This is a genomic window from Ensifer sp. EB106-05-01-XG146, assembly GCF_058791875.1.
Genome location: NZ_JBYTDX010000001.1, coordinates 2,061,415 through 2,115,285 on the forward strand (window position 1 = coordinate 2,061,415; position 53,871 = coordinate 2,115,285).

General features: G+C 63.6%; 59 protein-coding genes and 1 pseudogene (2 of these 60 cut by a window edge). 31 read left to right on the forward strand and 29 right to left on the reverse strand.

The annotated features are described in order from the left end of the window. Positions 1-42: the 5' end (the start) of an elongation factor G gene (locus tag AC3WVQ_RS10205; RefSeq protein ID WP_060516089.1), read on the reverse strand. It extends 1,917 nt beyond the left edge of the window; 42 of the gene's 1,959 nt are visible here — the first part of the coding sequence; it begins with the start codon at positions 40-42; its stop codon lies off the left edge, out of view. A 353-nt stretch (positions 43-395) separates the two neighbouring features. Here AC3WVQ_RS10205 and AC3WVQ_RS10210 point away from each other — a divergent pair, with 353 nt between their 5' ends. Continuing rightward, positions 396-1,076 (forward strand): glutathione S-transferase family protein, encoded by a 681-nt coding sequence (locus tag AC3WVQ_RS10210; protein WP_090294149.1) that lies wholly within the window; start codon positions 396-398, stop codon positions 1,074-1,076. Positions 1,077-1,158: 82 nt separating this feature from the next. On the opposite strand, the gene AC3WVQ_RS10215 is transcribed toward AC3WVQ_RS10210, so the two are convergent. Together AC3WVQ_RS10215 and AC3WVQ_RS10220 are read right to left on the reverse strand one after the other, a co-directional pair. After that, complete coding sequence (locus AC3WVQ_RS10215) at positions 1,159-1,404, reverse strand: hypothetical protein (protein WP_034793196.1); 246 nt, start codon at positions 1,402-1,404, stop codon at positions 1,159-1,161. Positions 1,405-1,879: 475 nt separating this feature from the next. Then, positions 1,880-2,857: a SphA family protein gene (locus AC3WVQ_RS10220; RefSeq protein WP_090294150.1), complete on the reverse strand. Its 978-nt coding sequence runs from the start codon at positions 2,855-2,857 to the stop codon at positions 1,880-1,882. A gap of 239 nt (positions 2,858-3,096) precedes the next feature. On the opposite strand from AC3WVQ_RS10220, the gene AC3WVQ_RS10225 reads away from it, so the two are divergent. Both AC3WVQ_RS10225 and AC3WVQ_RS10230 read left to right on the forward strand, forming a co-directional pair. Beyond that, positions 3,097-4,146, forward strand: coding sequence for an aldo/keto reductase (locus AC3WVQ_RS10225; RefSeq protein ID WP_060603569.1), 1,050 nt, complete (start codon positions 3,097-3,099; stop codon positions 4,144-4,146). A gap of 200 nt (positions 4,147-4,346) precedes the next feature. Continuing rightward, a complete protein-coding gene (locus tag AC3WVQ_RS10230) occupies positions 4,347-4,649 on the forward strand; it encodes a tetratricopeptide repeat protein (protein ID WP_244546696.1) in 303 nt (100 codons plus the stop codon). Positions 4,650-4,697: 48 nt separating this feature from the next. Here AC3WVQ_RS10230 and AC3WVQ_RS10235 read toward each other — a convergent pair whose 3' ends face one another. Continuing rightward, positions 4,698-5,321 (reverse strand): hypothetical protein, encoded by a 624-nt coding sequence (locus AC3WVQ_RS10235; protein WP_492382710.1) that lies wholly within the window; start codon positions 5,319-5,321, stop codon positions 4,698-4,700. Between the two features lie 509 nt (positions 5,322-5,830). Between AC3WVQ_RS10235 and AC3WVQ_RS10240 the strand changes: the two genes are divergently transcribed. The 6 genes from AC3WVQ_RS10240 (at position 5,831) to AC3WVQ_RS10265 (ending at position 9,840) form a co-directional block, all read left to right on the forward strand. Beyond that, entirely contained in the window at positions 5,831-6,223 is a 393-nt protein-coding gene (locus tag AC3WVQ_RS10240; RefSeq protein WP_034793180.1) for an antitoxin Xre-like helix-turn-helix domain-containing protein, read from the forward strand. Then, on the forward strand, positions 6,220-6,915 hold the full coding sequence (locus AC3WVQ_RS10245) for an RES family NAD+ phosphorylase (protein ID WP_090294156.1): 696 nt from the start codon (positions 6,220-6,222) through the stop codon (positions 6,913-6,915). The genes AC3WVQ_RS10240 and AC3WVQ_RS10245 overlap by 4 nt, the downstream gene beginning before the upstream one ends. A 431-nt stretch (positions 6,916-7,346) precedes the next feature. Further along, a complete protein-coding gene (locus AC3WVQ_RS10250; protein WP_492382711.1) occupies positions 7,347-7,649 on the forward strand; it encodes a GNAT family N-acetyltransferase in 303 nt (100 codons plus the stop codon). A 250-nt stretch (positions 7,650-7,899) separates the two neighbouring features. After that, the gene (locus tag AC3WVQ_RS10255) at positions 7,900-8,409 is read left to right on the forward strand and encodes a GrpB family protein (protein ID WP_090294159.1); all 510 of its coding nucleotides are present in this window, start codon (positions 7,900-7,902) and stop codon (positions 8,407-8,409) included. Between the two features lie 72 nt (positions 8,410-8,481). Beyond that, on the forward strand, positions 8,482-8,883 hold the full coding sequence (locus tag AC3WVQ_RS10260; protein ID WP_090294160.1) for a GFA family protein: 402 nt from the start codon (positions 8,482-8,484) through the stop codon (positions 8,881-8,883). A 90-nt stretch (positions 8,884-8,973) separates the two neighbouring features. Then, complete coding sequence (locus AC3WVQ_RS10265; RefSeq protein ID WP_244546697.1) at positions 8,974-9,840, forward strand: protein NO VEIN domain-containing protein; 867 nt, start codon at positions 8,974-8,976, stop codon at positions 9,838-9,840. Between the two features lie 56 nt (positions 9,841-9,896). Here AC3WVQ_RS10265 and AC3WVQ_RS10270 read toward each other — a convergent pair whose 3' ends face one another. Continuing rightward, positions 9,897-10,664, reverse strand: a complete 768-nt coding sequence (locus AC3WVQ_RS10270) for an adenylate/guanylate cyclase domain-containing protein (RefSeq protein ID WP_090294443.1) — start codon at positions 10,662-10,664, stop codon at positions 9,897-9,899. 116 nt (positions 10,665-10,780) lie between these two features. Then, complete coding sequence (locus tag AC3WVQ_RS10275; RefSeq protein ID WP_492382712.1) at positions 10,781-11,668, reverse strand: LysR family transcriptional regulator; 888 nt, start codon at positions 11,666-11,668, stop codon at positions 10,781-10,783. Between the two features lie 125 nt (positions 11,669-11,793). Between AC3WVQ_RS10275 and AC3WVQ_RS10280 the strand changes: the two genes are divergently transcribed. Next, positions 11,794-12,138 (forward strand): antibiotic biosynthesis monooxygenase, encoded by a 345-nt coding sequence (locus AC3WVQ_RS10280; RefSeq protein ID WP_034793159.1) that lies wholly within the window; start codon positions 11,794-11,796, stop codon positions 12,136-12,138. A 63-nt stretch (positions 12,139-12,201) separates the two neighbouring features. Here the strand turns inward: AC3WVQ_RS10280 and AC3WVQ_RS10285 are convergent, their stop codons facing one another. Continuing rightward, positions 12,202-13,641, reverse strand: a complete 1,440-nt coding sequence (locus AC3WVQ_RS10285; RefSeq protein ID WP_090294165.1) for a DUF1254 domain-containing protein — start codon at positions 13,639-13,641, stop codon at positions 12,202-12,204. Positions 13,642-13,968: 327 nt separating this feature from the next. Here AC3WVQ_RS10285 and AC3WVQ_RS10290 point away from each other — a divergent pair, with 327 nt between their 5' ends. Beyond that, positions 13,969-15,906, forward strand: a complete 1,938-nt coding sequence (locus AC3WVQ_RS10290) for an elongation factor G (RefSeq protein ID WP_090294166.1) — start codon at positions 13,969-13,971, stop codon at positions 15,904-15,906. Between the two features lie 106 nt (positions 15,907-16,012). Here AC3WVQ_RS10290 and AC3WVQ_RS10295 read toward each other — a convergent pair whose 3' ends face one another. The 8 genes from AC3WVQ_RS10295 to napE all read right to left on the reverse strand — a co-directional run bounded on the left by AC3WVQ_RS10295 (position 16,013) and on the right by napE (position 23,092). Further along, positions 16,013-16,861, reverse strand: a complete 849-nt coding sequence (locus AC3WVQ_RS10295; RefSeq protein WP_034793150.1) for a hypothetical protein — start codon at positions 16,859-16,861, stop codon at positions 16,013-16,015. Between the two features lie 530 nt (positions 16,862-17,391). Further along, entirely contained in the window at positions 17,392-17,814 is a 423-nt protein-coding gene (locus tag AC3WVQ_RS10300) for a YciI family protein (protein ID WP_060516071.1), read from the reverse strand. A gap of 595 nt (positions 17,815-18,409) precedes the next feature. After that, a complete protein-coding gene (locus AC3WVQ_RS10305; RefSeq protein ID WP_034793141.1) occupies positions 18,410-19,108 on the reverse strand; it encodes a NapC/NirT family cytochrome c in 699 nt (232 codons plus the stop codon). A 4-nt stretch (positions 19,109-19,112) separates the two neighbouring features. Next, complete coding sequence (locus AC3WVQ_RS10310) at positions 19,113-19,568, reverse strand: nitrate reductase cytochrome c-type subunit (RefSeq protein WP_089043553.1); 456 nt, start codon at positions 19,566-19,568, stop codon at positions 19,113-19,115. 44 nt (positions 19,569-19,612) lie between these two features. Then, positions 19,613-22,120, reverse strand: a complete 2,508-nt coding sequence (gene napA / locus AC3WVQ_RS10315) for a periplasmic nitrate reductase subunit alpha (protein ID WP_060516070.1) — start codon at positions 22,118-22,120, stop codon at positions 19,613-19,615. Next, a complete protein-coding gene (locus AC3WVQ_RS10320) occupies positions 22,117-22,401 on the reverse strand; it encodes a chaperone NapD (protein WP_034793133.1) in 285 nt (94 codons plus the stop codon). The genes napA and AC3WVQ_RS10320 overlap by 4 nt, the downstream gene beginning before the upstream one ends. Continuing rightward, a complete protein-coding gene (gene napF / locus AC3WVQ_RS10325) occupies positions 22,394-22,894 on the reverse strand; it encodes a ferredoxin-type protein NapF (RefSeq protein ID WP_034793131.1) in 501 nt (166 codons plus the stop codon). Before napF ends, AC3WVQ_RS10320 begins: the two co-directional genes overlap by 8 nt. A 9-nt stretch (positions 22,895-22,903) precedes the next feature. Next, entirely contained in the window at positions 22,904-23,092 is a 189-nt protein-coding gene (gene napE / locus AC3WVQ_RS10330) for a periplasmic nitrate reductase, NapE protein (RefSeq protein ID WP_034793129.1), read from the reverse strand. 389 nt (positions 23,093-23,481) lie between these two features. On the opposite strand from napE, the gene AC3WVQ_RS10335 reads away from it, so the two are divergent. Both AC3WVQ_RS10335 and AC3WVQ_RS10340 read left to right on the forward strand, forming a co-directional pair. Continuing rightward, a complete protein-coding gene (locus tag AC3WVQ_RS10335; RefSeq protein ID WP_034793127.1) occupies positions 23,482-23,856 on the forward strand; it encodes a DUF4180 domain-containing protein in 375 nt (124 codons plus the stop codon). Between the two features lie 50 nt (positions 23,857-23,906). Continuing rightward, positions 23,907-24,488 (forward strand): GNAT family N-acetyltransferase, encoded by a 582-nt coding sequence (locus AC3WVQ_RS10340; protein WP_110818646.1) that lies wholly within the window; start codon positions 23,907-23,909, stop codon positions 24,486-24,488. Between the two features lie 39 nt (positions 24,489-24,527). Here the strand turns inward: AC3WVQ_RS10340 and AC3WVQ_RS10345 are convergent, their stop codons facing one another. Further along, a complete protein-coding gene (locus AC3WVQ_RS10345) occupies positions 24,528-25,973 on the reverse strand; it encodes an MFS transporter (RefSeq protein ID WP_090294171.1) in 1,446 nt (481 codons plus the stop codon). 285 nt (positions 25,974-26,258) lie between these two features. On the opposite strand from AC3WVQ_RS10345, the gene AC3WVQ_RS10350 reads away from it, so the two are divergent. Both AC3WVQ_RS10350 and AC3WVQ_RS10355 read left to right on the forward strand, forming a co-directional pair. Continuing rightward, the gene (locus tag AC3WVQ_RS10350; protein ID WP_090294445.1) at positions 26,259-27,149 is read left to right on the forward strand and encodes a LysR family transcriptional regulator; all 891 of its coding nucleotides are present in this window, start codon (positions 26,259-26,261) and stop codon (positions 27,147-27,149) included. Positions 27,150-27,305: 156 nt separating this feature from the next. Continuing rightward, on the forward strand, positions 27,306-27,674 hold the full coding sequence (locus AC3WVQ_RS10355) for a VOC family protein (protein ID WP_060583226.1): 369 nt from the start codon (positions 27,306-27,308) through the stop codon (positions 27,672-27,674). A 121-nt stretch (positions 27,675-27,795) separates the two neighbouring features. On the opposite strand, the gene AC3WVQ_RS10360 is transcribed toward AC3WVQ_RS10355, so the two are convergent. The 4 genes and pseudogenes from AC3WVQ_RS10360 to AC3WVQ_RS10375 form a co-directional block, all read right to left on the reverse strand. Next, a complete protein-coding gene (locus AC3WVQ_RS10360; protein WP_492382713.1) occupies positions 27,796-28,044 on the reverse strand; it encodes a cytoplasmic protein in 249 nt (82 codons plus the stop codon). A gap of 61 nt (positions 28,045-28,105) precedes the next feature. Further along, positions 28,106-28,282, reverse strand: a pseudogene (locus AC3WVQ_RS10365) (arsenical-resistance protein); the annotation flags it as partial. 184 nt (positions 28,283-28,466) lie between these two features. Beyond that, positions 28,467-30,776 (reverse strand): rhodanese-like domain-containing protein, encoded by a 2,310-nt coding sequence (locus AC3WVQ_RS10370; protein WP_492382714.1) that lies wholly within the window; start codon positions 30,774-30,776, stop codon positions 28,467-28,469. 124 nt (positions 30,777-30,900) lie between these two features. Further along, complete coding sequence (locus AC3WVQ_RS10375; RefSeq protein WP_060516063.1) at positions 30,901-32,637, reverse strand: adenylate/guanylate cyclase domain-containing protein; 1,737 nt, start codon at positions 32,635-32,637, stop codon at positions 30,901-30,903. A gap of 246 nt (positions 32,638-32,883) precedes the next feature. On the opposite strand from AC3WVQ_RS10375, the gene AC3WVQ_RS10380 reads away from it, so the two are divergent. Together AC3WVQ_RS10380 and AC3WVQ_RS10385 are read left to right on the forward strand one after the other, a co-directional pair. Continuing rightward, complete coding sequence (locus tag AC3WVQ_RS10380) at positions 32,884-33,807, forward strand: bifunctional helix-turn-helix transcriptional regulator/GNAT family N-acetyltransferase (protein ID WP_110818648.1); 924 nt, start codon at positions 32,884-32,886, stop codon at positions 33,805-33,807. 250 nt (positions 33,808-34,057) lie between these two features. Beyond that, entirely contained in the window at positions 34,058-34,414 is a 357-nt protein-coding gene (locus tag AC3WVQ_RS10385; RefSeq protein ID WP_060516061.1) for a response regulator, read from the forward strand. A 120-nt stretch (positions 34,415-34,534) separates the two neighbouring features. Here AC3WVQ_RS10385 and AC3WVQ_RS10390 read toward each other — a convergent pair whose 3' ends face one another. Continuing rightward, positions 34,535-35,143: a histidine phosphatase family protein gene (locus tag AC3WVQ_RS10390; protein ID WP_110818649.1), complete on the reverse strand. Its 609-nt coding sequence runs from the start codon at positions 35,141-35,143 to the stop codon at positions 34,535-34,537. Positions 35,144-35,403: 260 nt separating this feature from the next. Between AC3WVQ_RS10390 and AC3WVQ_RS10395 the strand changes: the two genes are divergently transcribed. Then, on the forward strand, positions 35,404-35,634 hold the full coding sequence (locus tag AC3WVQ_RS10395; RefSeq protein ID WP_060583220.1) for a hypothetical protein: 231 nt from the start codon (positions 35,404-35,406) through the stop codon (positions 35,632-35,634). Positions 35,635-35,795: 161 nt separating this feature from the next. On the opposite strand, the gene AC3WVQ_RS10400 is transcribed toward AC3WVQ_RS10395, so the two are convergent. Together AC3WVQ_RS10400 and AC3WVQ_RS10405 are read right to left on the reverse strand one after the other, a co-directional pair. Beyond that, the gene (locus AC3WVQ_RS10400) at positions 35,796-36,491 is read right to left on the reverse strand and encodes an SOS response-associated peptidase (RefSeq protein ID WP_110818650.1); all 696 of its coding nucleotides are present in this window, start codon (positions 36,489-36,491) and stop codon (positions 35,796-35,798) included. A gap of 92 nt (positions 36,492-36,583) precedes the next feature. Continuing rightward, positions 36,584-37,987 carry a DUF1254 domain-containing protein gene (locus AC3WVQ_RS10405; RefSeq protein ID WP_110818651.1) on the reverse strand — a complete coding sequence of 468 codons (1,404 nt, stop codon included), beginning with the start codon at positions 37,985-37,987 and terminating at the stop codon, positions 36,584-36,586. A gap of 288 nt (positions 37,988-38,275) precedes the next feature. Here AC3WVQ_RS10405 and AC3WVQ_RS10410 point away from each other — a divergent pair, with 288 nt between their 5' ends. The 12 genes from AC3WVQ_RS10410 (at position 38,276) to AC3WVQ_RS10465 (ending at position 47,180) form a co-directional block, all read left to right on the forward strand. Further along, positions 38,276-38,851, forward strand: a complete 576-nt coding sequence (locus AC3WVQ_RS10410; RefSeq protein WP_060516055.1) for a TetR/AcrR family transcriptional regulator — start codon at positions 38,276-38,278, stop codon at positions 38,849-38,851. Then, on the forward strand, positions 38,848-39,813 hold the full coding sequence (locus AC3WVQ_RS10415; RefSeq protein ID WP_110818652.1) for a DMT family transporter: 966 nt from the start codon (positions 38,848-38,850) through the stop codon (positions 39,811-39,813). Before AC3WVQ_RS10410 ends, AC3WVQ_RS10415 begins: the two co-directional genes overlap by 4 nt. Before the next feature lie 16 nt (positions 39,814-39,829). Continuing rightward, positions 39,830-40,771 carry a DMT family transporter gene (locus AC3WVQ_RS10420; protein WP_110818653.1) on the forward strand — a complete coding sequence of 314 codons (942 nt, stop codon included), beginning with the start codon at positions 39,830-39,832 and terminating at the stop codon, positions 40,769-40,771. Positions 40,772-40,849: 78 nt separating this feature from the next. Beyond that, positions 40,850-41,581 carry a hypothetical protein gene (locus AC3WVQ_RS10425; RefSeq protein ID WP_146242990.1) on the forward strand — a complete coding sequence of 244 codons (732 nt, stop codon included), beginning with the start codon at positions 40,850-40,852 and terminating at the stop codon, positions 41,579-41,581. A 30-nt stretch (positions 41,582-41,611) separates the two neighbouring features. Next, positions 41,612-41,902, forward strand: a complete 291-nt coding sequence (locus tag AC3WVQ_RS10430) for a MafI2 family immunity protein (RefSeq protein WP_110818655.1) — start codon at positions 41,612-41,614, stop codon at positions 41,900-41,902. A gap of 120 nt (positions 41,903-42,022) precedes the next feature. Then, positions 42,023-42,457 carry an RrF2 family transcriptional regulator gene (locus AC3WVQ_RS10435; RefSeq protein WP_034793085.1) on the forward strand — a complete coding sequence of 145 codons (435 nt, stop codon included), beginning with the start codon at positions 42,023-42,025 and terminating at the stop codon, positions 42,455-42,457. 164 nt (positions 42,458-42,621) lie between these two features. After that, complete coding sequence (locus AC3WVQ_RS10440) at positions 42,622-43,506, forward strand: NAD(P)/FAD-dependent oxidoreductase (protein ID WP_492382715.1); 885 nt, start codon at positions 42,622-42,624, stop codon at positions 43,504-43,506. Positions 43,507-43,644: 138 nt separating this feature from the next. Continuing rightward, positions 43,645-44,463: an arginase family protein gene (locus AC3WVQ_RS10445; protein WP_090294186.1), complete on the forward strand. Its 819-nt coding sequence runs from the start codon at positions 43,645-43,647 to the stop codon at positions 44,461-44,463. A gap of 137 nt (positions 44,464-44,600) precedes the next feature. Next, complete coding sequence (locus AC3WVQ_RS10450; RefSeq protein ID WP_089043536.1) at positions 44,601-45,395, forward strand: DUF1194 domain-containing protein; 795 nt, start codon at positions 44,601-44,603, stop codon at positions 45,393-45,395. A 79-nt stretch (positions 45,396-45,474) separates the two neighbouring features. Then, positions 45,475-45,999, forward strand: a complete 525-nt coding sequence (locus AC3WVQ_RS10455) for a MarR family winged helix-turn-helix transcriptional regulator (protein ID WP_090294187.1) — start codon at positions 45,475-45,477, stop codon at positions 45,997-45,999. After that, entirely contained in the window at positions 45,996-46,790 is a 795-nt protein-coding gene (locus AC3WVQ_RS10460; RefSeq protein ID WP_110818656.1) for a DNA alkylation repair protein, read from the forward strand. Before AC3WVQ_RS10455 ends, AC3WVQ_RS10460 begins: the two co-directional genes overlap by 4 nt. Positions 46,791-46,838: 48 nt before the next feature. Beyond that, positions 46,839-47,180: a DUF6616 family protein gene (locus AC3WVQ_RS10465; RefSeq protein WP_034793040.1), complete on the forward strand. Its 342-nt coding sequence runs from the start codon at positions 46,839-46,841 to the stop codon at positions 47,178-47,180. A 26-nt stretch (positions 47,181-47,206) separates the two neighbouring features. Here the strand turns inward: AC3WVQ_RS10465 and AC3WVQ_RS10470 are convergent, their stop codons facing one another. The 3 genes from AC3WVQ_RS10470 to AC3WVQ_RS10480 form a co-directional block, all read right to left on the reverse strand. Further along, positions 47,207-47,632 carry a GNAT family N-acetyltransferase gene (locus tag AC3WVQ_RS10470; RefSeq protein WP_090294191.1) on the reverse strand — a complete coding sequence of 142 codons (426 nt, stop codon included), beginning with the start codon at positions 47,630-47,632 and terminating at the stop codon, positions 47,207-47,209. A 198-nt stretch (positions 47,633-47,830) separates the two neighbouring features. Then, on the reverse strand, positions 47,831-49,423 hold the full coding sequence (locus AC3WVQ_RS10475) for an arylsulfatase (protein ID WP_090294193.1): 1,593 nt from the start codon (positions 49,421-49,423) through the stop codon (positions 47,831-47,833). A 151-nt stretch (positions 49,424-49,574) separates the two neighbouring features. Further along, positions 49,575-51,239, reverse strand: coding sequence for an arylsulfatase (locus AC3WVQ_RS10480; RefSeq protein ID WP_162727320.1), 1,665 nt, complete (start codon positions 51,237-51,239; stop codon positions 49,575-49,577). A 331-nt stretch (positions 51,240-51,570) separates the two neighbouring features. Here AC3WVQ_RS10480 and AC3WVQ_RS10485 point away from each other — a divergent pair, with 331 nt between their 5' ends. After that, positions 51,571-52,041 carry a group III truncated hemoglobin gene (locus tag AC3WVQ_RS10485; RefSeq protein ID WP_090294195.1) on the forward strand — a complete coding sequence of 157 codons (471 nt, stop codon included), beginning with the start codon at positions 51,571-51,573 and terminating at the stop codon, positions 52,039-52,041. Here AC3WVQ_RS10485 and AC3WVQ_RS10490 read toward each other — a convergent pair. The 3 genes from AC3WVQ_RS10490 to AC3WVQ_RS10500 all read right to left on the reverse strand — a co-directional run. Next, a complete protein-coding gene (locus AC3WVQ_RS10490; RefSeq protein WP_060583206.1) occupies positions 51,999-52,262 on the reverse strand; it encodes an EamA family transporter in 264 nt (87 codons plus the stop codon). The two genes, AC3WVQ_RS10485 and AC3WVQ_RS10490, sit on opposite strands and share 43 nt — an antisense overlap. Before the next feature lie 27 nt (positions 52,263-52,289). Beyond that, positions 52,290-52,877: a recombination regulator RecX gene (gene recX / locus AC3WVQ_RS10495; RefSeq protein WP_060516044.1), complete on the reverse strand. Its 588-nt coding sequence runs from the start codon at positions 52,875-52,877 to the stop codon at positions 52,290-52,292. Positions 52,878-53,137: 260 nt separating this feature from the next. After that, positions 53,138-53,871, reverse strand: the 3' portion of a protein-coding gene (locus AC3WVQ_RS10500; RefSeq protein WP_034792990.1) for a siderophore-interacting protein. It continues 37 nt past the right edge of the window; 734 of the gene's 771 nt are visible here — the last part of the coding sequence; its start codon lies beyond the right edge, outside the window; it ends in the stop codon at positions 53,138-53,140.

Here is a 53,871-nt window from a genome sequence, read left to right on the forward strand (position 1 = left end):
CTTTCCGGTCTGCGAGGGCCCAAGTACCGTGAAGCAGCGCATCGGCAATCCTCCCCTGTCGCGATGACGACGGGCGCCGAGCGTTGCGACGCCCTTGTTCTATTAATTCTAGGGCAGCTTTTGCGCTTTCAATGGTAGCCGGGCACGATGGCGGCAAGTCTTTACGCGTGCGCGTCCTTTTCCGGCGCTAACCGCTTGGAATCGATCAGCATGGCGTCCCCAAAAAATCGGCGCGTATCCGGCGCGGCTGCCGCCGTTCTGCGCCACGGGCCCCGATCTTTTGGCCCTGAACCCCGAAAACCGATTGCGAAACAGGACCGGTTTTGCGATAAACGGGCACGTAAAGACCTGACGACCGATCCGCAAGCGTCCCTTCCGCACTGGAGAATACGCGCATGTCCCTCACGCTTTACCAGCATCCACTCGCTTCCTTCTGCCACAAGGTGCTCATCGCGCTTTACGAAAACGAGACCCCGTTCAAAAGCAGCCTGGTCGACCTGCTCGACCCGGAAGAAGCGGCCCGCTTCGCGGCGCTGTGGCCGGTCGGCAAGATGCCGGTTTTGACGGACAGCGCTCGCGACGTGGTGATGCCGGAGACGTCGATCATCATCGAATATCTCGACCGCCATTATCCGGGACGCCGGCGGCTGATCCCCGATACCCCCGACACGGCTCTGAAAGCCCGGCTCTGGGATCGCTTCTTCGACAACTACATCCACGTGCCGATGCAGAAGATCGTCACTGACACGCTGCGGGCGCCAGGTGAAAGCGACCACCGCGGCGTTGCCGATGCCCGCGCCGCGCTTGGCTTGGCCTATGGCATGGCCGACGCGCACTTCGCCACGCATGAATTTGCCGCGGGCGATACCTTCAGCCTTGCCGATTGCGCCGCCACTCCGGCTCTCTTTTATGGCGGCATCGTCGAGCCCTTCGATGAGACCCATCCGCATCTTGCGGTCTATTTCGAACGGCTGCTCGAACGCGCGTCCGTCCGCCGCGTGCTCACCGAGGCCCGTCCGTATTTCCATATGTTCCCCTACCGGAACCTGATGCCGGAGCGGTTCTTCGAGATGTAGAGAATGTCGCGCAAAAGCGCGCAGCGGTTTGCGATAGACAACTCAATCTGAAAATCGCGATGTGCTTCAGGCGCCGCCGGCGTCAATTGTCGGCGCGATGCCGCGTTGAACCACCCTGCTGCTCCAGCCACATGGCGTTTTCGAAAAGCACGCGCTCGTCGGCAATGCCCCTGCGGAACTGGCCCGTGATGTGGCGGGCCAGCCGGTCGGCACGTTTGCCGTAGCGCGGGATGTCGCACCAGATGCAGACCCGGTCGAAGGTGCGTTGCAGCATATCAAGATCGTCGGGGCCGATCGGGCCGTCCGGTTCGCGTGCAAACTCCTGCATTGAAACCTCCTGGCTGCCAAGGGCCGGCGCGCCGCTATCCGCGTACGCCGCCAACCGCGGGTCGAAACCAATTGTGCCTTTCAGGGCGGACGCTCTTACGAATGCCCGTCGGCTGCGACGGAAGTGACGCGTGGCACTTGCTTCCGCCCAATCGCCGTTGCACGGACACCCGATCTCGGCGAAGGCCTGATCGATCCGGTCCATGGCGTGCAGGAGAAGCGCCTGTGGCCTGGCCGTCCGAGACATTCCGCGACCGCCCGTATCGGGTCGAAAACGCGAACGATCTTACAGCCGCCGGAGCCGCATCCTGCCCAGCGAAGGCGGCAGTATGCGCCGATCGGGAGATAAAGCAACGTCGCCGCACGCGAACCCTGCCGCGATCGGTCGTTTCCGGACCGGCACGAAGGTCACGCGTCATCCATGCCTCCGCCGGTCGAAGACGGCACCGGCGGGGCATGCGAGGCTTGGCTCAAGCCTACTTCACCTGGGCCGGCGGCGTGCCGATCGGGAAGGCGATGGTGACGAAACCGGCCGTGCCTTCCGGCCGGTTCTTGGCGCCAAATTCCTGGAAGACCTTGAGCGTCAGCGATACCGGCGTCTCGGCCATCTTGAAATTGTAGCCCATGGTGCCGCCGATCGCGGCAATACGGCCCTTGAACGGGCCGAGCCTTGCGCCGGCGCCACTGTCGCCGGTCACCTGCTGGTAGAAGTAGCCTGCAACGCCGGCGGAGAACTCCTGGCCGAAGTGCTTGGTAACGGCCCATTCCGCGTGGAATTCCGTACCCGTGCGGTAGTCCGTCGCCGGGTTCTCGCCGTTGAAGGTGAAGCCCGCGGCGCCCGAGATGTCGAAGCCCGTTTCCAGATTGAACCAAGTGCCGGCGAGCGTGAAGTCGCCAGCCCAGCGGTTGAACGAGAGATTGGCGAGCTGCCCCTTCTGGTAGTCGCCGATCGGCACGTTGACCGAGGCGTTCGCCGTCCAGTGGAAATCGCCCTCGTGCCAGCCGAGAACCGCGCCCAACACGGGGTCGCCGATAGTGAAGACAGAATCGCTGACCGAGGCCGAGCGACCGGCCCTTGGCGCCGAAAGCGTAGCGTCGATATCCGGCCCCCCGAAGGGCACGATCGCGGTGAAGCCGAGATTGCCGCCGAGCACTTCTTCGGGCATCACCCAGAGGCCGGTGCCGAAGATGCCGATCAGCGTCGCATCGACCTCGCCGACGATCTCGCCACCGAGCGGAAGCTGCTTGTTGCCCTTGAGCTCGCCCACATAGAAGTAGGTGTCGTTCTGGAAATAGGTCCCGGGCGGAGCCAAAAGGCCGGCCATCGGGCCACGTGCGCCGAGCAGATAGAAGCCGGCACCGTTTTCGGCCGCATTCGCCGTCAAGGGCGCAACAATGCAACCCAGACCGGCAGCGATCGCCGATGCGGACAACAGACGCTTTACAACGCTCATCCAGTGATTCCCCTTAATCTCTCGACGAAACGATAACATTTTGCCGTGTTCAAGCCAGCCCTAAGAAACCGGAGCTGCAACCACCGCAACATCCGATTGCAGAGTGTTGCAGGCCTACACACTGGGCCCGCGCCGCGGACGCGGCCTCTTTGAGCGCCACTTGACCGCCGCTGTCGCCTTCGGCTTTCATCCGGTGAAGCTTGCGTTCCCGTTTCCCCACCAGCAAAGGACCAGAGACCATGGAATACCGGCTGCTCGGCCGTTCCGGCCTGAAAATCTCTGTCATCACCATGGGCACAATGACGATCGGCGGCCGCGGCAAGTTCGCCGAGGTCGGCAATGTCGGGCTGAAGGAGGCGCGCCGCTATGTCGACCTCTGCCTCGATGCCGGCGTCAACCTGATCGACACGGCCGACATCTATTCGACCGGCCATTGCGAGGAGATCATCGGCGAGGTCCTCGGCGGCCAGCGCAAAGGCGGTGTGCTCGTCGCCACCAAGGCGCGCTTTTCGATGGGGCCGGGGCCGAACGACGGCGGGCTCTCGCGCCAGCACCTGATTGCCGCCTGCGAGGCGAGCCTGAAGCGGCTGAACACCGACGTCATCGATCTCTACCAGGTGCATGAATGGGACGGCCTAACACCGCTCGAAGAAACGATGGAGGCGCTCGACAGCCTCGTTCGCAGCGGCAAGGTCCGCTATATCGGCTGCTCCAACTATTCCGGCTGGCACATCATGAAGGCGCTCGGCGTCAGCGCGCTCGAAGGCCGCCAGCGCTTCATCAGCCAGCAAATCCACTACACGCTCGAGGCCCGCGAGGCTGAATATGAGCTGATGCCGATCGCCATCGACCAGGGGCTCGGCGTGCTCGTCTGGAGCCCGCTTGCCGGCGGACTTCTCTCCGGCAAGCACCGGCGAAACGAGACACCGGAAGGCACCCGCCAGCTTGCCGGCTGGAAGGAGCCGCCGATCCGCGACGAGGAGCGGCTCTGGAAGATCGTCGACATGCTCGTTGCCATCGCCGCCGAGCGCGGCGTGTCGCCGGCGCAAGTTGCGCTCGCCTGGCTGATCGGCCGCAAGGGCGTCACGTCCGTCATCATCGGCGGCCGCACCGAGGCGCAGTTCAGCGACAATCTCGCTGCCGCAAACCTGAAGCTCACCGATGAGGAGAAGGAACTGCTCGACGCCGTCAGCCTGCCGCCGGTGATCTACCCTTACTGGCATCAGCTCTGGACCGCCAAGGACCGGCTCGGCGAGGCCGACCTGTCGCTGCTCGGGCCGCATGTCTGACGCACGTGGGAACGGACCTGCGACCCGGGCCGAGTGTCCGGGCCGTCAGGATGAAACCAAGGCGTGTCCCTTGCGCGTTACGATAAGCTGAAAGCGCCCTAGGCCGTGTTGACAGGGTGGCTTGGCAAACCGGCTCGGGCATGTTTCAACACTGCTTTTTAGGAAAACCGCACCCAAGTTGCGTTGCTGGAGACAAAGTCGTGTATGACTTCAATCATTTAGAGCGCCGAGCAAAAGAATTGATCGCAAGCGGGAATGCAGCGGATGCCATCAAGATTTATCTTTTCATGGCAGATGGCGACCAGTCGCTGGATGCCGGATATCTCGGAGAGCGACTGGGGGAGTGCTATGAGAACCTTGGCGACCTGCATGCCGCAAAATATTGGTATGGAAGAGCGGTAGAAGAAAATCCCGACATCAGGCAGGCCTCTGTGGAAGCGCGTAAAAGGCTCCACCAAATCGGCATCGATCCTTTTCTGGGGGACGCAGAAAAGAAGTCGTAGCTCGCCAACCGCGCGACCACGTGCCGAAAACTACTTTGTCAACACGACCTATTTCTCAGCGAAGCAATAGAACAGCCCCTCGCCGCCGGTGCCCTTGAAGGCCTCGACGGTGCAGCCGCCCCGCGTCGCGTGCGAAGAGTTCCAGGATTTGGCCTCGGCGGAATCGTTCAATCCCGTGCGGTCGCTGTGGCCGACGATCGCCGCGCCGTCGGCGCCGCCCATCGTCCAGTTGCCGCAGGTGTCCGGTGCCGCCGTGCCATCGGCTTTCGAGCCCGTCAGAATGTCGTGGCGGTTGGGCGTATCGCCGCGCCCGTTGATCACCTCGCCCTTTTCATTGAGCGCCGTCTGCTTCGTCAGGTTGTTCTTGTCGCTGTGGAGCGATGCGACATCATCGGCGATCTTCTCGCCCTTGGCGTTGCTCCAGGGGCCTGCGCCGATCCGGTCCTTGGCGTTCTCAGCGTCGGTGGAAAGATAGGCCTTCCAGCTCTTGCCCGTCGCCCCCGCTGCCTTGGCGAGCGTATCGCAATAGGCGTCCGCCCCGGTGAGGCCGCCCAGATCGCCGCCCTTTCCGGGGTTCACGCTGGTGACGAAGAAACTCATGCTGGTGTCCTGCGCATAGGCCGCGCCGGAACAGGCCAAGGCGAATGCGATTGCTGCTAATGCGCGCTTCATGGCTCTCTCTCCCATCAACTGTGCCGAAAAGCCTATCGGCCGCCGCCAACCGAGTAAAATCGAATTGCCGTGATGGAGACCGCGCCATCTCAACGGATGGCGACGCAACGCGCGCGGCGACCTCTGCGCCACGTCAGGTGAAGGGCGATCCAAGCGCCGAGAGCCTCGACAGGTTTGAGGATGGCCCTTTTGCAGCAGAAGCGCTGCCCCTCACCCCCCGGCCGGGACCTTCTCCCCGTCACGACGGCGAGAAGGAGACGTGGTCACCCGCTCCCCCCTCACAAAAACCTGGCCTACCTTGGGTTTGTGAGATCAGCCGCCGAGTGACGGTGCCCCCGTCGTCCATGTCCCCTCTCCCCGCTGGCGGGCAGAGCGTTAGGGTGAGGGGCAGAGCCGGGCGCGTTCGCTCGGCAGTGCAAACAGGCATCAGCCGGCCACCCCTTGACTTTCCGCCCAACATCTCCATTTCATATCATATGATACACTCAGTCACCGCATAGGAGACATTTATGGCGCTGGCGCAACCGGCTTTCGCACCCGCCCGGCAGGAAGAAGCTGTGATCGTAAAGGCGGTGGTGAAAGCCTGCGACCTCTGGAACCTCACCAATAGGGAGGCGGCCCAGCTCTTCGACGTGCCGATCGCCACCTGGAACCGCATGAAGGCCGGCGACTTCAAGGGCAGGCTCGACCAGGACAAGCGCATGCGCGCGAGCCTGATCGTCGGCATCTTCAAGGGCCTGCGGCTGTTCTTCAACGGGCCGCTTACCTATCAATGGCCGAAGGCGGTCAACACCGGCCCGCTGTTTTCCGGCCGCTCGCCGGTCGACCTGATGATCGAGGGCGGCATTCCCGTGATGATGAAGGTCAGGCGCTATCTCGACGGGTTGCGCGGCGGCCTATGATCGCGCTGCCGGAAATCGACTTCAACGAGCCGGCAACCGTCCGGCTGATCTCGACCGCCTATATCGACGAGCCCGCGGTCAAGCCGCTCGCCGACGATGACGACGAGATCGAGATCCTCAACCGGCTGGAGGCGATGACCTCGGCGCGGCTGAGCCCGCTCGCTCTGCCCATCGGCGTCGATCCTGCCGAACTCCTGAACGAGACCTTCGGCTACGGCTGGTCGCTGATCAATGCCGCCTTCTGCCATGCCCGGCCTCCAGGCAACCGCTTCAACGGCGAGGAGCGCGGCGCCTGGTACTGTGCCTTCGGCCCGCGCGCACTCCAGACCTGCCAGGCGGAAATCGTCTATCACCGCACCCGGGCGCTTCGCGAGGCCGGCAGCTTTCACGACATCGGTCGCTACCGCGAACTGATCGCCGGCTTCACCTGCCGCTTCCATGACGTGCGCGGCGAAGTGGACGCCGCCTATCTCTCCCCCGACACCGCCGTCGCCTACCCCGCCGGTCAGGCGCTCGCCGCCACCATTCTTGCAGAAGGCGGCAACGGCCTGATCTATCCGTCGGCCCGTGATCCCGAGGGCACGTGCCTCGCCGTCTTCCGCCCCTCGGTCATCCAGAACGTCCGCCAGGGCCACACCATCACCTTTGAATGGACGGGCAAAGCAGAGCCACGCATCGTCGAGGAAACCTGAGCGGCTGGCGCGAAGGCCGTTTCTTTCTTGCCATCGCAATGTTGCGGTAATGCGCCCGTTGGAGAAGGGCTCGCTTTCCGGATTTCGGCGCCTCGAGCGGCCCGGCCGGCACGGCAGAAACTGAAAACGTATAAATCAGATTGTTATTGACGCTTTGCCAGGCTGGACGCGTGTCCCCGTCCCTCCGGTTCCTTGCCCCCAACTCCCTCGCCCGCTGATCGGGAAAGGGAACGGCAGCGGCCCGGCTCCGCCTACCCTTCGGCTCCCCTGCCCGCCCCGCAGAGGGAACCGCTCGCGCCCAGGCGCAGGATGTGGACGCCGAGAGCGCTGCAAGGTCCCTTCTCCCCGCTCGCCCCGCGGGGAGAAGGTGACCGCAGAAGGGATTAGACAGAGACTGCCTCCCAGGCCACAGCGTCGACCACGAGGACCGAATGACGATTACACTCCTGCCCGTCGATACCGTCGATGCCGATGTCATCCGAAGGCTCGACGTTCACGAAAACCAGATGGATTTCATCGCCAGCAACGACGAATCTCTCGAAGAACTCGGCGAACGCCCCGAATGCGTCGGTTTTGCCGTGATGGCCGAAGGGGCGCCGGTGGGTTTCGCCATGTATGCGCTCGACCCCGATGACGGCAACCACTGGATCTACCGACTGATGATCGATGCCCGCCACCAGGGCAAGGGCTATGGCGCCAAGGCGCTCGCAGCCCTCCTGGACCACATGGCCTAGATCCCTGAATGCGGCGACATCTATCTCGGCGTCTACCCGGAAAACACCCGCGCCCACGCCCTCTACCACCGCTTCGGTTTCCGCGAGACCGGCATGGTCCTCGGCGATGAAAAGGTCATGCGGCTCGACCGCAACTAGGCGGTGGCACGATCCGACCAAACAACCTTCCTCCGTCCAGGCGGGGGAAGGTCCATGAATTCGTTCCGGGTGCTACCATGACACCACCGTCAAGAACCCGGAGCAAGCCGCCGTGCCGCTGACCAGCCAGATTTCAGTCTATGATCCGCGATGGCCCGATCTGTTTCTCTCCGAGCAGCAGCGCATCCGCAGCGTATTCGCAAATGCGCTCGTCACGATCCACCATGTCGGCAGCACCGCCGTCCCCGGTCTCGCCGCGAAGCCGGAAATCGACCTTCTGGGCGAGGTGTCCGAGCATCGCGACGTGGGCGATGTGACGGAGCGTATGAAATCGCTTGGATATGTTCGCGGCACGGACCTTTCGCAGGACCACCACTTCTATCGGCGCGACGTCAATGGCGTTCGAACCCACAAGGTCCATGTGTGCCGGTCAGGACATTGGCAGATTGAAAGAATGCTGCGGTTTCGCGATCTTCTGCGGCAGGATCCGGACCTCAGCGCCCGCTATCAGGCGCTGAAGCTGCACCTCGAAGCCACGAACCAGCATGGCATCGGCGAGTACCTCGCCTCGAAGGCTCCCTTCATCGACGCTGTCTTGGCGCACAAGCGCGAGCGAGATTGATATCCGGCCCCGATTGCGGACATCCCGCCATCGGGGCACTATGCCGCCTCGGTACAATAGCGGGAGCGGCTCATGCTTGACGGCTCATGTCACTGCGGCAATGCGAAGTGGACGCTCAAAGGCGACCCCGGCCCGATCACCGCCTGCAACTGCACGCTCTGCCATCGCTACGGCACGCTCTGGGCCTATGACTACGAAGGCGAGCGCATCGCAGTCAGCGGCGAACTCACCGCCTATACCCGCGCCGACGAGAAGGACCCGACGCTCGAAATCCTCTTCTGCCCGACCTGCGCCGGCGTCGTCGCCTGGCGCAGCCTCAACCTCGACGCACAGGGCCGCCGGCGCATCGCCGTCAATGTCAGACTGGCCGCGCTGGACCGGGTCGCCCATCTCCCGATCGACCATTTCGACGGCTTCGATACCTTCGAGGACCTGGCACCGGACGGCCGCTGCGTGCGCGATCTGTGGGCGTGACCAGTGAACACAAGCATCGGTTGAGGCGAACTGATACTCAATATCCGGGGATGAGGGTATACGAAGCATGGCGAGGCGCTGCTTTTCCGGATGACTTATTCCGGTGTGCTGCGTAGCCTGGAGAGCATGGGCTTGGGGAATTGGACAGATACGGAAAATGACGCGATCGTCGCGGCCTATTTTTCCATGCTTCGCGACGAACTTTCTGGTCAATCCTACAACAAGGCCTTGCACAACCGGGTTCTGCAAGAAGCGCTCGGAAGAAGTCGCGGCTCGATAGAATTCAAACATTGCAACATTTCGGCTGCTGCGAGAGGGTTTGGTCTTCCCACCCTCAGCGGTTACCAGCCGCGGTTCAATTTTCAGATGTCCTTGGCCGAGGCAATATCCCGTTGGTTAGCGCAGCATCCGCAATGGGACAGTGTCCTTGGTTCCGGTCCGGCATTCGGCATGGCCGAGCCACTGGCGCTCTTCATCGGTGTCCCGCCCACTCTCCACAATGCCCCACCCCCCGACGAATTGACACAGATGCAGACGGTCGCACGGCGTTTCGATGTGGCCGGGCGGGACGAACGCAACCGTGCACTCGGCCGCGCTGGAGAAGAGCGCGTACTCCAGCACGAACGCGCGCAGCTACTACAGAGCGGTCGTCAGGATCTGGCCCGCCAGATTCGGTGGGTGGCGCAGGAAGATGGCGATGGCGCGGGCTATGACATAGCAAGCTTCACGCCGGATGGGCGCGTGCGTTTGATCGAGGTAAAGACCACCAACGGTTGGGAACGAACGCCATTCCATATTTCGCGCAACGAACTTGAGGTGGCCCAGACGCGACGCGAGGAGTGGTGCCTCCTCCGTCTCTATGATTTCTCACGCCATCCACAGGCCTTCGAACTGCGACCGCCTCTTGACGCTCATGTCTCGCTCATCGCGACCAGCTATCAGGCAAGTTTCCACTGAGTAAGCTGAAGCGGCTCACCTCGACACTAGGGAAATCAGCAAACGCTTCACGTCGATCAATGTGTCGCGAGCACCCTCGCCTCGACCGGCTGGTCGATGCCTTTCAGGACCAGCAGCCGGGTGCCGGCGCCCGCCGTCAGCGTTTCCGCCTGAGCGGCCGTCTCCGGGGAAAGCAGAATCTCGCCCGCCTCGGCCTGGGATTCGAGCCTCGAGGCCAGGTTGACCGTGCCGCCGATCGCGGTGAAATCGCTGCGGAATGTCGAGAACTCGCCGATCTCGACCTCGCCCGAATGAATGCCGACGCCCACGCCGAGCGGCCGTTCGCCGAGGTCGTCGAGGTCGAGGCGGCCGAGTGCATCGGCGCAGAGACGCTGGATATCGCGTGCTGCCATGATCGCCGCTTGCGCATGGTCTTTCCGGATGATCGGAAAGTTGAAGATCGCCATCAGCCCGTCGCCCATCTGCTTGTTGACGATGCCGTCATGCGCCCAGATCGCCTGGGCGCAGCGATCCTGGAACAGGCTGACGATCTGGCTCAAGCGCACCCGCTCGATCCGCTCCGAAAGATGCGTGAATCCGCGGATGTCGGCAAACAGGATTGTGGCGCTTGCCGCAACGTGACTCTGCTTCTTCACGTAACGGAAGGAGCGCTCGCAGATCGTACAGATGTTCGGGTTCATCTTGCTGCGGGTAATACCGAAGGCACGGAACGGCAGCGCCAAGGGCCCGCGGATCGGGATCGGCACATGCATCTGGTCCCAGCATCCCCGGCAGATGCGGGCGTCATGGCTGGCGGCAGGCTGAATGGAAGAGGCGTCTGTCATGGTGCGCATCTGCTCCGGCTCGCATGACCCGATGGCGTCAGCGAAGCTTCGGACATTTGCAGCACTTTAGCAACGGCTGGATCGACGCCGGGGGAACGTTCCGTGCCGCCCGGCCGTCACGCGGCAAACAGGTTCTCCGCCATGAAATCGACGAAGGCACGCACCTTTGGCGAAAGATAGCGATTGGTCGGCCAAAGCACGCGGAACGTGCCGGTTTCGCGAAGGTAATCTTCCAGCAGCGAGACCAGCTTGCCTTCCGCCAGTTCAGGCGACACGGCAAAGGGCGGCAGGCAGATGATGCCGAAGGAACGCTCCGCAAGAAAGATCAAGGGGTCGAGCGTACTCGCCACCGTGGTCACAGGCAGGTCCAGCTTCACCTCACGCCCGTCACGAACGAGCGGCCAGGGTTCGAGGCGGCCGGAATTGGCGTAGCGGTGATGAAGGCAGCGGTGCCCAAGCAGGTCCTCCGGCACCTCCGGCCGCCCATGAGCCGCGAGATATTCCGGCGAAGCGACGATCCGGTGCCGGAACGTCCCGAGCTTGCGGCTCATCAGGCGTGTATCCTTCACGTCGCCGGTGCGGATGACCGCATCGAAGCCCTCCTCGATCACATCGACCAGCCGATCGGTGAAATCGAGATCAAGATTGATCAGCGGATAGGCGCGCATGAAGTCCGATATGGTCGGCATCAGCAGCATGCCGGCGAGCGGCAGGCTGACGCGCAATTGCCCGCGCGGCGTCGCATGCGAGCGTGACAGTTGCGCCTGGGCCGTTTCGAATTCGGACTGGATGCGGCGGCAGGTGTCGAGAAAGAAGCTGCCGTCCTCGGTCAGCGCCATGCTTCTCGTCGACCGGTTGAAGAGGCGCACGCCCATCTCGTCTTCGAGCCGCGCGATCGCCTTGCCGACGGCCGAACCTGAAAGCCCTAGGCGATGCCCGGCGGCCACGAAGCTGCCCGCCTCTGCCACCTGAATGAAAATGCTGAGCGTTCCGAGCTTGTCCATCGCGCACCGATTACGGAATGTTTTTCCGAAGTGATGAGAATACGCGCTCGTTTATCCGCTATTTCTCTCCCGATATCCAGATGCCGTCGCGGTCGATACGCCGCGGCGTTTAAATGGAGAGAAGCATGACAACGATCCCTACCCCCACTTTCTCGGCGTCCCCCGTTCCGACGACCTTCGTCGTCAACGTCATCCACGCCCATCCGGGCAAGCAGGAAGAAGCCTTCGCCGTCATCCAGGACGTCGTGCACTACGTTGCCGAACGGAAGGAAGGTTTTCTGTGGAGCACGCTGTCGAAGAGCACCGACGGCGAGACCGTCGTCAATGTCGAGGCGATCCAGGGCACCGGAAATGTCGATGAGTTCTTCTCCGATCCGGTGTTCGCGGAGAAGTTCCGCAAGCTGGACGAAGTCTCCCGCAGCGAGTTTCACATCTATACGGTCGGCGATCTCGTGCTGCCTAAGCGCTGAGCCGCCGCCTGATCGCCACGCCCTGCGCCTTCACGCGAAGACGCAGGGACTCTTTCGCCTCTGTCATCCTGCCTTCTTCACCGGCGGGATGAGCCACGACCCGTCGAGAATGGAAGGCGGGCTGTCGTCGGGCCAATAGAGCCGCATCATCAGGATGAACTTGCCCTTCGGCGCCGGCAACCAGTTGTTTTCCTTGTCCTTGCCGGGTGATTCATTCTGGATGTAGATCTCCGTCGAACCGTCGGCATTGGCCTTGGGGCTGACGCGCGCGCTGATCGAATAGCGGTTGAGCGGATTGTCGACGAAGAAATAGTTCTCGTCGTACATGGTGATCGACCAGAAGCCCCGCACCGGCGGCAATTGCCCCTTGGGGAAGGTGACGACGTATTTGTTGGAGCCGTGATAGGCGCGGGAAACCAGACCGTCCCTGGACTTCAGCGACGTCGGATAGATCGCATCCTGCGGACGATTGGCGCCAAGCCCGATCGCCGTGATCAGCGCCCGCTGCAGATAGTTGGTGCCGTAGATGCCGGTCTTGGTGGTGAAGCCCCAGCCGTTGACGTTCTGGATGTCACCATCGCTGAACTTGAAGTGCAGCATGATGCGATGGAACGCCATGACGGGGATGCGCGACACGAAGGCGGCATCGAGCTTGCTCTTGTCGAAGTCCTGGCCCGGCACGATGCCGATTTCGGCAAATTTGGCGATCGCCTCGCCATCCGCCGCCGTCGGCGGATTGGTCTTCATCAACTCGCAAAGAAGCGTGAAATATTCGACCGCATCCATGCGATTGACCTGCTCGCGCACCGCCGTCTTCATGTCGATCGACGGATCGACCTTGCCGACCGGCGGCGTCCAGTCCTTTCCATAGGCGCTGAGCGGACAAAGCTTGCACTCGTCCTGAAGTGCATGCACCGCCGCATAGTCCTCCGGCGTGCCATCGCAATAGATGCGCCCGAGGATCCAGACGATGCCGGTTGACGATTTGTATTCGGTCACGCCGTCGGGAAGGCTTCCCTGCCAGCCCGGCCCGGTAATGGCATAGGCCTGCGCCCCGCCGCCGGTCGTGCGCTTGCCCGGCACCTGAAACACCGTCGTCCAGCCGTCGAGCATCGGAAACAGGAAGAAGCGATCCTTCATGTCGGGGATCGACAGCACCCACGGCTCCTTGCCCACATCGACGAAGGCTGTCGTGTACAGCGTATCGGCATTCGGCGCGGTGACATCCTTGAAGGATGCGTTCGGATATTCACGCAGCTTGATGACGTGGCCCATCGGCCCCTTGCTGCCTTCGGGCTTGGCCACATTGGTCACCACCCGGCGGGTCATTTCCGTCGTCACCAGTGGGTAGCCGTAGATATAGGCTTCCACCGCCAGCCAGAAATCATCGGCAGCCTCGACCGGATCGAAAAGCGGCGATTCCAGCGCGTTCGCAGGTAAGAACGATGCTGATGCAAGCAGGCCGGCGCCGCCCAAAGCGACGACGCGACGGGTCATGTCCATGTTTGCCTCCCCCTTTTTCTTTGGCGGGAGGAAGTTAGCATATACTAATAAGTACGACCAGACATTGTGTTCGGCCTGTCCTCGCGTAACCGCCTGAAGGGAGCATCGCCATTTTTCGATGGCCCCGACCACACCAGCAAATCTGCAACACCGCGTCGGAGTTGTCAGGCGGCGCTTGACGCCCTTCCTTTGGCGTCCTTAGATTTCACGAGCACCCTCGCCTGCCGTGGGTTGCGCGATCCGCAAGAAGCTCAAGTCTGGAGGCCCCGATGCGCCGAGTCACTTCTCAAGAAACCCAGATCCGAATTTTTGAGCAGCTGATGGGATATGCGCACATTGAATCTGGGCATCCTCGCCCACGTGGATGCAGGCAAGACTAGCCTTACGGAAAGACTCCTTTTTGACACCGGTGCGATCGACAGGCTCGGCAGCGTCGATAGCGGCAATACCCAGACCGACAGCCTTGAACTCGAACGGCAGCGTGGCATCACCATTGCCGCCTCCGTCGTGTCGTTCAGGCTTGGCGATCTGGTCGTAAACCTCATCGACACCCCCGGGCATCCGGACTTCATCGCCGAGGTCGAGCGCGTGCTGCAATCGCTCGATGCCGCCGTCGTGGTCGTCTCGGCGGTGGAAGGCGTGCAGGCGCAGACCCGCGTGCTGGTGCGCGCCTTGCGCCGCCTCGGCGTCCCCTTCCTGTTCTTCGTCAACAAGATCGATCGCCTCGGGGCGCGTCCCGCCGAAGTGGTCGAAGAGATCGCCAGCCAACTCTCGGTACGCCCCGTCATCATGTCGGCGGCGGTCGAGGTCGGCAGCCGACACGCGAGAACCGAGCCGATCGACTTTGCGCAGGAACCGCATTTTTCGGCACTTTCGGAGGCGCTTGCCGCCAATGATGAAGCCTTGCTCGACGATTATGTGCTGGCACCGGAGCGTCTGACTGTCGAGCGGCTGCGGAAGGCCTTGGCGACGCAGCTTGCCGAAGGCCTTCTGCACCCGGTCTATTGCGGCATCGCCATGACCGGCGTCGGCGTGCCGGGCCTGATCACCGCGATCGAGACGCTGTTGCCGGCGAAGGCGCCCGCCCCGGATGCACCGGTCGAAGGCCGGATCTTCAAGATCGAGCGCGGCTGGGGCGGTGAAAAGCTCGCCTTTCTCAACCTGACGTCCGGCACTGTCGCCACGCGCGACTATCTCGTCCTTTCCGGCGGCGCGGCGAAGGTGACCAGCATCCAGCTCTTCGACCAGGGTCGGCTGGAAAAGGTGGACCGGGTGACAGCCGGCCGCATCGCCAAGGTGGGCGGGCTTGCCCATGCCCGCATCGGTGATTGGGTCGGCGTCGACGGAACGCGTGCCGGAGCGTTTCATTTCGCCCCGCCGACGCTCGAAACCCTCGTGCGGCCGAGGCGCCCTTCGGACAACACGGCGCTGTGGCTTGCCCTTCAGCAACTGGCCGAACAGGACCCGTTCATCAACCTGCGCACCAGCGACGATGCCAGCGAGATGTTCGTTTCGCTCTATGGTGAGGTGCAGAAGGAGGTGATCGAGGCCACCCTGTCGGCCGATTTCGGGCTGGAGGCGCATTTCGAGGAAAGCACGGTCATCTGCGTCGAACGGCCCCTTGGCACCGGAACCGGCATCGAGATCATCTTCCGCGAGCCGAACCCCTTCCTTGCGACCGTCGGCCTCAGGATCGAACCGCGGCCGGCGGCAGCGGGCAACAGTTTTGCCCTCGAAGTGGATGTCGGCCAGATGCCTGCGAGCTTTTACCGGGCGGTCGAAGAGGCCGTTGCCGAAACGCTGAAGGCCGGGCTCTTCGGCTGGCAGGTGATCGATTGCCACGTCGCCATGACAGCGGCGCGCCAGACCTCGCCGGCCAGCACCGCCGTCGATTTTCGCCGGCTGACGCCGCTGGTGCTCGCCGAGGCGTTGTCTTCGGCCGGAACGGTCGTCTGCGAGCCGATCGACAGCTTCCGCCTTGAAGCGCCCGCGTCCGTCCTGACGGCCATTCACACGCTGCTCGCCAAGTCAGGCGCGTCGACGACGGATTCGATCATCGAAGGCGGCGTCGCCCGGCTTGCCGGAACGATCGCATCGGCCAACGTCCAGGGCGTCCAGCGGCAGTTGCCGGGGCTCACCAGCGGCGCCGGCGTGCTCGAAAACAGCTTCGATCACTACGCGCCGATCGCAGGCACGCAGCCTTCCCGGCCCCGGTTGGGCGCGAACCCGTTCGATCGGGCCAATTATCTCCGGAGCCTGCGATAACATAAGAACACCGCGCGCCTCTTCAGACGCGCGGTGCCACCATGCTCTTGCTTGATGATTGTACCTGGCTGGCAGCGGCGCAAAATGCTGCCGCCTGCCAAGCCGATCAGAACGCCAGGCGATTGCTGGACCAGACCGGGCCGAGGCGCTCTTCTTCCTTGAGCGTCGTCGAACCGTAGGAGAAGCGCAGGCCGCCGAAGAGGGTGCTGGTGTCGCCGGAAACCGAAGCGCTCAGCCCTGAAAGCTCTTCGTTGGTGTATTTGTAGCCGGCAAAGAGCGTGACGGGGAAAGCGTCCAGCCGGTAGTTGGCCGTCAGCTTTACGCTGCGCAGGTCGTAATCCAGGTCGTTTTCGCTCATGCGATGCAGCGAGCCGTCGACGTCGAAGCGCAGGTTGTCGGTCGCGTAGATGCGCGCGCCGAGCGAGCCCATGTAATGATCGGCATCGATGTCGTCGAAGTCTTCCACACTCGCCTGGCCGTAGCCGATCGCGCCATGCAGCGTCCAGGTATCAAGGAAGTAGGCCGCTTCGACGCCACCCATGTAATCGTTGAGGTCGAGGCCGATGCCCGGGTCGAGGCGTGCGCCTTGCACGAAGACGCCTGCCGCAAAGAGATCATTACGGTAGTAGCCGTGCAGCGCGCCGTCATAGCTGTTCGTGTCGATATCCTCAAAGGAGGCGCGCGTGTAGCCGAGATCGACCTGCAGGTTGAAGCCGGCGCCGGCGTCGAAGTTCACCGCACCGCGCAGGTCCCATGCATCCGCATCGATATCGCCGGGCGAGTCCACGGCCGCGCCGTAGGACGTCTCGACGTAGCCGACGATGCCGCCCGACGCCTGCTCCACCGGCACCTCATAGGCGTCCTGCGGCCCCACCAACGGACCATCGATATCGGCAGCCGCCGCGATCGAAACACTTGAAAGAAGAAAAATGACGAAACTGCTCGTCCTGACCATTGCCCCACTCCGGTTCAAACCCCGGAAATAAGGTAAACGAACACGGTTAATACAATCTCTACGGGAAGCAGAGCAGACGTCCTGCCAACATCGACACGATCCGGACACCGTGGCAGCCGTTCATCCCGCGAACGGCCTTCGTCCCGCTCGCCGCACAACACCTTGTCACCGCGCAAAACCGGCGGCTGCCCCTCATCCCGCGGTGAGGACTTACTCCTCATCCGCCCGGTGAGGACTAACTCCTCATCCGCCCGGTGACGACTTGCCCCTCATCCTGCCGGCACCTTCTCCCCGCTTGGCGGGGAGAAGGACATGCGTGGCACTCACTCCCTCGGCGACAAGCACCGCAATCCGGCCCCCCGACCAAACACATTTGACCGTGACGGCGCTGCGTTCGAAATCACCGAGAACCGGGCTCGTACCCTCTCCCCGCCTGCGGGGAGAGGGTTAGGGTGAGGGGCAAGCAGAGTTGCTCCCGGGTTAAACCTGGGGAGATGGGCAAGGCCACCCCAAGGTTCGGCTAACAGCCCTTACTGGTTGGCGATCTTCTCGCGCAGGCGCTCGTCCTGGGCGGCGATCTCCGGCGTCACCAAGTCGCCGAAATCTTCCATCTCGAAGACCGGGCGGATTTCGATTTCGCTCGGGCCCGGCATCGGGTTCGGGCAGCGCTTCACCCAGGCGATTGCCTCGGCCATGTCCTTGACGGTCCAGATCCAGAAGCCCGCGACCAGTTCCTTGGTCTCGGCAAAGGGGCCATCGATGACCATGCGGTCGGCGCCGTCGAAGGCGACGCGGGCGCCACGCGACGAGGGATGCAGCCCCTCGCCCGCCTGCATGATGCCGGCATTGACCAGTTCCTCGTTGTACTTGCCCATGGCTTCCAGCAGCTCGGTCGAGGGCATGTTGCCCGCTTCGCTGTCCTTGGTCGCCTTTACGAAAACCACTACGCGCATTGTCCATTCTCCTCTGTCACGCCAGTCCCGGTCCTCGTGACCTCTGGGGGTGCCGGCGTGGTGAAACCCAAATAGTGAGAGCAGGCTGCGGGCGAAAGACCCGCGCGGATTTTTTTCCTATCCCGCTCCGGTGGAGGAAGCCAGATTGCCTCCCTGCCTAAATGACGAACGGGAAATGGCGGCGCCGACAGCGGTGTCGTTTTTTTTCCGAAATAAGATTGGCGGGGGGAAATGAAGAGAGAAAAGCGCTGCTCGACAAGTCCATCGCCGCAGATCCGAACGTGCGCCGTTGGCTCAAGAACCCCCAAGCCACTCCCCTCATCTGGCGGCTTGGCACGAGGCCGGCCCCCACCCACCCTCATCTCTGTGCTCGTCACAGAGATCCAGCAGCCGTGCGTCGGCACGGTGGGAAGTACGGTCTTGGCACGACGCCTCTTGGGAACCAGGTCCCTCGCGCCGCCGACGCGACGCGGCTGAATTCCTGTGACAAGCACAGGAATGAAGGACGCACTGCCCAAGAACCGTAAAAAAGAGGGCCACACCGCACCGGCATGGCCCTGGAGAATTCAATGCGGCTCAGGTGGGCCGGCGCGTCTTACTGCGCCTGCATATGCAGATCCGCCATCGCCTGCCTCAGATCATCGATCGGCGTCTGATTGGCCATCTTCTTGCCCTCCAGTTCCGGCGGCATCTTCCAGCCTGGATCGATGCCTTCCATGTTGGGCAGCTCGTGGGCGATGCCCTTATGGCAATCGATGCAGGTGGCCTTGCCCGAGAGCAGATAGCGGGTGTGGATCTCGGCCGCCCGCTGCGTCTGCTTCTGCAGGTCCATGGCGACGGAGGAATGGCAGTTGCGGCATTCCAGGCTGTCATTGGCCTTCATGCGCGCCCATTCGTGCTGCGCCAGTTCCAGCCGCTTCTCGAGGAATTTCGGCCTGGTATTGATCGTGCCAAAGATCTTGCCCCAGACTTCCTTCGAAGCCTGCATCTTGCGGGCGATCTTGTCGGTCCATTCATGCGGCACGTGGCAGTCCGGGCAACTGGCGCGCACGCCCGAGCGGTTGGAGAAGTGGATGGTGCGCGTCAGCTCCTGATAGACGTTGTCGTGCATCTCATGGCACGAGGTGCAGAACTTTTCGGTGTTGGTGAGTTCCAGCGCCGTGTTGAATGCACCCCAGAACATGACGCCGCCGATGAAGCCGCCGAGCGTGAGGAAGCCAAGGCCGAGCGTGCCGGCCGGCGTCTTCATGATGCCCCAGGCCCAAAGGATGATTTTCCTGATCCATGCGATCATGTCGTCACTCGCTTCCGGCCGGCTTGAAGCCCAGTTCGCTCATGTCCTTGAAATTGCTCGGCACCAGCGGGCTGGTATCGGCCTGCGGCACGTGGCAGGCGGTGCAGAAGTAACGCCGGGGCGAAACGTCGGCGATCATCTGCCCGTCGCGCGTCATGTAGTGGGTGACGCTGATCATCGGCGCACCCGAATCCTGCGTGAACTCGCGCTTGTGACAGGACAGGCACCGGTTGGCATTGACCGAAAGCTCGTAGCCCTCGATCGAATGCGGAATGACCGGCGGCTGATCGGGATAGGCGCGCATCTTGCGCTTGTCGTCGACCACCCATTTCGGCAGCGGTGCCGCCGCTTCCGTCGCCATCTGCGGCGTCGGCCCTTCGAGCTGCGGCACCAGTTTTTCCGCCACTTGGGCGACGGCCGCCGTCGTGACGAACATCAGAAGGCCAGCCGCAAGGGCCATCCATGCGGGCCGTTTGGCAACGGCCCGAACCAGCCGTGACCACCCTAGAGGGTGACGGGAAGAATCTTGACCGCGCATTTTTTGAAATCCGTCTGTTTGGAGATGGGATCGGTGGCGTCGAGGGTAACCTTGTTGATCAGCTGGCTGGCGTCGAACCAGGGAACGAAGACGACGCCGGGCGGCATGCGGTTGCGGCCGCGGATGTCGACGCGTGAGCGGATCTCGCCGCGGCGCGAGACGATGCGCACTTCCATGCCCTGGTTGATGCCGCGCTTGCGGGCATCCTCCGCGTTCATGAAGACGCGCGCGCCCGGAAACGCCTTGTAGAGTTCCGGCACCCGCATGGTCATCGAGCCCGAGTGCCAGTGTTCCAGCACGCGGCCGGTCACCAGCCAGGTATCGTATTCGTCGTCGGGAGATTCGGCCGGCGGCTCGTAGGGCACCGCAAGGATGATCGCCTTGCCGTCCTTGTTGCCATAGAACTTCACGCCCTCGCCCGGCTTCACATAGGGGTCGAAGCCCTCGCGGTAGCGCCAGCGCGTCTCCTGGCCGTTGACCACAGGCCAGCGCAGCCCGCGCACCTCGTGATAGGTGTCGTAGGGCGCCAGATCATGACCATGGCCGCGTCCGAAAGTGGCATATTCCTCGAACAGCCCCTTCTGGATGTAGAAGCCGAAATCCTTGGCTTCGTTGTTGTCGTATTCGGCGCTGACATCGGTCAGCGGGAAACGATCGACTTCGCCGTTCTTGAACAGAACCTCGAACAGCGTCTTGCCGCGATATTCGGGGCTGGCGTCGAGGATCTCCTTCGGCCACACCTCGTCGGTGGTGAAGCGCTTGGAAAACTCCACCATCTGCCAGAGGTCCGAGCGCGCTTCGCCGCCCGCTTGCACCAGCTGGTGCCAGACATGGGTGCGCCGCTCGGCATTGCCGTAGGCCCCTTCCTTCTCCACCCACATGGCGGCGGGCAGGATCAGGTCGGCGCTCATCGCCGTGATCGTCGGATAGGCATCGGAAACGACGATGAAATTGTCCGGGTTGCGATAGCCCTGCCAGGTCTCGTTGGCGGTGTTCGGCCCCGCCTGGACGTTGTTGTTGACCTGCACCCAGTAGAAATTGAGCTTGCCGTCCTTCAGCATCCGGTCCTGCTGCACGGCGTGGTAGCCGGGCTTTTCCGGAATGATACCGTGCGGAATGCGCCAGATTTCTTCGGCGTGCTTCCGGTGCTCGGGATTGGTCACCACCATGTCGGCAGGCAGGCGATGGGCGAAGGTGCCGACCTCGCGCGCCGTGCCGCAGGCAGACGGCTGTCCGGTCAGCGAGAACGGGCTGTTGCCGGGCTCGGAGATCTTTCCGGTCAGAAGATGCAGATTGTAGACCATCTGGTTGGCCCACACACCGCGCACATGCTGGTTGAAGCCCATGGTCCAGAGCGACATGACCTTGCGGCTCGGGTCGGCATAAAGCTCGGCCAGCTGCTCCAGGAACTCCGGATCGACGCCGGTCATCTCGGCGGTCTTCTTCAGCGTATATTCGGAAACGAACTCCTTGAACGCCTCGAAATCCATCGGCTCGGTCTTGCCGGGGTCCTTGGAGTTTGCGGCATTCACCTCGACCGGATTGTCGGGCCGGAGACCATAGCCGATGTCGGTGACCCCGCGAGCAAACTTCGTGTGCTTGTTGACGAAGTCCTCGTTGACCTTGCCGGTCGTGATGATGTGGTTGGCGATGTAGTTGAGGATGACGAGGTCGGTGCCTGGCTTGAAGACGATCGGGATATCGGCCAGGTCCATGCTGCGATGGGTGAAGGTCGAAAGCACCGCGACGCGCACATGCGGCTGGCCGAGACGCCGGTCGGCGACACGGGTCCAGAGGATCGGGTGCATCTCCGCCATGTTCGAGCCCCAGAGCACGAAGGCATCGGCGTTCTCGAAGTCGTCGTAGCAGCCCATCGGCTCGTCCATGCCGAAGGTGCGCATGAAGGCGACGGCGGCGGACGCCATGCAGTGGCGGGCATTGGGATCGAGATTGTTGGAGCGGAAACCCGCCCGCATCAGCTTGGTCGCCGCATAACCCTCGAAGATCGTCCATTGACCGGAGCCGAACATGCCGACGGCCGTCGGGCCTTTCTCCTTCAGCACCTTCTTTGCCTGCTCGGCCATGACGTTGAAGGCCTCGTCCCAGCTGACGGGCTCGAACTCGCCGTCCTTGGCGTAAGTGCCGCCGCGCTTCCTTAAGAGCGGCGTCGTCAGGCGGTCGTTGCCGTACATGATCTTGGAAAGGAAATAGCCCTTGATGCAGTTGAGGCCGCGGTTGACCTCGGCCTGCATGTCGCCGTGGGTGGCGACAACCTGGCCTTCCTTCACGCCCACCATCACGCCGCAGCCCGTGCCGCAGAAGCGACACGGCGCCTTGGACCACTTGATTTCCAGCGCGTTGACGCCGCCCGGCACCGGCTGTGCGGCGGCAGGCAGCGCAATGCCGGCCGTGGCGGCGGCGATGCCGGCCGCATGGGCCTTCAGAATGTCACGCCGCGTCAGTTCTCCGCTCATGGCTCCTGCCCTTCCTCTTCCATTTCCACATGCTCGAAAACCATGTTGGCCGAGATCACCCCGTCGAGCAGCGAGATCTGAGTCAGCCGTTCGCCGAGCGCGCCCGTGCTTCTGCCTTCGATGACGACGACGATCTTGCCGCCGCCATGGCCATGGATTTCGACGTTTTCCATTCCCGCGAGCGTCGCCAGGATCGCTTCGGTGCTCTGCGGCATCGTGGCGACCACGGCGCTCGAAATGTGATAGGGCGTACCCGCCTTTGCCGCTGCGGCCTCAGACATGCGCCACCTCCACTTCCAATGCCTTCACTGCAATCGCACTCACCGGGCAGCCACTGAGGCAGGCGCCGCAGCCGGTGCATCGGTCTTCGTTGATCTCAGGCAGAAACGGCCCGCCGATACGCGGGCGAAAACGGATCGCCTGCTCCGGACAGCTTTCGCCGCAGGACTGGCAGGCAATGTATCGGCGCGCGAGACAGGTATCGGTGACCGCGGCGACATGCGGGAAACGGCGCACGGCCTTCTCGGTGAATACCGGCTCGGGACAGGCTTCCTCGCAGGCACCACAGAAGGTGCATTCGCCGCCCGAAAAGTCGACGAAGGGAAGACCGTCAGAAAGACGGATTATGGCGGTGGGACATCGCTCCGCACAGGCGCCGCAACCGGTGCAGGCGGCAAGGCTGAGCTCCGAAACGCCCGGCGGGCGGATGCGGACGGGCTTTGCGGCAGCGCGGCCGGTAAAAAATTCACGGCGTGAGAGAGGTTCGACCTTCATGGCTCGACCTCAATGCCCGGGCGGGCCCGGCGGGCCAAAGATGATCTGCAGCATCCAGACGAGGAAACCATAGCCGCCGACAATGCCGACGGCGACGATCGGCCAGATGCCGAAGGCGAGCACGAAGAAGGTAATCAGCTCCGCGCGTCGCGAGCGCGGCGGCTTTTCGATCGGCTGTGCCTGAACGACTTCCGGCATTCCTGCGTCCCCCAACACAATCCAAGGTAAGATGCGCCACCGGAAATAAAAATCAATCCCGTGACCGGCCGATGACAGCTTTTCACCGTGCCTCAGAGTAAATGCCGAACAGAAGGGGTCATTGATCTGTGTCAAATTGACAGAAAACTGGCACCGGAATTCCCGAGAAATTCTCACGCGTCGTTCCGGCATAACTTGCGGACGCCAATCAGTTTTTGCGAATATCGATATATTTCTAGAAATACATCGCCTCATGCCCGCTCGGCCGAACCGACCGGACATGCGGATACGGGACCAATCCTGCCGGCGGCGAGCGCAACCTGCCCCGACGGCAGAACCCGAGGCAACAGCCCTTGCAACCCTGGGCTTTGCAGCCTACTTCTTGGCGCATGACACAGCTGATCGAAATCGGAACCGCGCGCGTGCTGCAATGCGCTGTCGATGGCCCTCTGCTTGCGGCACCGGGCGACGCCAATGATTTTCTCGGCGACGGCTGGGCGCATGAGGCCGACTTGCTGGCAGTCCCGGTCGAACGGCTGGGTCCCCATTTCCTCGATCTTTCGACCCGCGTCGCCGGCGAGGTGTTCCAGAAATTCGTCAACTACCGCATGCGGCTCGCCATCGTCGGCGATATCAGCACCAGGCTCGAAGCCAGCAAGGCGCTGACCGATTTCGTGCGCGAAACGAACAAGGGTGATTCGATCTGGTTCGTGCCGGATTTCGAAACGCTTCGCGCCCGGCTCGAGCGTTTGCCGACCGCCTGAACGCGGTAGTGTCTGACGATCAGTGCGGATCGATGGGGAGACCCGTGACAATGCGCCCATCCGCAGCGAACACTGGAAATCGCCCCGCGGTCACGCTGACGACCGATCGACTCGCGCTGCGCCCGACAACGCCCGCCGATGCGCAGCGCGCCTTTGAGATCCAGTCGGATTGGGACGTCACGCGCATGCTACGCATGGCGCAGTTTCCACCCGATCCCGACGACATGACCGTCTGGTTCGGTGTGCACCGGCAGGAATGGATCGCCGGCACGGCCTTTCGATTTACCATCGAGCGCAAAGGCCACATGATCGGCCTGGTCGATCTCGACGAGATCGACGGCGAAGAAGGCGAACTCGGCTACTGGCTGGAGAAGCCAAGCTGGGGCCAGGGCTATGCCTTCGAGGCAGCGCAGGCAGTGGTGTCCTTCGCCTTCGAGCAGCTCGGGCTCGCGAGGCTGAAATCAGGCCACGCGGCCGACAATCCGGCCTCCGGCAAGGTCCTGCTCAAGCTCGGCTTTCGCCCTGAGAAAACCATGCGGAAGGCCTCCCGCTCGAGGGGCGAAGAGATCCTCCACCAGAGCTACAGCCTCGCGTCAGAGGCGTGGCGCAATCGGTCGGGTGCCGATCGCTGAGCGGCGGCGTGTCGGTGCGGTCCGTCTTTTGCGGGATCATCACTCTCCAGCTGGCTCCGCGGCGACGGCCCGTTGTGCGCGCCTGAACGCCCTGCCCGCAACGGCAATCGCCAGCGCGGTCACGGTCAACAGCCCAGCCACAGCAAAGGTCACCTGCATGCCCCTGGCGACCAAGGCTGGCGCCGCCCCGGCCATGTCGCTTGCCACCACGGCTGAGGCAAAGACCGCGCCCATGACCGATGCGCCGGTGACGAGGCCGAGATTGCGCGAAAGGTAGAGCAGGCCGGAAACGACGCCGCGCCGGTCCGCGCTCACATCCGCCATGACCGCCGTATTGTTGGCCGCCTGGAACAGCTGGTAGCCGGGCGTCAAAAGCGCGATCGCCGCGACATAACCGGCAACGCCAAAAAGCCCGGGCAGCAGCACAAGCGCCGCGCAGCCCGCAACCATCGCGGCAAGACCGATCGTGACTACGAAGCCCGCGCCCAGGCGATCGACGATACGGCCGGCGACCACGCCACCGAAGGCCGAGATGACGGGACCGACCGACAGGACGAGCCCGACCATCGCCGCATCGAGCCCCAGCCCGCGCGACAGATAAAACGGCCCGACCACCAGCGTCGCCATCATCACGGTCGAGACCAGCGCATTGGTCGAAAGCCCGCGGCTGAAAACCGGATCACGCAACATCGCCGGCCGGATCAGCGGCGAGGCTACCTTGGTCTCGACCCGCAGGAACAGTGCAAGACCCAAAACGGCGGCCGAAAGCAGCGCGACATTGAGCATGCCGAAACTGCCGCGGCCCACCGTCATCGCCAATGCATAGGCGCCCAGCGAAAGCGCAAGCAGCAAGGTGCCGGCGACGTCGAAGCGTGGGCGTTCCCTGCCCTCATACCCCTTGTCCGCCGGCAGATACCGATGGGCGAGCACGAGCGCCAGAAGCCCCAACGGCACGTTGACGAGAAAGATCGCCCGCCAACCGGGCCCGGCAATCAGCGCGCCGCCGAGCGACGGCCCGAGCGCTGTGCCGATGGCCGACATGGTGCCGAGCAAGCCCATGGCGCTGCCGGTCTTCTCCGTCGCCACCGTCTCGCCGACAAACGCCATGGTCAGCGCCATCATGATCGCAGCCCCGACGCCCTGCATCGCTCGCGCCGCGACGAGCAGCGGGAAAGCGGGCGTCAGGCCGCAAAGCACCGAGGCTGCGATAAAGAGCGCGATGCCGGCAAGCAGAAGCCGCCGCCGGCCGACGATATCGCCAAGCCGCCCGACGCTGACGATCAGCGTGGTGATGGCAAGCAGATAGGCAAGCACCACCCATTGCACCGCCTGGAACGAGACACCAAAAGCGTCCGCCAGCGCCGGAAGCGCCACATTGGCGCTGCTGGTGCCAAGCGAGGAGAGCAGCATCGACAGCGACAGGCTGGTGAGCACGCAGCGAACCGAGGCGGTGGCGGGAGCGTTTGCAGTCTTCGTCGCGCTCATCGACCACCTCCCGCGCGCGAGGTTTCGCACCGATCTTTTGCAGCACGGGAAATCGCGGGGAAACAAGGCGATAGCGCGCTTTCATGATTCAAAATGGGCGGCAACGACTTCCGATCAGACAGGGAAATCGGGGCGGGCATCAGTGGGCATGAGATCATCGAAAAACCCTCCAAGGTCAGTTCTCCGAAAAAATAGACCTCGGCTTCATGTGGCGGAAGACGCAGCATTTGCACTTCATTCGTGCGTTTGACGCCACATCATGAGCCAACTGTGTTATGGATGGGCATGACCAGACCGGATCTCAACCTGCTCGTGACCCTCGACGTGCTGCTTGCGGAAGGCAGCGTCGCCCGCGCCGCCAGGCGCCTGCGGCTCAGCCCCTCGGCCATGAGCCGGGCGCTGGCAAGGCTGCGCGAGGCGACCGGCGATCCGCTTCTGGTGCGTGCCGGCCGCGGCCTCGTTCCGACGCCGAGGGCGCTGGAGCTGCGCACGCTCACCGGCCCCATCGTCGAAGCGGCCGAAGCCTGCCTTCGCCCGGCCGAGAGCCTGGACCTGAAGACGCTTGCCCGCACCTTCACGCTCAGGAACCGCGAGGGTTTCGTCGAAAACTTCGGCGCTGGACTGATTGCCCGTGTCGAGCGAGAGGCGCCCGGCGTGCGTCTGCGCTTCGTGCAGAAGCTCGACCGGGAAAGCAGCCCGCTTCGCGAAGGAACCGTCGATCTCGAAACTGCCGTTGTCGGCGACATGACGGGCCCGGAGCTTCGCGCCCAAGCCCTCTTCCACGACCGTTTCGTCGCCGTGGTCCGCCCGGGCCATCCGCTGACATCAGGCGAAGTGACGCCCGCCCGCTACGCCGAAGGCCACCACATCCATGTCTCGCGCCGCGGCAACGACGTCGGCCCGATCGACACTGCCCTCCAGGCCCTCGGCCTTAGCCGCAAGATCACCGCTTCCGTCGGCAGCTTCTCCGAGGCCCTGGCGCTTGTCCGCGCCACCGACCTCGTCGCCAGCGTGCCCGAGCGCTACACCGGAAGCCTGCGCGAAAACCTCGTCACCTTCCCCCTGCCCGTCGCCCTGCCCGAAATCACCATTTCGTTGCTCTGGCACCCCCGCCTCGACGCCGATCCGGCGCACAGGTGGCTAAGGGGATGCGTGCGGGAGGTCTGCGCCGTGTGACGCGCCGCGCGGCAAGAGGCCAGGCCCCGAGCGCATACCGATGCGCCCCCAAGGACCTACGGTTGCCTGCAACAGGCCATCGGGCTATCAGCCCAATCCCGGCCGCAAATGCGCCGCCTCGCCAGCGCACCTCAAACCCGCACACAGGAGAACGCGATGTTCGACCACGTCAAATTCGGTGTCCGCGACTACGCGGCAAGCCTCGACTTCTACCTGAAGACGCTCGAACCGCTCGGCGTTTCGGTGGTCGATCATGGCGCGCATGGCGTGGAGATGAGTACGGACGGCAAGTCGTCGCTGTGCCTCTACCAGACCGAGGAATCGCCGGCGCACCTTCACCTCGCCTTCATGGCCACGACCCGTGAGCAGGTCGACGCCTTCTACAGCGCAGCCCTTGCGGCCGGCGGCAGGGACAACGGCGCGCCGGGCCTGCGCCCGCGCTACCACGCCAACTATTACGCCGCCTTCGTTTTCGATCCGGATGGCCACAACATCGAGGCTGTCTGCCACGAGCCTGAGGCCTGATCCGACCAAGATCGCGGCAAGGAGCCGCCATCGATGCCCGGCAAACGAGCTGGGCCTTGATGGCGACAGGCTGAAGTCTACGTGGCGTTGCGCCCCCGCTTCAGGGCGGACGGCGCGACGCTCAAAACCAATAGCGTCTCATCCGCGCCAGGAATTCGACCGTCGTCACGGGAAAGCCTGAGCCACTGCCGATGACGGAATCGATGCCGCAACGGGGACAGATCGCCGTTGTGTCATCGTCGATCCATTCGTTGATCTCGGCCGCCGGAAAGATCTCGCAACAATAGAAGCATCCGCAGGACGGGCTCGCTTCGATTTCCGCTCGATGGTTGGCGCAAAGCTTGTGCGCCTGGATGACGATTTCGTCCATCCGTCATCATTGGCGCATGTATCAAGGGCTGTCCAGCGAGCGCGACACGCGCCTCCATCGCTCATGCGCCTTTCGAGACGGAATTCCGGGCCACCGCCGGCGCTGCCTCGTACCAGTCCCTGGACCTGTTCACGATCCAGACGACCGACAGCATCACCGGTACCTCGATGAGTACCCCGACGACGGTCGCGAGCGCGGCGCCCGACTGGATGCCGAACAGGCTGATGGCGGCGGCAACGGGCGGAAGAGCCAGCAGAACAACCATGCCAGCAGGGCCATCGAGAATGGCTTGATCGCCCCGTTGATGAAGAGCGTCACGCCGATGCCGCGCCAGTGGCGCCCCAGCTCGCACAGCGACCGGAAGTCGATCTTCATCAGCATCGGGCCACGGTAGCAATGGATCGCGGACATCCCTGCCCGAACTACTTGCCGACCTCGATCACGAGCGGGTAGCCCTCGTCATCCCACTCCAGAAATCCGCCGGCGAAATAGTAGACGCGGGTGTAGCCCCAGGCGATCGCCTTGGCGGACGCATAGGCGGCATGGGTGCAGTTTCTGCCCTGACAATAGAAGGCGACCTCGTCTGCCTTTCCCACCACCTTGGCGAGGCTTTCCTTCGATAGCGCGGTCAGCAGCGACAGATTGACGGCCTTGGGGAGATGGCCAATGTCATAGGTGAGCGGCGCCCGCACATCGATGAAGGTGACGCCGCGCGCAAGCAGCGCTTTCACTTCCGCAACGTCGACCTTTATCGTTCGCTCGACGCTGAGCTCGCCCTTCGTCAGCGTCATGAACTTGGCATAGTCGTCGAAGGCAAGGTCCGTGCCGGCCCCTTCCGGCAATCCGGCCTTGCGAAGTCCCTCCTGCAACCGCGCGATATAGGGCCGGTGGTAGCTGAAGGCGCTGCCATACCAGTCATAGGCGCTTTCCTGGACGGTGAGCGGATCTCCCAGCGAGGACGTCGCCAGTTTGTTGTACTGGTCGACCAGCCTCTGAATGTCGCCCGTGCGGCCGAGATGTCCGTAGCTCGAAGTCAGCGTGGCGTAATCCCCCAAGAGTTCGGAGCTTTTCTCGAGCACCCGCTCGTAGGTGGCGGCGGCCTCGTCGTATTTGCCTTGAGAAAACAGCGAGACGGCGAGCATGCGCAGCGTTGCCCGCGTCGGGTGAGGATCGAACCGCATCGCCAGGCGCGCCTCCTGTTCCGCCTCTGTCGCGCGTCCCGTCGCGTTGAGGATCCGCGCCATACCGACATGGTTGTCGGGATCGTTGGGTGCTAGCGTCATCGCTCGGTCGATGGCGGCGAAGGCTTCGTCGTAACGCCCCTGCTGCGCGAGCACCTGCGCCGAGACGGCATAGGCAAGCGGCGTCGGCCTCTCCATCGCCTTTGCGAGATTTCTGGCGAGGTTCCTGGACGCGGCCTCCCTGCGGGAATAATCCCAGGAGAGGATGCTCGCCCGCCAGTTTGCCGCCGCCAGCGACGCGTAGGCGCGGCTATAGTGCGGGTCGAGCACGATCGCCTTCTGGAAAAATGCGGAAGCTGCGACCGTTTCCGCTTCGCTGTCGCGGCGAAGATGCTCCCAGCCGCGCAACAGGGTATCGTAGGCCTTCGGGTTCGTCGTTTCCGGCACCGCCGCCACGTTCTTTTCGGCACTCGTCAGCTTCACGGAGAGCGTCGAGACGATCTGTCCGATCACCTTGTCCTGCAGCCCGAACACGCCGCTCATTTCCCCATCATAGCGCTCGGCCCAAAGGTGGTGCCCGTCGATCGCGTCGATCAATTGGGCATTGACCCGAACCTGGTTTCCCTCCCGACGGACGCTCCCTTCGAGGATATAGTGGACGCCCAGTTCCGCCCCCACCTGCTGCGCCTTGGTGGGCTTGCCCTTGTAAGCAAAGGTCGAGTTGCGCGCGATGACGAAGATGCCCGACAGTTTCGACAGTTCGGTGATCAGGTCGTCGGTCATGCCGTCGGCGAAGTAGCTTTGCGCTGAATCGGAGCTGAGATTTTCGAAAGGCAGCACCGCGATCGAGGGCGTCTGCGGCAGCGGCAAGGCGCTCCGCGCAACGGACGCGGGCTCGACGCTCTCGCGCCTCTGCACCAGCCACGTCGCGGCAAGGCCGGTCGCAACGATCACGGCCAGCGCAGCCGCAATGCGCCAGCCGCGAAGGGTCTCGAAGGTGAAGCGCCGACTTTTGAAATCTCCGTCGAACTGCACCCGGTAGACGCGGACGGGCCGCTGGATGTTCTTCACGTGATGCTCGCCAATGAACTCCAGCGGCAGTTCGAACTTGCCCTGCAGGTGGTCGAAGGCGGTGCCGGAGACGAACAGGCCCCCTGGCTCGCACATCTGCTCGAGGCGGGCTGCGACGTTGACGCCGTCGCCGAGCAGATCATCCCCCTCGACGACGACATCGCCGAGGTTGATGCCCATGCGCAGCAGCAGCCGATGCTCGCGCGGGATATCCGCCTGGCGCGCCGCAACCCTGTTTTGCGACGCGACCGCACAGGCGACGGCATCGACGACGGAGCCGAATTCGACGATCGCACCGTCGCCCATCAGTTTGACGATGCGGCCGTGGTAGTCCTGCATGAGGGGATCGAAGATGTCGCAACGCCACGCCTTGATGGCTGCGAGCGTACGGGCCTCGTCGGCCTCCATCAGCCGCGAGTAGCCGACAACGTCGACGGCAAGAATGGCCACCAGCCGCCGTTCTGCGCGAACTGCTTCCATAGCCACCTCTCCCGACGGTGCAGCAGGCTCCGCAATTGCGTTGTCAGGGGCGGAAACGCATCCTCCTCGCCTCCGGATCCGTGCTCGCGTCCACGCGCAGGCCTTGAGCGCGCGGGCCCGCTTTTCACCCCGCCCCCGCCTTCACCAGCCCCTCGCGCAGATGCTGCAGGTCCTCCTCCTGCGCATAGTGCATGGTCGCCAGAAAGGTCTCGATCTCGAAGCTCGGCGCCAGCGCCTTGACCTTGCCGATATGCGCGCCCGCCGCAATCGCATCACCGCGCCAGCCGTGGCAGGCGGCGACGAAGGCGTGCTGGGTCTCGTCCATCGAGGTCAGGTGCATGAAGGCCTCGATCGCCTCGCCATATCGGCGCGCGGCGAAATGCGCCTTGCCGAGGTGGCTCCAGAAGCGTTCCGGGTGGTGCGGGTTCAGGCGCATCGCCTTCAGGATCCATTCCGCTCCCTCCTCCGGCCGGCCGAGCCAGGTCAAGAGTTCGCCCTGCTGCACCACGACGAGGTCGTAATTGGGGTTGAGGAACAGCGCCCGCTCCTGGTGATAGCGCGCCGTCGTCAGTTCGTTGGTGTTGACGTTGACGGCGGCAAGGATGCGATGCACGTCGGCGTCGTTGTCGTCGAGCGCAAGCGCCCGTTCGAGCTCGGCATTGACCTCGGCCCAGGTCGCCTCCTTGTCGGCACACCAGCCGTAGACCCAGGATTGCCCGAGGATGCAGGCCCGCCAGGCATGCGCGTGGGCATAGCCGGGATCGAGCGAAACGGCACGGTCGATCAACGCCTGCGCCTGCCTGTTGTCGTCGGCACTGCTGCGGTGATGCAGCACCTTGGCGGCAAGCGCACATTCATAGGCCGCCATGTTGGCCGGCTTGGTGCGCGAAAGCTGGTCGCGCTGGGCGGCCTCCAGCCGACCGGGCACGGTCGCGGCGATCGCCGCCGTCACCTCGTCCTGAATGGCGAAGATGTCGTCGAGCTGCCGGTCGTATTTGTCGGCCCAGATGTGTGCGTCGTTGACCGCGTCGATCAACTGGACGGTGACGCGCACCCGCTCGCCGATCTTGCGCACGCTGCCTTCCACCAGATATTGCGCCCCGAGGCTGGCAGCCACCTCGCGCACGTTGACCGACTGGTTCTTGTAGACGAAGGAGGAGTTGCGCGAGATGACGAAGAGCTCATGCCTTCGCGAAAGCTCGGTAATGATGTCCTCGGTCAGCCCGTCGGCGAAGAACTCCTGGTCGGGATCGCCGCTCATATTGTCGAAGGGCAAGACGACGATCGTCGGTTTGCAGACGCCCTTTTTCGCTTCGCTCCCTCCCGTCGAGGCCGGAAGGTCCAGACCCTCGAGACCGACGCGGTAGAGGCGCACCGGCCGGCTGATGTTCTTCAGCGTCTTCTCTCCGAGATCTTCGATCGGCAATTCCAGCCGGTCGGCCACTTGCGTTGCCACCGCCGCCGTCACGCAGATGCCGCCGACTTCGGCCAGCTGCTCGGCGCGCGCGGCAATGTTGACGCCGTCGCCGAAGATGTCGTCGTCCTCGAAGATGATGTCGCCGAGATTGATGCCGATGCGGAATTCGATCCGCCGGTCCTCCGGCACATCGGAGTTCCGCCTCTTCATGCGCTGCTGGATCTCGACCGCGCATTTGACCGCATCGGTCACGCTCTGGAATTCCACCAGCAGCCCGTCGCCGGTGGTCTTGATCAGCCGCCCCTTGTTCTTGGCGATCGCGGGATCTATGAGCTCGATGCGGTGGGTGCGGAGCCGCGCAAGCGTGCCCGCTTCGTCGGCCTCCATCAGCCTGGAGTAGCCGGCCATATCGGCCGCCAGCACTGCGGCTAATCTCTGCTCCATGGGCTTGCCAAACACGTTGAAAAGCGGCCCGTTCCGGATTTCCGGACCTAAGAGATATCCGATCCGATATTATCGCAGCCTGAAACGATCTCCTACCTAAATTAGCAAATGCAAAAACCAAAAGGGGGCGCACATGCGCCGGCGCTCGGCAGCGGGCGGTCCCGCAGGCCTTGGCGCATTCCTGCTTGACAATACTTGCCTTAGGCAACTATTTATCTGATCAAGGCAAATTCATAAAGGCATCCCATGTCTCCGCAGCAAATCGATGACCGCGCCCAGACGGTGCGGCGCTTCAACCGCTTTTACACCCGACTGATGGGCCTGCTGCACGAGCATCTGCTCGCCAGCGCCTTCTCGCTGACCGAAGTCCGGATTCTCTATGAGTTGGCGCATCGCTCCGGTCTGACGGGGAGCGACCTCTGCCGCGAACTCGGCCTCGATGCGGGATATCTCAGCCGCGTCATTACCGGCTTCGAGAAGAAGGGGCTGATCGAAAAGACCCGTTCGCCGGCCGACGGCCGGGTCACGCAACTCGAGCTGACGGACGCGGGGCGCGCGATCTTCCAGCCCCTGGAGGATGCATCACAGCGCGAAGTCGTCGCCATGCTGGAAAAGCTTTCGGTGCCGGAACAGAAGCAGCTGGTGGGCGCCATGGGCGAGATCGAAAGCCTGCTTGCCGAGGAGCGCACGCCGGGCTTCATCCTGCGCGATCCGCAGCCGGGCGACATGGGCTGGGTGATCCACCGGCAGGGCGCGCTCTATGCGCAGGAATATGGCTGGACCACCGCGTTCGAAGCGCTGGTCGCCGAGATCGTCGTCAAATACATGCACGACTACGATCCGAAGTCGGATCGATGCTGGATCGCCGAAAAAGACGGCAAGGTCGTCGGCTCGGTATTTCTCGTCCGCCACGATGAAACGACGGCGAAGCTGCGCCTGCTCTATGTCGAGCCCAGCGCCCGGGGCCTCGGCATCGGCCGTCGGCTGGTCGAGGAATGCATGCGCCACGCCCGCCTTCTCGGCTACCACCGCATGATCCTGTGGACCAATGCCGGCCTCGACGCCGCCCGCCACATCTACGAGGAGGCCGGCTTCGCGCTGATCGAGGAAGAACAACACCACAGCTTCGGCAAGGATCTCACCGGCCAGATTTTCGCGCGGGACCTGTAGGAACGGCAGGCACGCCATCCGCTGGAAGATCGAGAAGGCCTTTAAGGGGCGTATTCCGCTGGCCTCGCAGGAAAGCGGCGGTCCGTCGGTCACGCCCCCCGACCACGTCGGGTTTCGGCACCAGGCTTATCGAATTCTCCGTGAGAAGCGAATTGGGCGCGCGCGTGGAACTGAACTAATGCACCAAAGGGTTTGGCAGTAGAGATCGATACGCCCCTGTCACCGGTCTCCAAAGACAGAGACTGCTTTCATGTCCAAGTCCGTGCTTCTCGTCGAGGATGAGTTCCTGATCGCCATGGACCTCGAGCTGCTGCTGGAAAGGCACGGCTGGCATGTCTTGGGACCCGCCGCGACGGTAAAGCAGGCCCTGCAGCTCTTGCGAAGCGCCGAGCCGGCGGTGGCCATTCTGGACGTTACCCTGAAAGACGGCACCGTGACGCCGGTGGCGGAGGCGCTTCGGGCGCAGAGCGTGCCCTTCGTGCTTGCCAGCGCCTATGAAAAGCCGGAGCAGGTCGGCGGAGAGGTTCTGGCGGGGGCAGTCAATGTCGGCAAGCCGGCGGATACGCGGGCGTTGCTGAGCGCTCTGGAGCAGGCGATGCAAACGTGATGCCTGCGCAGTCCGCGCCTGCCTTTGGCCGGTAGCACTCCAACCGCGAAGAAACGTCGATCCACGGCGGCGGCCACTGGAAAGGCCCGGGAGCCGACACGAGGTGCCGCGCTAGTGTTTTCACTCGGTAGCGGACGCCAGTTGCCGGCCGGCCGATACGCCGGTGACGAGGCTGAACGCCCCATCGCCGAGACGATAAAATCCATCCTGCGGCACCGGCAACTCCAGCATTTCCCGCTTGGAGAGGCCGGCATAGACGCCGCGCAGCAACCGGCCGAACAGCCCATGGGAAATCGCGACCGTCGGCCGCCGGATATCCGCAAGCCAGCTTTCCGCTCGCGCACAGGCGGCATCGAAACTTTCCCCATCCGGCGAACGGAAATACCAGTCGAAGACATCGGAACCATCGAGTTTGCCCGGATACTCCATGTCGATCTCGAACTTGGTCATGCCATCCCAGCAGCCGACCGAAACCTCCATCAACCGCGCATCCTCGCGGCTCGCAAGCGGCAGCACCCGCTGCACCCTTTCGGCGGTTTCGCGGGTCCGTCCGAGCGGGCTGACATGCATCTCGAACGACGGCACCTCATCACCAATCTCGGCGCGAAGGAGGTTGGCGACAGCATCTGCCTGCTCGGCGCCAAGCCTCGTCAGCGGCGAATCCAGCTGTCCCTGGAACCGACCGAGCGTGTTCCAGACGGTTTCGCCATGGCGGAGAAGATAGATCAAGAGCTGGCCTTTCCATGAGCCTGTGGCTGGCGCAGGCAGCTAGATCAGGTCGCCAAGACAATGTCGAGCACTGAGCTTGCGCTCCCGTCAGGCGATACGACGGTTTTCCAGGCCACCCCTCTCGCACAACACAAAGGATCGTGTTCAGTTTCAGCCGCAATCAAGGAAGGCATCGATGTCGCAACGGTACATATGGACGTTAGCTGCTCACATTGGGCGCAAGCTCCAGCGTGCCTCTTCCGGCGTCCGCTGAGCCGGAAATGGCGGCGAACTGTGCGCTTCTCCGCCATGAAGACGTCGCGGGTATCGCTGCTACGGTCTATCGATATGAGCGACAGATCCAAAAGGACTATAATGTCCGTGTCGAAATGTGGATTTCCAAGGAAACCGGGTTGCCGCTAAAATCCCATTTCAGGGCGCTGCCTCTCGATAACATCTCTGAGCGCCGTCTGACCTACACCTACGGCGATGACGTAAAGGCACCGATTTGAGACGGCAAAGCTGCAGCGGGAGGATCGTGAAGGTTGCCAAAACAATCGTTCACGATATCGCCTTTATCATCATCGCGTACATCGTGTTTCAGGTGGTTGTGGCACTTGCGATCGTGCCGTCATTGCTTTGGGCTCAATGGACGAAGTGAAGCGCTTCCCCTTCAATCCACCGGATCCAAGATATCCGGCGTATCGTTCTTCGGCGAGCCGACCTTGCTGCCGATCTTCCACATCGTCATGAGCTCAGGCGGAAACGGCTTCATCAGGTTAGGGGCTTCCGGCTCCGGCGAAAGCCAGCGCTCGTAATCGTCGGGATGCAGGATGACAGGCATGCGGTCGTGGATGTCGGCCATCATCGCGTTGGCGTCGGTGGTGACGATCGCAAACGTGCGGATATCCTCGTCGGTATCGGGGTTCCGCCAGCTCTCCCAGATGCCGGCAAGGCAGAACGGCTCGCCCGTTTTCATGGCGATTGCATAGGGCTGCTTGTCCTTGCCGGTCCCGTGAATGTCCTTCCATTCGAAGAAACCGTCGATCGGCACCAGGCAGCGCCGGCGCTGATAGGACGAGCGGAACTTGCTGGCGATCGTGTCGGAACGCACGTTGACGAGCGGCCTGCCCGCTTTCGGGTCCTTGGTCCAGCTCGGGATCAGGCCCCAGCGGGCCGAGACGAAGACCGGCCCGAAGAGATCGGGATCGCGGATCACGTCGCGGATGATGATCGGATAGGTGAGCGTCGGCGCTCCGTTATAGCGCGGAAACTGGTTGGCGATCGTCTCGACGCCGCCACGCTCGGCAAAGCCGAAGGCGCGCAGCAACCCCTCCAGATTGGTCTTCAGATAGACGCGTCCGCACATGGTGGCTCCTTCCGCCCGCGGCTGCATGCATAGCTATGGCTCCGCCGGAATGCGTCAACACCGTCACTTTGCAAGTACGGCATTTGCAAGCGCTACGGCATCTTCTCCACGTCGGGCAGCTTCCAGCTTTTCTCGAACAGCGGCTTCTCCGGGCCGTAGAGCCTGAAAAGCAGTTCGAACTTGCGGGCGGGGTCGACGGGCACGAAGTTCGCCTCCTTGCCCGCAGGCGCCTTGGCGCCGAAATAGACGTCGACCGAGCCGTCGGCATTTTTCTTCACCCCCTCGCCGATCGAGGCGACGCTCGCCTTGTCCATGTTGCGGATCAGCGCATGGGTCTCGCGGTCGTAGGCGGTCACCGACCAGTACTGCTCGACCGGCGCATCCTTCGGCACGACGAGGCGGTAGTTAGCGCCGCCGTCGAACGGATTGCCGTCCTTGTCCTTGTTGGCCATCAGGTAGAACTGCGCCGTGCCCAGCCGCTTGATGCCGGTGAAGCCGAGCGTATAGGTCACGCCTCGTGCATCGACCGGATAGAGACCGGGATCGGCATAGGCCTCCGAGGCGGCCTTCACCATGTCCGGCAGCCCGGCGGGGAACCAGCGGATGCCCTCGTTGATGACAGGAAAGCCGGCGTCATAGCGCGCCGAAAGCTCGGCTCTGGCTTCGGCCGCCGCCTTGTCGAGCAGCGCCTTGGTTTCGGCGCTTGGCTGGAAGGGCTTGCCCTTCTCGATGCCGAGCGTCTTCAGCTGGTCGATCATCGCCCGGTCGCGCTCGAGCCACGGCTCGGTCTGGACGACCCGGTTCAGATTGTCGAAGAAGCTGGCGTCGAAGCGGATGGTGCTGTCGAACAGCACGTCATAGGCGTCGGTAAAGACCGTTTCCGGCGGCTTGTCGGTCACCGGCATCGGGTAGATCTTGATCTTCTTGCCATAGGCGACCGACTTTTCGATATCGGCGTCGGCATGGCTCTTCAGGTTGGAACGCAGCAGCGCAAATCCGGTGAAGGTGTCCGAGCGAAGCGGAATGAAGCCCTCCGGCACCTCGCCCATGTAATCCGGCGGCAGGATCAGGTACTTGCCGCCCTTGCCCTCGTCGGCGCCATGCGGGCCGGCATCTTCGAGCGGCATCTGCCAGGCGTTGACGATGTTGCCGGCGATCGATCCGCCCTCGGCCGGTGGGATCTCGATGACGATGGGCCCGTCCTTCACGTTCCAGAAGGACATGAAATAGATCGAATCCGGGTTCGGCGTCAGCGTCTGGTTCTTCCAGTTGACCGGGCGAGACCAGTAGACGACTTCGTTGACCTTGGCCTTCGTCGTCGAAAGCATCGTCTGCAGCATCAGGTCGGCATTGACCGCCGGCATGCCCCAGATCACCGCCTCCGTCGCCCGGCGGGCGATCGCGCGGTCCCGGAGTTCGGCCGGCAACATATCCTGCGCCGCGACGTTCGTCGCGCCGGCCAGAAGCACCACGCCTGTGAGTATAAATCGCAGCATGCCGAATCTCCCTCATACGCCGCGGCCGGCGGCCTTGAAATCTCTCGACCGCCGCTGCCTCGCAAACTCCATTGCGGGCCACCAATGCGAAATTTAGTGCGAATGCATGCCGAGCAGTAGACCCGTTGCGTGCGACGCGCGGAAGTACGTTACGGTTACAGCCGCAAACACAAACGGCGGCGATCGGCCGGCGCATCACCGCATCCTCATCCCCTTCGAAAAACACCGCGTCACTTGACATCGGACCAAAATAGGTAGATCGGTCTACCTAATAGATTGGAGAAAGCGATGAGCGACAAGGCGCCGGCGCGCGAGCGGCTTTTGAAGGCGGCAGCCGAACTGTTCTACCGGGATGGGGTCGGCGCCACGGGCATCGATGCGATCACCGCGCATGCGGGCGTCGCCAAGATGAGCCTCTACAACAACTTCTCGTCCAAGACCGATCTGGTGAACGCCTATATCGAGGCGCGCCACCGGGAATGGCAGGAGCTTTACCGCGAGCGCCTGGCCCATGCGGCAACGCCGAGAGACCGTGTACTGGCGATATTCGACAGCTATGTCGACCACGCTGAAATGGCCTATTCCTGGGGCTTCCGCGGCTGCGGGCTCCTGAATGCCGCAGCCGAGCTTTCGGTCGGCGATCCCGCCCGCGACATCGTCGCCTCGCAGAAGGACGAGGTGGAAACGCTCTTCAAGCAATATCTCGCCGAGATGAAGCCCGACGCGGGTGCCGCCATCGACGAGACGGCGGAGCACCTCTCCTTCCTGCTCGAGGGCGCGATGTCGCGTGCCGGGCTCGACGGACATGACGCACGGCTGAAGACCGCGCGCCGGATCGCCATCTCGATCATGGACCAGCTATGACCTCCCGAAATTCCGCTTCTCTCGTCGGCTTTGCCTGCGTGCTCACCGCCTCCGCGCTCTGGGGCACGACCGGCACCACCGCCACCTTTGCTTCAGGGGTCAGCCCGCTTGGCATCGGCGCCGTCGCCATGGGCCTCGGCGGCCTGCTCCTGGCGCTGACGGCGCTGCATTCGATCGTCAAAAGCAGGGCGAAGATCGCCGCGCAGTGGCCGATGCTGATCCTCGGCTCGCTCTCGGTCGCGATCTATCCGCTCGCCTTCTACTCTTCCATGCATCTCGCCGGCGTCGCCATTGGCACCGTCATCTCCATCGGCTCGGCGCCACTCGCCGCTTCGCTGATCGAGCGCATCTTCGACGGTCAGAAGCTCACCACTCGCTGGTTGCTGGGTGCCGCCGCCGGCCTTGGCGGCGCCGTGCTTCTCACCTTTTCGGAAAGCCACGGCAGCGCCGGTGCTGCCGACGCGACGGCCGTCCTCTACGGCATCCTGCTCGGCCTCGTCTCCGGCCTGCTCTACGCGCTCTATTCCTGGGTCGCGCGGCGGCTGATGCAGGCGGGCATTCCGCCACGCGCCGCCATGGGCTCGATCTTCGGTGTCGGCGGCACTCTGCTGTTGCCGGTGCTCGCCTTCACCGGCGCGCCGCTTTTAGCGTCGTGGACCAATGTCGCCGTCGGTATCTACATGGCGCTGGTGCCGGTGCTGGTCGCTTACGTGCTCTTCGCCTATGGCCTCGCGCGCGTGTCGGCCACCATGGCGACCACGCTGTCGCTGCTTGAACCGGTCATCGCCGCCGTGCTGGCCGTCGTCATCGTCGGCGAGCGCCTGCCGGCCGAGGGCTGGGCGGGCATCGGGCTGATCGTCGGCTCGCTCTTCATCCTTACCCTGCCGATGCCGGGCCGGCGCCGCCGCGCCGAACGCCCGCGATCCGCCGCCGCCATCGACGCGGCCCTCCCCAGCCGCTAGAGCCGGAACCCTTGATATGAGCGACGTCGCTGCGCTGCCTTCCCGCCAGCCAAACCGGATGTGGGCCGTCGTCATCCTGATCCTGCTCGAGGCCGCGCTGGTGATCTCCTGGAGCGCCGGCTTCGTCGGCATCCGCTTCGCCATCGATCACGCGCCGCTCTTCCTGATCCTCTTCTGGCGCAGCCTCGTCTCCGGTCTCATACTGCTGCCCTTCGCCCTGACGGTCGGGCCAAAGATCCGGTTGCAGGACGCCGTGCCGCAGATGCTCTTCGGCGCGCTTGCCATGTCCGGCTATCTCGCGGGCTTTGCGCTGGCGATCTCCTATGGCGTGCCCACTGGCCTCGTGGCGCTGATCACCGACATGCTGCCGCTTGCCGTCGCCATCCTCTCCTGGCCGGTCCTCGGCCAGGCCTTGACCGCCCGCCAATGGCTCGGCTCCTTAATCGGGCTGACCGGTGTCTTGATCGCCTCCGGCTGGTCGCTCGATATCGGCAACGTTCCGCTCTGGGCCTATGGCCTGCCGGTTCTCGGCACCCTGTCGCTGGCGCTGGCGACCCTGCTGCAGAAGCGCAGCCCGGCGGGCGCCATGCCGGTGCATCAAAGCCTCTCGATCCAGTGCCTGTCGGCGGCAGCGATCTTCGCGCTCTTTGCCTGGCATGAGGGCAGCGTTCTGCCGGTGCTCGATCCGGGCTTTGTCGGCGGTATCCTCTGGCTCGTTTTCGTCGCCACCTTCGGCGCCTGGAGCCTCTATTATCTGGCGCTGAAAAAATCCTCGCCCGCCCGCGTCACCGCCATCCTCTATTTGAGCCCGCCCGTGACGATGATCTGGGCCTTTATCATGTTCGGCGAGCCCCTCTCCTGGGCCATGGCCGCCGGCCTCGTCGTCTCGCTCATCGGCATCGTCATCGTCGCGAGGGCACGGCAGCCGGCCCGGGGGCAAAGTCCGGAGCACGTCTAGGAAAGCCATCCACTGACCGCTTGCATCTTGTGGTGGTGTCTGCGACAGCTTCGCCCAAACCACCGGGGGACAGCGACCATGAGCTTTTCCGAAGTCAAACCACGTCACGTGCTCTGCCTGCTCGGCGGAGAACGCCCCTTCTCCATGCTTTGCGAGATGATCCAGTCGGCGATCGAGAGTCTCGCGCCAGGCTTCGAGATCGACGACACCTTTTCCGAGGACGCCCCGGACGACCGAATGCCGATGTCCTTCGAGGTCTGCCGGGATCGCGTCAAGAAGGGTGCCTGGACCGAAGCCGACGAAGAGGCCGTCAGCGACCATCGCTCGGTCATCTATGTGCTCGGCCCGCCGATGACGGCAGACGATGCGGTCAAACATTCAGCCATCGCACTTCGGCTGGTCGCCCACACCCTCGATAACGGCATCGTCGCCGCCAAGGGCGAGAGCGCCGGCGTCGCCCACGGCGTTGAGAGGTGGAAAGAGCTTGCTCGCGACGCCGAAGGCCAAACAGGCGCTGCACTTGCCCGCCCCTGCCGCCTCGCCTTTGCCAAGCGGCCGATCGGCACCGACGAACATCTCTACAGCATCGGCTTCCATCTGGTCGGGATACCCGAAGTCTACGCGCCGAAAACCCTCTCCGACGACGAACTGGCCTTGAGCGCGTTGATCGACACCGTTGCCGACGAAGTCTTCAGCGACGGCGTCGAGACGGTGCTGAAGCACCGCGGCGCCCAATTGCTGCCCGTCGACGCCTATGACGAGGACGAGTTCAAGTACAATCCCTTTGGGGCCATCCATCTGGCGTCATAGATTCGAACCGCCCCAGCAATGAAGGTACTTATGCCAGCGTCAGATCGCGAGAAACGACTGCTCCTCAGCGTGCAACGCGCCTTGCTCGGAACAGTCCCGCCGACGATATCGGCCGTAACGTGCGGCTGGAACAACGACAATATCGTCCTCGAGTTCTTAGTAGCTTTTGACGATGAAGATCGAGAACGTTGTGAAGTTGTTGCAACTGAGGTGGTCGCGGATTTCAGCTATGAAACGATAACGTCTGTCTTCACGGTACAAGCTCCCGGCGGACCGAAGACCCCAGTCGAAGAGCGGTGGTGGGCATACCGGCGATCTTAGCCGAATGCGCTGACAACAGGAGTGGCACCTCGTCAGGCAAGCCTCTGTCGCTTGGCACTTTTAGGCGTGAGCTAGAGGTACCGCTTGCATCGTACTTCGATTCGTAATAATTGAAGTTACATGAAAAAAGACAGCCGCCTTTCCTCCGTCCTGCACGCGCTCCTGCACATGGCCGAGCGCGGCGAGCCCTTGACCTCGGACGAGCTTGCCATGTGCATGCGCACCAATCCGGTGGTCGTACGCCGCACCATGGGTTTCCTGCGCGATGCCGGCATCGTTTCCTCCGCCCGCGGCCATGCGGGCGGCTGGGCGATCACTGCCGATCTCAAGACCGTGACGCTCAGGCAGTTGCACGAAACACTCGGCGAACCCGCGATCTTTGCCATCGGCAACCGGCAGGAAATGCCGGAATGCCTCGTCGAACAGGCGGTCAACGCCGCCCTCGATACCGCCTTTGCGGAGGCCGAGGCGCTGCTGCTCGACCGCTTCGCCCACGTGACCCTTGCCGACCTAGCCGAGGACTTTGCCCGGCGGCACCGGCTCCGATCGCACTGACAGCAGCCGATCGATCCGTCCTGACGTGATCGATCCCGACACATCCGATTACACCGGGACCGCATAAGCGGTTTCCGGCCGGAACCCTATTGCCCAAAGCCCGGGTCGAGACACTGGTTCAAGAAACCGGTGGGCTGGCCTGCGCCCAACCGAAAGGAAGACCCATGCAACAGGACGTCATCATCATCGGCGGCAGTTATGCCGGCATGGCCGCCGCCCTCCAGCTCCTGCGCGCCCGCCGGCGCGTGACGATCATCGACGAGGGCATTCGCCGCAACCGTTTTGCCAGCCATTCCCATGGCTTCCTCGGTCAGGACGGCATCGACCCGTCAGAGATTGCCGCAACCGCGCGGGCGCAGCTCTCCAAATACCCCACGCTCACCTGGATCGACGGCCGTGCCGAGAAAGCCAGCGGCAAGCAGGATGCCTTCGTCGTTACCCCCGCTGACGGCGCCTCCTTCGAAGGCCGGCGCCTGCTCTTTGCAACCGGCGTCAAGGACGGCCTGCCGCAGATCGAGGGGCTGACCGAGCGCTGGGGCAAGAGCGCCTTCCATTGCCCCTATTGCCACGGCTACGAGCTGAACAAGGGCGAGATCGCCGTAATCGCGGCAAGCCCCATGTCGATCCACCAGGCGCAGCTCATTCCGGAATGGGGCAAGGTGACCTTCTTCACCAATGGCGCCATCACCCTCGACGCCGAAGGCCGTGCCGATCTCGTCAGGCGCGGCGTAACCATCGACGAAACCCCGGTCGCACGGCTCGAAGGCCATGCCGACGTGGTGCTGACGGATGGCCGCCGCCTGCCCTTCGCAGGCCTTTTCGTCGCCACCCGCACCACGCCCTCATGCGACATCGCCGAGCGCTTCGGCTGCGAGATCGAGGAGACCCCGATGGGCCTGCAGATCCGGGCGACGGCCGCCAAGGAAACCACCATTCCCGGCGCCTATGCCTGCGGCGACGTCGGCCGCGTTCCCCACTCCGTCTCGCTTGCCGTCGGCGACGGCGCCTGGGCCGGCGCGCAACTGCACCGCTCGCTGGTGTTCGGATAGAAGGCACACCGAGCAAGGACGCTGGCATGAAGGAATACCGGACGGACGCAACCGCTTTGCGCCGTTCGGCTTCCAGCCTTGCCAAATCGACGGCCTCTGTGCTTCGTTCGCTGCAAACGCGAGTTGGAGCCGCCATCGATGCCCATTGCCCTCACCTGCTTTCAGGGTCGCGCCGGCGATCACAACGACCTCGGCATTCCCGGCGCGAAGTCCGTTGCCGCCCATCTCGCCCGAAAACTCGGCCTCGAAACGGTCACGGTCGGAGATCCGGAACCGGCGCTGAACGGCCACTGGACGGTCGAGCTCGAAGCCGCGACGCCGGCTCTGAAGCGCATGCGAGATCGCTTCGATGTGATCTACGCCGAGGGATCGTTTTCGCTGGCAGCGACCAGCCGCTGTGCCGTCTCGCTCGCAACCCTGCCTGCCCTTGCGAGGCACCACGGCAATGCGGTCGTCGTCTGGTTCGACGCCCATGGCGACCTCAATACGCCCGAGGCCAGCAGCACCGGCTATCTCGGCGGGCTGGCGCTGTCCGGGCCCTGCGGCCTCTGGCAGTCCGGTCTGGGCGGCGGGCTTTCCATCGAAAATATCGTGCTCGTCGGCCAGCGGGACCTCGATCCCTTCGAGGCCGAACTCATCGAGGCGAAGCGCATTCCGCATATTCGTCCCGGTGCCAATCTCCCGCAAAGGCTGGCCGAAGCCGTCGCCGGCCGTCCGGTCTATATCCACCTCGACTGCGACGTGCTGAACCCCGGCATCGTGCCCACCGACTACCAGCATGAAAACGGGCTGTCGCTCGATGACCTGCGTGCAGCCTGTGCGGTCCTTGCCAGGAGCGAAGTCGTCGGGCTTGAAATCGCCGAGTTTCAGAATGTTTGGGAGGAAGGCGGCGATCCGGTTTCGCCCGAACCGCTGATCGAGGCGCTGGAACCGCTTTTGCAGAAGCTGCGCCGCTGACCTGACCAGAGCCTGCCGGCAGGTTTGCCTAACCGCAGGGGGCTCAGCCGGCCAATCCATCGGCGGCGGACCCCGCATTGCGCTAGGTCGGTTTGGGCGTAGCATGGATATCCCGCTCGCCTTCGGTATCGGCTGCCATGAAGCTCGGATCGATCCTTCTTGCCTACGTCTGCCTTTTCTGCGGGAGTGCTTCCGCCGAACCGCTCCGGGTCGATCTCGAACTGGTGCTCGCCGTCGACGTTTCCTATTCCATGGAACTCGACGAGCAGCGGCTGCAGCGGCAGGGCTATGTCGCGGCCTTCCTGGAGCCCGCCCTCATCGAGGCGATCGAGAATGGTCCCGTCGGCCGCATCGCCGTCACCTATGTCGAATGGGGCGGCTCGGCGGTGCAGGTCACGCCCTGGACGCTGATCGACGGCCGCGGCACGGCCTCGCAATATTCCGAGCTGCTGCGGCGGCAGCCGATCCGGCGGATCGCCTTCACCTCGATCTCCAACACGCTGGCCTTCACCCGACGGCTGTTCGACTACAGCCCCTTTGAGGGCAGCCGCCGCGTCATCGACATCTCGGGCGACGGTCCCAACAATTCCGGCGTCCCCGCCCCTGTCGCCCGCAATTCCACCGTTGCCCGCGGCATCACCATCGACGGCCTGCCGATCATGCTGAAGACCCACGTCGCCTGGGACTCCGCCGCGATCCCCGATCTCGACGCCTATTACCGCGAATGCGTGATCGGCGGCGACGGCGCCTTTCTGGTGAAGGTGACGGACAGCGGCGAGTTCGCCCGCGCCATCCTGCGCAAGCTGATCATCGAAATCTCCGGCCTGGAGATAAGCCGCCTGTCGCCCGAAACGGTGCGCGCAGCCCGGTTCGGTGAGGGCTACAATTGCTTCATCGGCGAAGAAATGCAGGAGCGGATGATCGGGCGGTAGGGCAGGTCTGCCGCCCCATCCACAGCCGACAACGAAGAAGCCGTTGACTCTAATTAGGCGCCTTATTATCTGTCGCCTTATGACAATGCTGGAACAAAAACACCGGGCCATGTTGCAGGAAGCCGAGCGTCGTGCGGTCGCCGAGACCGGCAACATGCGCGCCTGCTTCGAACTGCTGGCGCTGTCAGGCGCGATCGACCGGGATTGCGCCGCAAGACTGGCGCCCCACCGGCTGTCGGAAGGCAAGTTCGTTATCCTCTTCCTGCTCAACGATCAACCCGAGGGCCTGTCGCCGCATGAGCTTGCCGATCGCGCGGGCGTGACGCGCGCCACCATCACCGGGCTCCTCGACGGCCTGGAGCGCGATCGCTTCGTCGAGCGCCGCTCGGGCCTTAATGACCGGCGCAAGATCGCGGTAATGCTCACCGAAACCGGCCGCAGGACTGCCCGCGATCTGCTGGGCGAACACAGCGCCTGGATCGCCTCGCTGTTTGCCGGTTTCAGCGCCGATGAACACCAGACGTTCCACCGGCTGCTCAAGCGCATCTGGCAAAATCTGGAGACTGGCGCCACGCCCAAGAACACGCCGGAAACACAGGCGTGAGCGAGAGCAAGACCAAGAAACGCGGCGCCAGCGGCATTGGCGCCGAGCGCCTGGCGCAGCTGAACGCCGGAGCGCAAGCCATCACCTTGACCGAATGCCTCGCGGTCGACTTCGCAGCGCTGATGGGCAACATCGTGCCCGGCATCGACGACGATGCCCTTGCCGAGATGACATCGGCCGCGTCGGCCGGCATCTCCCGGCGCATGCCGCTTGCCGCCCGGCTGATCGGAGAGCGCCTCGGCCCCTCGACTTTCGAGACGCTCAAGCAGCATTCCTCGGACACGGTGCGCGGCTGGGCCTGTTTCGTGGTGGCGGCCGGAGAAAACATGACCCTCGCCGAGCGGCTGGCCGCGATCCGGCCGCTGGCCGACGATAGCCATTTCGGTGTTCGCGAATGGGCCTGGATCGCCGTTCGCCCGCATCTCGCGGCCGATCTGGATCAAGCGATCGCCCTGCTGGCGGCCGAGTGGACATCAGATCCATCCGAACGCATCCGCCGTTTCGCCTCGGAATCCATCCGCCCGCGCGGCGTCTGGTGCGCCCACATCACCGCGCTCAAGCAGGAGCCCGAACGCGCGCTGCCCGTGCTCGAGCCGTTGCGCGCCGATCCCTCACCTTACGTGCAGGATTCGGTCGGCAACTGGCTGAACGATGCGGCCAAGGATCGGCCCGAGTGGGTCCAGGCGCTGGCGGCACGCTGGTCCGCCGAAAGCTCAGGACCCGCGACATCGCGCATCTGTCGCCGCGCGCTTCGATCCATCCCCACCAGATCCAGTTCCGGAAACGCTTGAGAGCGCCCGGAATGGCATAACCTCAGACTGACAACAAGAAAGCAGACTATGCCTCACTACCTGACCGAACTTTACAGCGCCAAGCCGGCGTGGCTCGCCCTTCCCCGTCAGGGGCGCCAGCAGTTCCTGGCCGCGATCGGCTCCGCCATGCCGGGCCTGTCGGCGCTCGGCGTCGAGCTCATCACCTTCGGCAAGGTCGACCAGTCGAAGCTGCATGCGGCATCGCAGACCTTCTTCGCCGTCTGGCGCTGCCCGGACGCGACAGCACTCGAAGCCCTCGTCGCCGGCATCGCCCAATCCGGCTGGCACGAATATTTCGACACGATCAACGCCGCCGGTCGGGGCACCGACCTCGCCGGCCACCTCGCCGAGCTCGGCGCGGCCGCCTGAGCCCCACGCTATCCGGCCCCCTCAGGTCACGCTCGGCTTGGGGGGCTGTAGAACACGATCTCCGGATCGTTCTCGTCGAGATTGTCGATGTAGCCGCTCGGCCGGAACCCGGCCTTGACCAACAGGTCCTGCATCGGACGGTTCGACATGTTGGTCGAGCTGAAGAGTTTCGCGCCCGACGACATGGATTGAAAGTGAGCGATCAGCGTCCCAGCCAGACCACGCCGGCGCCAGGACGTCCCCACCATCAGCATTTCGATGAAGGCCTGGCCAAAGAAGTGGTGGGTCAGCACGCCATAGGCGGCAGCCTCCCCCTCGATCTCGATGAGATGGCAGCAGCCCTGCTGGATCCAGTCGGCAATGTCGGCGCGTCGCTTCAGATCGTCGGCCGCAACGCTGTCGATCGCGCAAAGCGCCGGATGGTCGTCCTTGACCGCAGGTCGAATTCGCATGGTTCAGCTCCCGGCAGATTTGGCGGGAAACTAGGATGTGGTGTCGCTGGGCGCAATCGCGAAAGCGCTATCTCAACTGCCCCTCTCACGGCGGCAAGACGAAGTTGCCACCGGACCTCAAGGCGACGGCGCGGTGTCTGAAAATCCCCGCCGCGTCCACTGAAAATCCACGACGTCCCCTGTTATGTACCGGATCGCTCACTGCCCGAGCCCGATGTTCTTCGGCGGATATTTTTTGAAGGTGGCGGCATGCGCCTTCATCTCGGCCAGCATCGAGGCGAGGAAGGCGTTCATCCGGTGGCCGACGGGATATTCCTCCTTCGGATCGATGTAGAGATTGAACAGCCAGGGCGCGAGGCCGACGTCGCTCACCGTCGTCATGTCGATGTTCAGCCACTGGGCCTTGGTTTCCACCACCTTCACGTGGATCTTGTACTCGTACATGCGCATCGCCATCAGGTTCTGCTCGTTCCAGACGAACACCTTCTCGCGGTTCGAACGGCCGTCGTCGGCAAGCAGGAACGAGGTCTGGTCGATGCCGTCGATGTAGCGGTCGACCGGCACGTTGTCTCTGATGCCGCCAAGGCTCAGCGACGTGTTGAAGAGGTCCATCAGGTCGAAGAGCTCGTCGCTTTCGCGGCCGGGCTTGATCATGCCCTTCCAGTAGGCGATCGCCGGGATGCGGATGCCGCCCTCCCAGGCCGATCCCTTGGCGCCGCGAAACGGCGTATAGCCGCTGTCCGGCCAGCTATCGAGCTGCGGGCCGTTGTCGGAGGTGACGAAGATGAAGGTATTGTCCAGGACGCCGGCCTGATCGAGCGCGTCGACGATCTCGCCGATATAGGCATCCACCTCCACCACGTCGTCCTTGTAGGGGTACTTGCTGCCGCTCTTGCCTTCGAAGGCCTTGGAGGCGAAATTGTCGGCGTGCACTTTCATGAAGCAGTGTTCGAGGAAGAACGGCGCCGTTCCCGACGCAAGCTCCTTGATCTTCTTCACCGTGAATTCCTTGAGCATCCGATCGCCTTCGGCCATCTTCTCGATGCTGTCGATCTCTTCGACTTGGCTGACTGGCCCGCCCTTTACCGCCTGTACCAGCGCCGTGCTCGATCCGGTCTTCCTCAGCATCGCCAGCCGCTCGGGGTTCAGCACCAGATCGGGGTAACGCCGCTTGTCGACCCCTTGGGTGATTTCCTTCTCGGCCTCGTAGAAGCCGTAGAATTCATCAAACCCGACCTCGTGCGGCCGCATGCCTTCGCTTTCGCCCACATGCCACTTGCCCGAGAGCACGGTCTTGTACCCTGCCCCACCAAGCAGCGTCGGCAGGGAAATCTCGTCGGCCCAGGGGTTCTTGGTGATCTTGTCGCCGGCAAGGATCGGCCGCGTCAGGCCGGTGCGAACCGGCAACCGGCCCGTCAGGATCGCCGAGCGCGTCGGGGTGCAGGTGGGTTGCGAATAGGCCGAGGTGAGCCTCAGGCCCTCGCGCGCCAACCTGTCCATGTTGGGTGTCGCAGCGCCGATCGCAGCACCTCCGCCATAGGCGCCGGGATCGCCATAGCCCATGTCATCAACCACGAGCCAGACGATGTTCGGCCTCTTGCCCAGCCTGGCATAAAGCGTATCGAGCTTCTGTTGCGCCGCGGACTGCTGGTCGGCATGGATCAGCGCTGGCTCCTGCGCCTCGCTCGTGCGTATGGCCTGAGTCAGCACCGATTGTGCCGGCGCCACTGTCGGCAACGCCACCAGGATCGCCGTGTGTAGGGCAAGGGCACGCAGACTCCGCAGGCACATCGCACGCTCCTTTTTGCGATCGAACGCAAGGAATTACGCAAGGGATGCCGCCGGACCTTGACCCGCGGCAAGAGGTGGCGGCCTTTTTACAAGCCGCCGGCGCTTTGCGTCCCGCCGCCAGCGGTCGCCGGCGGCGGAGTCTTTCCGCTCTTTACCGCGGCGCCAGGCTTTCCAGTTCGCCCAGCCGCTTCATCGCTGCCTGCTGCGCAAGCCAGCCATAGTTGATGCCGCTGGCGTTCAGCGTGCTGCCGGCCTGGTACGGATAATCGTTGAAGTCGGCGAAGAACTCCTTGATCTTGCCCTGGATCGGCACCAGCAGCCACATGTTGCGGGCGAGGAACTCGATCGCCCCGCCGCCGTCTTCCATGCCGCGCTCGTAGGGGTCCATGCGCAGGTTGGCGATTACGGCCCAGCTCGGCACCTCACGGGTGGCGGTGGCGATGTTGCCGTGGCTCGCCTGGGCGAAGCTCAGCTTCCAGTCGTTCCAGCGGATAGCGTTGAGGTTGCCGCCCTGGTCGAAGTAGTAGACCGAGTCACGCGGCGGCTCCTTCGCCTCGCCCTTCAACAGCCCCGTCAGGTCGTAGCCGTCGAGATGCACCTTGAAGGTCTTCGACGTGCCCTTGAAGCCCTTCTTCATCTCTTCCTTGACGTCGGCGATGCCGGCGGCGGTCGCAAAGGTCGGCAGCCAGTCCATCAGCGTCACCGGGTCGTTGATCTGCGTGCCCGGCTTTACCACGCCCGGCCAACGCACCATCATCGGAATGCGGAAACCGCCTTCCCAGGTCGTGCCTTTCTCGCCGTGGAACATCGTCTGCGCGCCGTCCGGCCACAGCGCCAGTTCCGCGCCGTTGTCGGTGGTGTAGAGCACGATGGTGTTGTCGGCGATGCCGAGATCGTCGAGCTGTTTCAGGAGCTGGCCGACGTGACCGTCATGCTCCACCATGCCGTCGGCATGGATGCCCTTGCCGGTCTTGCCGAGCGAGTCCGGCTTCAGGTGGGTGAAGACATGCATGCGGGTCGAGTTGAACCAGCAGAAGAACGGTTTGTCGGCCTTCACCTGCCGGTCGATGTAATCCTTGGCAGCCGTCAGGAATTCCTCGTCGATCGTTTCCATGCGCTTGGTGTTGAGCGCGCCGGTGTCCTCGATCTTGCCGTCGGCGCTCGACTTGATGACGCCGCGCGGGCCGAACTTCTTCTTGAACTCCGGGTCCTTCGGATAGAAGTAGCCTTCCGGCTCTTCCTCGGCGTTGAGGTGGTAGAGGTTGCCGAAGAACTCGTCGAAGCCGTGTTTGGTCGGCAGATGCTCGTCGCGGTCGCCGAGGTGGTTCTTGCCGAACTGGCCGGTCGAATAGCCCTTGGTCTTCAACACGTCGGCGATTGTCGGCATCCAGTCCTGGATGCCGTGCGGGTCGCCCGGCATGCCGATCGTCAAGAGCCCGGTGCGGAAAGGCTCCTGGCCGAGGATGAAGGAGGCGCGGCCCGCCGTACAACTGTTCTGGCCGTAGCTGTCGGTAAAGATCGCGCCTTCGGCGGCGATACGGTCGATGTTGGGCGTGCGATAGCCCATCAGCCCCATCGTGTAGGCGCTGATCTGCGGAATGCCGATATCGTCGCCGAAGATGACGAGGATGTTCGGCGGCTTGCCGCTCGCGGAAGAAGAGGATTGCGCCTTGGCCGGGCTTACCGAAGCAGCGCCTGCCACCAGCGACGCGGCTGCAAAAATTGTTCCACTGAGAAGGAGATCGCGGCGGCTGACATCCGTTACCCCATTCTCGGCCATCGCTGGCGCAGCCTTGTTATCGTCATGCATGCTCATCGTACTCTCCTAGTTAAGGCGATCGGAAATGCACTGCTGTCGAGGACCGGGCGGATGATGCGCGTGCGGGGGTGGGTGTCCAAGTACGTAACAGTTACGATGTGCCGGCTCGCAACCGTTACTGCGACGCGCGACGCGGGCAATCCGTTGCAAGGCCGGGTAGAACAGCACTGGCAAAACTCACCCAGCGTAACCTCTGACAGATTGACGCAATCGCCCCTTTGGCCTCTGGCGCGACGCCCCCGCATGCCTATATGCAAGACGCCAAAGATAAGGGCCTGGGCCTGAGACATGGGCATCGAGACATGGGCATTGAGACAGGGACATCGGGATGGACGACAACGACTTGCAGGGCCGCGCCGCTCATGTCGCAGCAATCCGCGAACGAGCGGAAGCCGAGATGAAGGCGATCGGCATCGATGCGGCCTTCATCGATCGTCTCGTCGAGACCTTCTACGCCCGCGTGCTCGCCCATCCCGAACTCGGCCCCGTCTTCGACGCCAGGCTTTCCAGCCGCTGGCCGGAGCACATGGACAAGATGAAGAGCTTCTGGTCGGCCGTCGCCTTCCGCAACGGCGCCTATGGCGGCAAGCCGGTGCAGGCGCATGTCGGCGTCGCCAACATGACGCCGGATCTCTTTCCGAAATGGCTTGATCTCTTTTCCACGACGCTCGACGACATCGCCCCGAACGGCGAGGCCAAGGCCTGGTTCATGGCCACGGCCGAACGCATCGCCCGCAGCCTGACGCTTTCGCTGTTCTACAATCCGGCGATGGACGATCCGGCGCTGAAGCGCGGGTAATTGCCGCGGCCTTTACGCCCGATGCCGAAGACGGGCGTCAGGGTCAGGAACAGCGCAGCCGTGCTCGCCGGCAGGCGCTTGAGGCCGATCAGGTAGAGCCAGAAGGCAAGCGCGTACTGGACGATGCCGGAGATCAGGGCGAGCGCCAGCATGCCCGCCCCCGCGGCGGCAAGGTCCTTGCCGATCGCCTGAGGCGTGACCCAGGCGAACAGGAAGAGCAATCAGACAACACGACCTGCCCCCTTGGGTCAGAGCGAGCGGCCTGCAAACAAAATCTCCTCGGCCTCGTCGACCGACATCGCAAAGACCCGCTTGCCCAGTTCGAAGCTGAAACCGCCCCGGGCAAAGGCGGAGAGCTCCTTGGCCGTACGCTTCTCGTCGAGCGCCGCCTTGCGGAACGGCCCGAAGGCGCGCTTTCGCGCCAAGACGACGGCCGCATAGAGATCGTCGGCTTCCGCCACCGCCGCAGCGACGGCGTCCCGCGCGACGCCCTTTTCCGACAGCTTCTGGGCGATCGCCCGCTTCGACTTGCCGCCGCGCATGGCCGAGCGGGTCTTGATCTCGGCATAAGCTTTGTCGTTGAGCGCGCCATTGTCATAGGCAAAGGTCACGGCCGCAGCCGCCAGCAGCTCCACCTGGTTCACGCTGATATCCTCGAACTTCTCCCGCGCCTTGCGCGAGATGGCGTCGAAGAGCTGCTTTTCCGTCAGCATCTGCCGCGCCAGCCGATAGGCCGCTGAATTGCGCGCCCAGGCATACATGCGCGGCGTCGGTTGATCGGATTGCGCTTGATCGTCGATGAGGTCCAAGCCTGCCCTGCCCTCGAATTGAACCATTGATGGCACCAGTCGATCCGCGTGATCGGATCGACGTCGCCCAAAGATGCGAAATGACCTGACTCTCCACGACAAGGCAATTGCGCACCCGAGCCCACGACGTGTTTTCCCGGCCTTGTTCCGCCGGCATGAGGGCGGCGGGCGCCCCTCAAGAGAGGCGCGCCTGAGGTAACCGCAGCAGGGCCTGCGCGGATCTTTTGATCCGCCGGCCGAGCGTTCCCGTCGTGATGCCCGAGCAAAGGCACCGGAAAGCGTGATGTCTATTCGAACTTCTCGGTGCTGTCGGCCTTGCCCTTCACCCAGTAGCCGGAGGCTTTCAGCCAGCTGAGCGGCAAGCCGCGCTCCTCGACGAGATGGGTGCGGATCGCCCGGGTGACTGCGGCTTCGGCCGCGATCCAGACGAAGGTGCCGGGCTCGAGCGCCACTTGACGCACGACGGCAAGCAGCGCTGACGGATCGTGCGCTTGATCGAGCGGGCGATAGGCCCAATGGGTGGTGAGCGCCGCCTTGGTGCGGAATTTCTGCCGCTCGTCCAGCCCGGTGACCGCGGCGACGCTGGTGATCTGATGCCCCGCCGGCGTCTCCTCGATCCGCCGCCCGATCGCCGGCAGCGCCGTCTCGTCGCCGATCAGCAGCCATCGCGTGAAATCTCCAGACACGACCGCCGAACCACGCGGCCCGCCGATCTCGAGCTTGTCCCCCACGGAGGCCGCCATTGCCCAGGCGGTCACGGGGCCCGCCTCGTGCAACGCGAAATCGAGCGCCAGAACGCGCGCGTCTGTGTCGTAGCGCCGTGGCGTATAGTCCCGGCGCTCTTCGGTGCCGTTTGCGCCGGGAACGAAGATCTTGATGTGGTCATCCGCCCCGAGGCTGACGAAGTCGGCGAGATCCTCACCGGAAAGCGTGATCCGGAGCATGCCCGGCGTCACCCGCTCGATGCCGGAAACGACGAGCGAGCGGCGCTTCAGCTCATGGCGAACACGCTCGATGCGCG

What these genes read in the sequence shown, in the direction of transcription:
- AC3WVQ_RS10335 (WP_034793127.1), top strand. Translation starts at nt 23,482, where the DNA reads ATGACACAGCTGATCGAAATCGGAACCGCGCGCGTGCTGCAATGCGCT.
- AC3WVQ_RS10410 (WP_060516055.1), top strand. Translation starts at nt 38,276, where the DNA reads ATGAGCGACAAGGCGCCGGCGCGCGAGCGGCTTTTGAAGGCGGCAGCC.
- AC3WVQ_RS10290 (WP_090294166.1), top strand. Translation starts at nt 13,969, where the DNA reads ATGCGCACATTGAATCTGGGCATCCTCGCCCACGTGGATGCAGGCAAG.
- AC3WVQ_RS10375 (WP_060516063.1), bottom strand. Translation starts at nt 32,637, where the DNA reads ATGGAGCAGAGATTAGCCGCAGTGCTGGCGGCCGATATGGCCGGCTAC.
- AC3WVQ_RS10440 (WP_492382715.1), top strand. Translation starts at nt 42,622, where the DNA reads ATGCAACAGGACGTCATCATCATCGGCGGCAGTTATGCCGGCATGGCC.
- AC3WVQ_RS10275 (WP_492382712.1), bottom strand. Translation starts at nt 11,668, where the DNA reads ATGGACAAGCTCGGAACGCTCAGCATTTTCATTCAGGTGGCAGAGGCG.
- AC3WVQ_RS10225 (WP_060603569.1), top strand. Translation starts at nt 3,097, where the DNA reads ATGGAATACCGGCTGCTCGGCCGTTCCGGCCTGAAAATCTCTGTCATC.
- AC3WVQ_RS10235 (WP_492382710.1), bottom strand. Translation starts at nt 5,321, where the DNA reads ATGAAGCGCGCATTAGCAGCAATCGCATTCGCCTTGGCCTGTTCCGGC.
- AC3WVQ_RS10415 (WP_110818652.1), top strand. Translation starts at nt 38,848, where the DNA reads ATGACCTCCCGAAATTCCGCTTCTCTCGTCGGCTTTGCCTGCGTGCTC.
- AC3WVQ_RS10340 (WP_110818646.1), top strand. Translation starts at nt 23,907, where the DNA reads ATGCGCCCATCCGCAGCGAACACTGGAAATCGCCCCGCGGTCACGCTG.
- AC3WVQ_RS10240 (WP_034793180.1), top strand. Translation starts at nt 5,831, where the DNA reads ATGGCGCTGGCGCAACCGGCTTTCGCACCCGCCCGGCAGGAAGAAGCT.
- AC3WVQ_RS10355 (WP_060583226.1), top strand. Translation starts at nt 27,306, where the DNA reads ATGTTCGACCACGTCAAATTCGGTGTCCGCGACTACGCGGCAAGCCTC.
- napE (WP_034793129.1), bottom strand. Translation starts at nt 23,092, where the DNA reads ATGCCGGAAGTCGTTCAGGCACAGCCGATCGAAAAGCCGCCGCGCTCG.
- AC3WVQ_RS10395 (WP_060583220.1), top strand. Translation starts at nt 35,404, where the DNA reads ATGGCGGCGAACTGTGCGCTTCTCCGCCATGAAGACGTCGCGGGTATC.
- AC3WVQ_RS10215 (WP_034793196.1), bottom strand. Translation starts at nt 1,404, where the DNA reads ATGCAGGAGTTTGCACGCGAACCGGACGGCCCGATCGGCCCCGACGAT.
- napF (WP_034793131.1), bottom strand. Translation starts at nt 22,894, where the DNA reads ATGAAGGTCGAACCTCTCTCACGCCGTGAATTTTTTACCGGCCGCGCT.
- AC3WVQ_RS10260 (WP_090294160.1), top strand. Translation starts at nt 8,482, where the DNA reads ATGCTTGACGGCTCATGTCACTGCGGCAATGCGAAGTGGACGCTCAAA.
- AC3WVQ_RS10475 (WP_090294193.1), bottom strand. Translation starts at nt 49,423, where the DNA reads ATGTGCCTGCGGAGTCTGCGTGCCCTTGCCCTACACACGGCGATCCTG.
- AC3WVQ_RS10220 (WP_090294150.1), bottom strand. Translation starts at nt 2,857, where the DNA reads ATGAGCGTTGTAAAGCGTCTGTTGTCCGCATCGGCGATCGCTGCCGGT.
- AC3WVQ_RS10465 (WP_034793040.1), top strand. Translation starts at nt 46,839, where the DNA reads ATGCCTCACTACCTGACCGAACTTTACAGCGCCAAGCCGGCGTGGCTC.
- AC3WVQ_RS10385 (WP_060516061.1), top strand. Translation starts at nt 34,058, where the DNA reads ATGTCCAAGTCCGTGCTTCTCGTCGAGGATGAGTTCCTGATCGCCATG.
- AC3WVQ_RS10400 (WP_110818650.1), bottom strand. Translation starts at nt 36,491, where the DNA reads ATGTGCGGACGCGTCTATCTGAAGACCAATCTGGAGGGGTTGCTGCGC.
- AC3WVQ_RS10435 (WP_034793085.1), top strand. Translation starts at nt 42,023, where the DNA reads ATGAAAAAAGACAGCCGCCTTTCCTCCGTCCTGCACGCGCTCCTGCAC.
- AC3WVQ_RS10320 (WP_034793133.1), bottom strand. Translation starts at nt 22,401, where the DNA reads ATGTCTGAGGCCGCAGCGGCAAAGGCGGGTACGCCCTATCACATTTCG.
- AC3WVQ_RS10295 (WP_034793150.1), bottom strand. Translation starts at nt 16,861, where the DNA reads ATGGTCAGGACGAGCAGTTTCGTCATTTTTCTTCTTTCAAGTGTTTCG.
- AC3WVQ_RS10245 (WP_090294156.1), top strand. Translation starts at nt 6,220, where the DNA reads ATGATCGCGCTGCCGGAAATCGACTTCAACGAGCCGGCAACCGTCCGG.
- AC3WVQ_RS10455 (WP_090294187.1), top strand. Translation starts at nt 45,475, where the DNA reads ATGACAATGCTGGAACAAAAACACCGGGCCATGTTGCAGGAAGCCGAG.
- AC3WVQ_RS10370 (WP_492382714.1), bottom strand. Translation starts at nt 30,776, where the DNA reads ATGGAAGCAGTTCGCGCAGAACGGCGGCTGGTGGCCATTCTTGCCGTC.
- AC3WVQ_RS10380 (WP_110818648.1), top strand. Translation starts at nt 32,884, where the DNA reads ATGTCTCCGCAGCAAATCGATGACCGCGCCCAGACGGTGCGGCGCTTC.
- AC3WVQ_RS10430 (WP_110818655.1), top strand. Translation starts at nt 41,612, where the DNA reads ATGCCAGCGTCAGATCGCGAGAAACGACTGCTCCTCAGCGTGCAACGC.
- AC3WVQ_RS10310 (WP_089043553.1), bottom strand. Translation starts at nt 19,568, where the DNA reads ATGGCCCTTGCGGCTGGCCTTCTGATGTTCGTCACGACGGCGGCCGTC.
- recX (WP_060516044.1), bottom strand. Translation starts at nt 52,877, where the DNA reads ATGGTTCAATTCGAGGGCAGGGCAGGCTTGGACCTCATCGACGATCAA.
- AC3WVQ_RS10405 (WP_110818651.1), bottom strand. Translation starts at nt 37,987, where the DNA reads ATGCTGCGATTTATACTCACAGGCGTGGTGCTTCTGGCCGGCGCGACG.
- AC3WVQ_RS10265 (WP_244546697.1), top strand. Translation starts at nt 8,974, where the DNA reads ATGACTTATTCCGGTGTGCTGCGTAGCCTGGAGAGCATGGGCTTGGGG.
- AC3WVQ_RS10450 (WP_089043536.1), top strand. Translation starts at nt 44,601, where the DNA reads ATGAAGCTCGGATCGATCCTTCTTGCCTACGTCTGCCTTTTCTGCGGG.
- AC3WVQ_RS10425 (WP_146242990.1), top strand. Translation starts at nt 40,850, where the DNA reads ATGAGCTTTTCCGAAGTCAAACCACGTCACGTGCTCTGCCTGCTCGGC.
- AC3WVQ_RS10285 (WP_090294165.1), bottom strand. Translation starts at nt 13,641, where the DNA reads ATGGACATGACCCGTCGCGTCGTCGCTTTGGGCGGCGCCGGCCTGCTT.
- AC3WVQ_RS10485 (WP_090294195.1), top strand. Translation starts at nt 51,571, where the DNA reads ATGGACGACAACGACTTGCAGGGCCGCGCCGCTCATGTCGCAGCAATC.
- AC3WVQ_RS10210 (WP_090294149.1), top strand. Translation starts at nt 396, where the DNA reads ATGTCCCTCACGCTTTACCAGCATCCACTCGCTTCCTTCTGCCACAAG.
- AC3WVQ_RS10345 (WP_090294171.1), bottom strand. Translation starts at nt 25,973, where the DNA reads ATGAGCGCGACGAAGACTGCAAACGCTCCCGCCACCGCCTCGGTTCGC.
- AC3WVQ_RS10305 (WP_034793141.1), bottom strand. Translation starts at nt 19,108, where the DNA reads ATGATCGCATGGATCAGGAAAATCATCCTTTGGGCCTGGGGCATCATG.
- AC3WVQ_RS10445 (WP_090294186.1), top strand. Translation starts at nt 43,645, where the DNA reads ATGCCCATTGCCCTCACCTGCTTTCAGGGTCGCGCCGGCGATCACAAC.
- AC3WVQ_RS10300 (WP_060516071.1), bottom strand. Translation starts at nt 17,814, where the DNA reads ATGCGCGTAGTGGTTTTCGTAAAGGCGACCAAGGACAGCGAAGCGGGC.
- AC3WVQ_RS10360 (WP_492382713.1), bottom strand. Translation starts at nt 28,044, where the DNA reads ATGGACGAAATCGTCATCCAGGCGCACAAGCTTTGCGCCAACCATCGA.
- napA (WP_060516070.1), bottom strand. Translation starts at nt 22,120, where the DNA reads ATGAGCGGAGAACTGACGCGGCGTGACATTCTGAAGGCCCATGCGGCC.
- AC3WVQ_RS10250 (WP_492382711.1), top strand. Translation starts at nt 7,347, where the DNA reads ATGACGATTACACTCCTGCCCGTCGATACCGTCGATGCCGATGTCATC.
- AC3WVQ_RS10420 (WP_110818653.1), top strand. Translation starts at nt 39,830, where the DNA reads ATGAGCGACGTCGCTGCGCTGCCTTCCCGCCAGCCAAACCGGATGTGG.
- AC3WVQ_RS10350 (WP_090294445.1), top strand. Translation starts at nt 26,259, where the DNA reads ATGACCAGACCGGATCTCAACCTGCTCGTGACCCTCGACGTGCTGCTT.
- AC3WVQ_RS10470 (WP_090294191.1), bottom strand. Translation starts at nt 47,632, where the DNA reads ATGCGAATTCGACCTGCGGTCAAGGACGACCATCCGGCGCTTTGCGCG.
- AC3WVQ_RS10280 (WP_034793159.1), top strand. Translation starts at nt 11,794, where the DNA reads ATGACAACGATCCCTACCCCCACTTTCTCGGCGTCCCCCGTTCCGACG.
- AC3WVQ_RS10480 (WP_162727320.1), bottom strand. Translation starts at nt 51,239, where the DNA reads ATGAGCATGCATGACGATAACAAGGCTGCGCCAGCGATGGCCGAGAAT.
- AC3WVQ_RS10270 (WP_090294443.1), bottom strand. Translation starts at nt 10,664, where the DNA reads ATGACAGACGCCTCTTCCATTCAGCCTGCCGCCAGCCATGACGCCCGC.